Genomic DNA, 57,671 nt, shown 5'->3' with positions numbered 1-57,671 from the left:
ATGATCTGGCTGATTTCGCTTGCCGCGAGCGTGCTCAATTCAGCCAACCACTCTTCCTCTCCGACCGAATCGGCCGCGCAGCGCCGATGGATTTCCTCCAGCGCTTCATCCACCCGGGCGTATAAGAGCGGCCCCAGTTCCGATCGGTCCAAGCCCCACTGCGGATTGCGATCCCACGATGGCCGTTCTGTTTGCACGTCCACCATGTTCGTTCTCCAGGCGTCGGGAAAGTCCACCGTGACCTTCGCGCTCATCTGGAAACGCGCCAGTTCGTTGAGCATGCCGGGCGGAATCATGGCCGCCAGTCCCGGATCAATCGGCCAGAATTGACTCAGGTCCGGCTCGAAGCAATTGCCGTCCACATACAGCCGGGCGTGCAGGTCGTGCTGCTCCGCATCCATCCGGCCCACCGTGAGGTGCAGCCCGTCCTGATTCCATTCGTTCTGCTCGTCCGTCGAGGACTGGAACGCACTGGCCGAGCAATGGTGATGCACGGTGCCGAAGTAGAGCCAGTCATCCGACGGCTCGGATTGCCACGAGGCAAACCGTTCCTGCGCCTGCTCCGGTGTCTCGGGCGTCGGCAGTTCTCTTGCGCTCATCCCTGTGCGGGCCACCTGTGGAAACGCCCACGCGCCCCAACGTCCCAGCTTGTGGTTGACGTAGAGACGCACCTGGCTCTCGCTCTGCATCTCCTTGTGCGTCCACCGGAAGAACGACAGCACCTGATGCCACATCTCCGGCGCGAACTTCGGCCCGACATACTCCAACCTTCCCTTGGCCGTCTTGACCTCGTACTCGATCCGGCAGTTCAAGAGGCCGGGGACTTCCTTCGTTTCACTGACTTGTGGTTTGTTGATCTTGATGAGTTTCATTTTTTCCTTTCGTTATAGTTCCGCCGCCAGTTCCGGATGCCGTTCCCGCACGAAGGCAAGCACGGCATTGCGAATCTCGTTTTTGGAGTAGCTGGTTCCGCAATTTCCAGAATCGGTCGCTTCTTGTTCGCTGTAGTCGTAGTCCCCGTAGTTATCCAGGTCTGGGTTGCACTGGTTCCACGCGTCACCGTCAATTTTCTCGGCGATGACTTCCACGATTCCGTCAACACCCTCGCCCGCGTCAACGGCCGCTTGAACCATCTCCATCAGGTCCTCGGCGTCGATGCGGAACTCTTCGCTACCGGAGCGCGGCACAGAATAATCCGCCCGACCGTATTCCGTCTCCGAGAACTCGACGTTGATCGCGATGCCGTCATCCGGGTTGTTTCTGCCCCTTCGGACGGACGCAGGTCTGACCCGCTTGTCGCAGTTCGTTTCCACCCACTCCTTGATCTGTTCGAACGTTTCGCGCTCCGGCCCGGGCATCTTCCCCGCCAGCTTCAGGATCAACGCCCGGACGAACGGATTTCTTGGCACGAGCCGGATGAGCCCGATAAAGTTCGCATCGAACACTTCCTCGAGCCGACATTTGCGCTCCACTGGTTGAGGCGCGGTCATGACTTCACTCATGTTATCCTCCTTTCTGCCGGTAGGTTTCCAGTTGGGTCAGGTTGGCCGCGAATCTGTAGGGCAGCAACTCGACCGTCTCCTTGTCCAGCCGTGGTGCTTTCATCTGCCACAACACGAACAGGTGTTCCGCCAAGGCCGCCGCCATCAGGTTCGCCGATACCAATTGCCGGTTGTTTTCCTGAACCTCACCCGTGCAACCAATCGACGCCGCGCGCGGATCGCCGCTGTGGTCGGTTGTCAACTCCGGGTAGTAAACGCGCGGGTCGCGCGGTGTGCCCTTCCAGACCCGCCGGTAGTAGTATGCTTCCGCCGAGTGCATCTCGTTTGCGGCGATGATGGCCTGGCAGCCGTAGTCGTCACACTCCTCGAGCGTTTCGAGGCGCGCGCGATGATTGTCCACAAGGCAGATCAGCCAATCATTCCTGAAATGGCGGATGTTGCCGCGCGCGAACCACTCCGGGAGGGAGCGGCATCCGAATCTGCCTGCCAAGGCCTGTGCCTTGTTCATCCCGATCTGGCTGGCGTCAAACATCTGGCGGTTGAGGTTTTTCCGTTCGATGGTGTCGCCGTCAATCAGGGTGATCTCGTCAGGACTCCTGAGCAGGCAGAATGAGGGGACGATGGCCGAACCCACGCCCCCGCAACCGATGATGTAGTTCATATTTTCTCCTTCAGGGCTGCGGCAATGGTTTTGCCGAGTTTGTTGGGCGGATTGGATTTTTCCTTGAATCGCTCCAGGGCCGTTTTGGCCAGGGCAGCCAGTTGCGAATGCTCCGCCTCGTTTAGCAGCCGCACAAAGTGTTCTTCGTCAAACAGCACCAGACCCGCCATGATGGAGGGGGTGAGTTCGTCGCCGTGTTCCAGGTCGGTTCGTTTCAAGCAGCCCCACGTCTCGATTAGCAGCTTCTGAGAGAAGCTGTCGTCCAGTGTTGGGCAGGCTTTCAGTTTTGTGACCAGCGGCAGCAGCCCGCTGGATTTGGCCGGGGCAGTCATACGACGACCCTTTCCATGATGTCCGTGGACACCTTGTCACAGAGCGACGTCCAATCCGCCGCCTCGATCGGCAGTGTCTCAAACGTCTCGTTCGTCGGCTGAAACCGGAAGAACTTCTGCGACCGCTCCACCGTTCGCATCAGGTCGGCGTTCCACTTGGATTTGCGGAATTGCTCCAGGCTGGCGGTGACACACTCGCCGCCGGAGTCGTACCGGTCGTCGAAATTGCCCGTGCAGATCAGGCAATCGTCGTGCAGGTTGGGCAGGGGCAGCCGGTAACCTCGGTGGTCTTGGTCACAGGCGAAGAGCCAATTGCCGTCAATTTTGACGCAATCGTTTTCGACCGCGGTGCGAACCACGAAGGCCAGGCGCATTTCCTTGGGCGCGCGCCAGACCAGCTGCATCTCGACGTCGCTCGCCGACGCGAACGCCGGCACAAGTACGTTGTTGATCAACCGAAACCGTGCGTGCAACGGAATCCGGTCAATGACTGCCGACCAGATCGTGTCGTTGTTGCCAACATTGGCATGTACCAAGCCCCATTCAGGCAATGACAGGACATTCCGAATGATCCGCGTCATTCCCTCCGTCAACGCGTCCAGTACCGATTGCTCGGCTTTCAGATCGCGTTCGCGTATGACTCTCTGGGTGAGAGTCCCGTTTTCCCGGATGATGATTTCTGTGGTTTCCATGGTGGAAAAAGGAAAGCCCGCCTCCGGTGAAGGAAGCGGGCTCTCCAGTCAGGGGTTGTGGTTTACGCCTTGGTGTTGGCGGCGGTCTCCAGACGCACCGTGGCCCCGGCCGGGATCACCGTGCTGCGGTCCTGTTCGATGCCTTCCACCAGCGCCTTGGTGTGGTCGCCAAAGCCGAGGGCGGCCTTGAACACATCACTCTCCTGCAAGTCGCCGAACGTGAAGTCGTCCTCGACCTGCTTGGTGATGCTGTCCACGCCGTATTTGACTGTGATGTTTTTCATACTGTTGTTCTAACCTTTCATTGTTCGTTTGTTGGCTGCGAGATTGAGTCTCATCAGTGTGCGCGCATACGCACAGACGCCTCGCGGCGTTTCGACTTGGTATGAGTTCTTCGGTTGAGTCCCCGACGGTTGGATCCGTCGGGAAAGGGAAGACCCGCAGTCGGAGGACGGCGGGTGTGAACGGTTCGCTAACAGGCGAAATAGCCCAGACTTCGAAGAGACGAATGCCGGCCCACGCCAATGATGACGTGGTCCAAGACTTCAATTTTGAGCAGTTGCCCGGCACGAATCAGGTCGCGTGTGACTTTGATGTCCGCTTCGCTCGGTGTGGGGTCACCCGAAGGGTGATTGTGTGCCAGCACCAGGGCGGCAGCGCTGGCAATGATTGCGCCGCGAAACACCGTGCGAACGTCAACAAGCAGAGTGTCGATCGTGCCGAAGCTCAGCAGTTGATGGCCTTTGACCCGCCTTCGCGTGTTCAACAGCAACACGGCCAGACATTCGCAATCCGAGTTGTAATACGGATTGCTCGTGATGTTCAGCCGCCAGTATTCCGCCACCTGTTCGGGCGTCTCACAGATCAGCAGCGTTTCCGGGGTCGGACATTCCCGCAACGACACCACCTTGAACTCCTGCGGTGGTTTCATGCGGCCACTCCCTTCTCCGAATGTTGCTCGATCAATGCCAGGAGTGCTTCCGGTTCAAGCGAATCAGGCTGTTGCCCTTCAGCCAGCCGGACGATGTTCACAACGACGTGCTTGCCTAACCGTTCCTGTGCTTCGGCCCTGCCTTTTCTTCCCGCCGCGTCCTCATCGAACAACAGCAGCACATGACCACTCTCTCCGGCGAGTTGCACGATGCAATCTTCCTGTCCCGGTGACAACATGCTGCCCATCAGCGACACGACCCGGCGATGGCCTGCCTGCCATATTCTCATGCACCCGAAGAATCCTTCGACCACCACCAGTGATTCGGCAGCGCTTTCCTTCACCGCCCGATGTTGGTTGAACAGTTCGAGCGACTTTCGGAAACCGCACGGCAGACGGTATTTGGGCTGTTCGTCCGGCGGTGTGCCCGGCCAGCGACTGGCATACGCCACCAGATTTCCTTTCGCGTCGTGAATCGGAATCGCAACCCAACCTCGCAACATTCCGCGCGAACAATACCCCAAGCCGAAAGTGCGGATGGTTTCTGGTGTCAGCCCGCGCTTTGTCAGATACGAATGCGCTCCGTCCAGTGCCCCCAATGAGAAGCGCAAGGGCGGATTGGTTTCCTTCCGAATCGGGATGACTTTCTCCTTTGCCACCGGACGAAGGGCTTCATGCCCATTGCCCGATTCGAGGTTAAACCAGTCCTGTAACAACAGCCCGGCCTCCCGGATGCCGACCTTTTCCATCTGGCTCACGAAGTCCACGATGCTCCCGCCGCCGTGACAGTCTCCGAAACAGATCCAGCAGTTCTTCACCAGGTTCACCCGGAACTGCGTCGAGTTGTGGCCGCGATGCAACGGACAGACCCCGCTCAGGCTGTCCGCGCCGCGTCGCAGCGTTTCCAATAATCCATACCGCCCCAACACCTGCTCCATGGATATGGATTGTTTCAATCGGTCGAAACCGATGAATTGCTTGTTCATAATTTGGTCCTCCAGAAAAAAAGAAAGAGGAGAAGCCGTTGAGCTTCTCCTCTCTCGGGTTTGAGGTTGAAGGGAATCAGTCTTTCGCGAAGGTCAGGCTGCGATTAAAAACCACGACTTCTACGTTCGACCTCCCATTGGCTTCTCCATTCCACGAGGCGATCCGGCCCTGTAACTCCACGCGCAATCCTTCCCCGTGGCTGATGAGCTTCTGCTCCAACTCCGGCGACGGACCAAACAGGACACAGGGCACTTGGTTCACGCGCTCCTTCGTCTCGCCTTCGTCATGGCCGTCCCGGGTCTCCACGGTAAACCGCAGAACTTTCCGGTCCACGCCCTTGACGCTGGCATTCCGAACGATGCGCCCGGCTAACACACACAGGTTCATGTTGCTTGTTCCTTTCTTGTTCTTTCCGCGAAGGCGTTGCTCTACCCAGCACCCACTGGCACAGGGCTGTCGCTATCGGGAAATTGTCGCGAACGTAAAGCTCACGCTCGCCGAGCCGTGACCGGCTCGAAATGCATTCCTTGAGTTCGGGGTCCGTTGAGGGTTGTGGGCGTCAAAACGCGCACAGCCGGGACCGGGAGCCAACCTGAGAAGGTCAGCCTTTGAACTCGTGCTGATTTGAATCGGAGAAGTCGGTGGTGAAGTAGAACTTGCGGTAGCGTTCGATGAGATGATCGAGCTTGTGGTTCATGTCATGCAACATGCTCCGCAGTTCGCGCAATACGTGCAGAACCGCCTGGCGATCCTTGAATGAAGAAACTTTTCGCTTGGCCATGCCCAAGCGTAGGGCGCAACCTTAAAAAGGATTGCGCGCATTGGATTCGGAGAAGCCGGGTTCCGCGGAATTCAATACTTTAGACCAACGCTCTCGAGCTCCCCTCCAACGCCGACTTCGTTATCGAAGGCTACGTTGACCCGACCGAGCCGTATCCCGTGTTCCATGTCACGGGCATCACGCATCGCAAAGACGCCGTCTATCCCGCCACCATCGTCGGCATCCCGCCGATGGAAGACTTCTACATCGGCGGCGCGTCCGTGAAACTCTTCCTGCCCATCTTCAAGATGAGCTTTTTCATGGCCGTGCAAATAGCATTACCGATAGGAGTAATAACACTCGACGATTCGAGGTAAGTGAGCGACACGAATCAGACGCAAGCCATGTGGTGCCGACGCTTCATGGTCTCGTAAAACTTCTGGCAGTGACGACGTGCCTCCAGAATTGCCTCCGACCGCAGCACTTCCTCCAGGTCCGAGTCGGGTCGAATGGGAACAAACTCATCTTGAGTTGAATTTGGGACCGCAGTCTTGGGGGCGAACAGTTCGTGCAGGGAGAACAGGGCGCTGAACGGATTGGGGTCGTCCGGTGGGGCGGATGTGTCCTTCGTTTTTGGTTCTTCGATGAGCGATTCGATCTCGTTCACGATTATATCAAGGTCGGCCATGGGCTCGGGACTCAGCACATCGAAGGTTTCCTGCAATTCGCCACGGTCGAGTTCGCGACGAAGCACGGTGATTTCTTGTTGGTTCAGGGCATAGCTGGTGAAGCGTATATGAGTGCGCCCGCGAAATCCGTAACTCCCGCTGCCAATGCGTTCCGGAACGGCGCGAACGCTGAGTTCAATCACGATGACCGGTCGGGGCGCGCGCAGTTTTGACTTCTTGAACAGGGCCGGCAGGTCGCCACGGTCCACGGCCTCGTCCACGTGATATTCGGCTTCGGCCAGCAACGTCAGTTCAAACAACGCGGAGTTGAACACCGTGACCAGCGCGGCCGTGGGTTTGGCGGTCGAACCGAGTTGTCGGGCTGCTTTCAAGTAGGGTTTCAACCAGCGCACTTGCAGTTTCAAGGCATCCACCTGACTGCGCAGCAGACGACGGTCGATCAGTTTCCGCTGCTCCAGCACCGGATCGGGTTGGCTCGTCCCCTGCCCTGTTTGAAGGGACTCGCGGTCAATCCGCAGCTCAGAAATGAGGTGCAGAATGTGTTGCGCGCGTTGTTGCGCGGCCGACAGCGTCTTCATCGCTTCCTGCTGCATCTGGATTTGACGACGAGCCAGGTCGGCAAACATTCCTGAGCCGGGTGACGTTATAAAACTGTCCGTGAGTTTCGTGACCTGCCACGTTTCATGTGAGGTGATTTCGTCGAGCAGACTGAAGTACAGCGCCTCAATGCTGTCCCCAAGATTTTCGTAAACCAATGTGTGCTGCTCGACTGGACTTTGGAAGCCGGCCAGACGGAAGGGATTGATTTCTTCCAAACGTTCCAAGCTCACCCCGTTTGGTTCGACCGATTGCGCAACGGCTGCCGCTTTCACATAGGCGAAATGGTCGCGCTTAAGCGGGGCGTCTCGCAGATGCGTTGCTGTCTCTCGGCGCCGCCGCGCGGCGCAATACAGCTTGGGGTTGATTGCAGCGATGAGTTTGTGAATGTCCATGTCCCCTCGTCAGAAAAAAGAACCCGGACTATTTAATCGTATCGGCGATCACCGTTTCAGTTGCTCCAGGATGCGTCGGCCGGAAGGCGTGAGACGGTAGAGTTTGCAACCGCGTTGCTCGGTCACGCCCACCGGTTGAACCAGAGCCAGTTTCACGAGGTCTTTCAACGCACGAATGACTGGGTTGAGCCCGACGGCGTGCTCAGATCGAAGATGCTTTCGCATGGCCGTCGCGGTTTGTGGTTCATGGGTTTTTTCCTCTAAGCACCCGACCGCACCAAGTGTGAGCCGACGGATCTTGGCGCGCACGACCCAGGAGTATTTGCGCCAATGAACGTTTGATCGAGGATGCGTGACGCCGATGCCAAAGGCAGCGTGAACATCATCGCGGCCACGCTCGGTCAGGGCATAGAGACGACCGGTGACAAGTCGAGGATTGATGCAATAGACGATTTCGCGTTCTTGCATCTGGCGCAGCAGGTGCCAGACGTCGCGCAATTGAATGTGTGGGTTGATGGCCTGGGCGGTGGCGCAGATTTCCGTGCCGGTCATCGGCTTTCGCAAAGCCTGGGCTACGGCGGCGCGCTGACGACCACGCTTCAACCACGGTACGTCGTTCCTTGTGAGTGACATCAGTTTTGTCATCACTACGGGGTTTATAAACTTTGCGAGCAATGCATGGGAGAATCTTGCAATAATTTTGTTGCTTGACATATCAAGCACGCTTTGTATTTTATGCACAAGACATGAACAACGACCTAAACAAACTCGGGCAGTTTCTCAAGCGAGGCAGAGAGCGTGTGGCGCTATCCTTGCGCGCAGTCGAAGAATCGACTGGTATCTCGAACGCCTATTTGAGCCAGATGGAGGGTGCGAAAGTCCAGCGCCCTTCCCCGGTTGACCTTCACAAACTTTGCAAGCTCTACGAAATTCCGTATGCCTTGGCCATGGAATACGCTGGCTATCCATTGCCGGATGGGATGCCAGGTGCCACGAAACAACAGCACCTCTTAGCCCGGCTGGGGCGGACAACTCCGGAAGAAGAAGACGCACTGATCGATTACATGGAATTTCTTCGAGCGAAGAAGAGGAAGGGCAGATGATCTGGTCGTTCTCAGAAGGCAAGCTGTTCCGGAAGTGCCAACGTCAGTGGTTTTTTAACAAGCGCCTTGCGAACGCGATCTCCAAAGATCCCCGGCGTCGAGAGGCATACCTTCTGAGCAAATTGTCTTCTATCAGCGCTTGGCGTGGAAAAGTTGTAGATCAAGTTATCGAAAAGGTTGTTGTTCCCGCCCTCCAACGGAAAATCATCGTAACACTTCAGACTGCCACACAGGCGGCCAACAAGATATTTGACGCTCAACTCGACTTTGCGTTGAACCGCCGCATACGAGAGATTGGTTTCAAGGCGTCCGAGCACGAGGACGACCTAGCTGCTTTCTTTGTGGTGGAATACGGAGGGACTCCCGAACAAGACGAGATTGATCTCGCGAGGACCGAAGTGCTTAAGGCGCTGGCAAACCTTTTTCAGAGCTCCCAATTTCAAGAAGTCAGGGACAATATCAAATCGGCCAACTGGCTTGCTGCGCAGTGTCCCATCACTTTCCGCTACATGGGTGCCACGGTTCGCGCGGTCCCGGACCTCATCTGCCTTTTCCGCGACAAGTCGCCTTTGATCATAGACTGGAAGGTTCACCATTTTGGGGTTCACGATTACTACCAACAGCTTGTCGCCTATGCCATCACTCTGACCCGCTGCGGCGAACACAAGGGATTGCCGGCAGAACTGAGACGGCATCCTGCACACACCGTTCGCCTGGTCGAGGCACAACTGCTCACCAACGAAGCACGAACGCATTTGATCAGCGAAGAAGACATTCAGGCGGTCGAGGATCGTATGGCCACGGAAATTCAGCAAATGCTGTTGGCGGTGGATGGGCGGGAAAACAAGGAGTTATCCGCCGAAGATTTTCCAACGACAAACTGGGCCGGGGTTTGTCAAACCTGCAACTTCCGAAAACTATGCTTTGAGGTACAATCATGAGCGAGATCGAATCCAACATATTCCGCATTACCAATCTTGGTGATTTATCGTCCAAGTACCGCACGTACCGGATTGTAAACCTCCACAAGGACCAAGACGAATACTACCAGAACCGCCAGCATATCACGCGAAAGCTCAGCTTCAGGCTGCGGTCGCCGGTAGCAGTAATCGAGGAACATGGTGAGCCCGTGTTGGTGGTGAAGGATGACGCTCCCGCGCCACCCAAGGATATGTTCCTCGTCCGAACACAGGTTGTCTTTGAACCACTGGCAGACCAAGTCCACCTCGATTACACGGTGCGCTCTCCTAAGAACGATGACATCTGCATGCGCTTCATTAGCTTCCTCGTGCAAAACCCGCTACGCGTTCACCGCAATCTTTGGCAGCCAGGCTCAGGCAAGGCGTTTTTCGAACGGCAGCCGTGTAACCGGGGTGAGAGGCTCAACATGTATCGCGGATATTCCATTCGGCCCATCCTCACTCCTTCGGGGGACATCGGCCTTTGCGTTGACGCTGTTTCCAAACTGGTGTTCAACCACGCATTGCCCACACATCTTGACCGCCAAGAATTTCAACGCTTCAAAGGCCAGCACTTCATTTATCACTTCGGTTTGCAATGGTACGAGGTCACACTGACCGACTTCAGCGCCTTTAATGTGTCGCAGCAAAAGTTTCCCATCAATGGGAAGCCGGTTGTGCTTTACGATTATATTCTCGATCAATGCGAAAAACCGCTGCCGCCTGAAATTGCCAACCTCTCCAAAAACTGCGCGGTCGTCATGTATAACGACAACCGCGAAGACAAACGGTCAGCAGCCGCCAACCTCTGTTATCGTGTAGTCGGCAATGACGATCCAACGGCCCAAGATGAATTTCCTAGCCTTTCAATTGAACCGGGCGTCAGACGGCAGTTCATCCACTCCTTCGTCGAAAATTACCTTAAGAAACTGCGCTTTGGAGATAGCGAAATGAAAGTTAGTTCCAAGCCCATCAGCACGACGCCCAAGCTCTTCCCGGTTCCAGACTTCCAATTCGGTTGCTCAACAACGCTGTCAACGCGGGCCACGCCAGGGACGATTCAAGTCAGCCTCGATGATCTTGGTCTTAAACGTCTGTCTTTGCTGAAAGACAAGAGTGTTGGCTTTTACGAAGCCAGCCCGTTGGACAACTTTTGCTTCTTTATGCCACAAAGCGTTCACGAAACCTTCGGCCCGGCGCTGTTCAACGCACTGTGCGCAACCGTGGACGATCTTTTTCCACAAGAAAGCGGGTTCTCACCACAATTCGTCAGCTATGCGGATCGCAACGCTAGAACGTTTCAACAAATATGTGCCGCGATTTTCAGCAAGGCGGCCAGTGAAGTGAAGCGCGGCGGATTTGCTGTGGTTATGATTCCGGAGAACCAACGTCGTCGGCCCCGGCAAGAAGACACCTCTGCCTCACACATAATTCAGCAGCTTAGAGAGCAATTCGACCTGCGGGCGTCAGTTATCCATACAACCGTGGGGCACAATTGTTATGGTTCCGCTGCGGATGGACACGGGCGAACAGTGTATAAGCCGAAGGATCAAAGAGCAGAGAAGCGGCTCAAGGGCTACTTCCGGAACGTCGCCATTAACAAAATACTGCTGCTCAACCAAAAGTGGCCGTTCGTGCTAGCCACGCCAATGCACGCTGACGCCATCGTCGGCATTGATGTCAAAGGCAACATGGCGGGGTTCATCGCAACCAATAAGTCGGGCAACATCATTGTGCCGTTTCACCGAAAATCGCAGCAGAAAGAGAAGTTGATGCCCAAGCAATGCAAAGACTATTTCTGTGAGGTCAGCACCCGCCTGTTGCAGCAAGACAGTCATCCCCTCAAACACATCGTTATTCACCGAGACGGTCGTCTTTACGATACGGAGATTAAAGGCATCAACTTGGGACTGGCTAAGCTCAAAGCAGATGGAATAGTTGGCGCCGATACCCAAGTCACTTTTGTCGAAATTCCAAAGACGGCACCAGTGGCACTTCGTCTGTTCGATCTTTCTATCACCGATTATGGCGGGCCACATGTCCAGAATCCACAGATCGGGAATTACTATGCGCTGAATGCAACGGAAGGATTCGTTTGTACTACCGGGCGAGCGTTCCGACATGGCGGCACTGCAAAGCCACTTCACGTTATCAAGAACAACGGGAGCATGAGCATTGAAGATTGCCTTGATGATGTTTTTGCCCTGAGTTGCTTGGCGTGGACACGCCCCGAGGATTGCTCGCGCGATCCCATCACCATCAAACTCAATGACCGCTGGCTTGGTGAGGATGGTACCGAGCACAAGGAGGAAACCGAAACAGACGATCTACAAGAAGAGATCACCAAATGAGCTCAATTGGATTTGATTCCTGCTTCTACGACCGGTTGGACCAGTTCTCCCGATCACTCAATCATGTGTTGCTCGCCGCCAGAGGCAAAACCGAGTTGGCTCATGAAACCGACTGGCAGCAAACGCTGGAATTGATCCAGACACTCGCCGCGCTACGGAAACCATCGCTGGCCGCATCCTCTGTGGCGGCGTGCTTGAGAACACGCGTCGATAAGGAAACCGCCCAGTGGAGTCATGTCGCGGAAGCCGTCGCCAGGCGAATACTCGACCAGGACGCGAAACAGAAGCTCTACCAGCTTGCATGGTCACTGGACGAGGAAAGGGTAGCTGTTCTGGCGCGAATGAGGGCTGGCCATGCTTGACGGTTACATAAGAGGCGCGGCCACGCAGTTGATTGAACGGGCTACTTCGCTTAAGGGGGAAATTCCCAGGCCACCACGTCTCTGGTTTCAACGACTGGTGTCTCAATGCTGTATCAAAATTGACGGTGTCATCGCTGAACTAAAAAGACTTCGTGATGATCCCGACTTAAAGGATTCGGAGGCCGAACCGCTCCGTTTGCTTGAATTCAGGCGTCTTGCCGCCCAGATAGACCGTGTTGAGAATGCCGCCATTGCTGCGATGGCCCGCAGTTCAGAAAAGGAATCCGCAGTCAATCAACTGCTCGACGAGATGACTCGGGAAATCATCTACCCCATCGAATTTCCAACCGTCAGCCTCCTCTCGCAAAACTACTTTTACATTAGCACGGACTTTCAGTTGATGTGCATTCCCTTGATGGAGCTTCATTTCCTGCTGCATCTACCCGACATTTATCATGAGCTTGCCCATCCACTTTTTCGAGTCGAGAACGACCCGCGGGTCAAAGCGTGGCTAGAGGCATACAACAACGTCCAAGTCGCAATCAGCGCATATTTCACTAAGCAAATTGTCAAACTGGAAAGCGACCGGATGCCCGAATCCACCCGACAGGCGGTTGCCACCGCATACCAGAACTGGCAGTGCCAGTGGGTGGAGGAATTCTTCTGTGATTTGTTCGGTGTCTTCTCGGCGGGGCCAGCGTATGCATGGGCACACCTGCATCTTCACGCGGAGCGGGGAAGGAACTCTTTTCAATTGCCCCGCCGCTCCTCCAGTCATCCCGCGGACGCTCCCAGAATGGCGGTGATGCTCGAAGCTTTGAGCCTAATTAAGGAAGGAAAGGCCGCCACTAAGATCGATGAGAAATGGCAATCCCTGCTCGCCGTTGCCGGGAACTCCCAGCCTTCGGATTTCCATCGATATTATCCAAAGCACCTGCTCCGAAAGTGTGCGGTGGAAGCACACGAGGGATTTATCGGAATGGGCTGTAAACCATGGCCCGGCTCTGACAAGGACAAGGTGCGAAAGATTCTTAACGAAGCATGGAGCCGCTTCTGGACCTCACCGCAAACTTTCGCCACTTGGGAAAAAGAGAGCGCCGAAGCTTTACTGCAAAGCAAGAGCTAACCGCCTGGAACTCCAGCAATCGTCTGCCTTATCTTGCATTCCTCCGAATCCTTCAGCCACAAGCTATTTAAGCAGTCCGCGGTTCGGGCAATGGATGCAAACCCACGACGATTATCTCCAAACATACACCGCTTCGACTGATTCCGAAGCTGAAAACCCTGGTGCTCTCGATCATTTGCTTCATTCCAAATCCCGAATTCTGCGCACCAAACTTCAAGTGCTGGCCTCCGAGATTCAGGCGAGATTTGCCATGTGGGACCGCAATCTCGAACGCATCAGCGGCGAGAAGGAGATTGTCGAGACGCTGTTAAACCAGTCCACCCGATTGGCGAGGTATCATCTCCGGGAGCCGAACGAGGTCATCCGGTTGCGCGAATCTTCTCTGCAACTCGATGCGCGACGGCGTGAGGAGGACATCCAGTGCTGGCGCGATGTGGTGATGGTTATGGGCGATTTCCTCAACACATGGGAGGCGCACGAGCAGGCCAAGAGCCGCTCCATCTTCATCAACCATGCGGGAACTGGAACTGAAGAGTCTTTGTAAGAAATTGAAACCCATTTTGGGCAGGCGAGCGGATGCACTCTGGACAGCGTATGCCACGGCAGAGACGCCCCACTCGAAACTGGAAGCGGAAGCTCTCATCAATATGCTGGCCTCACAATATCTGTCCACCTCCGTGGGTGATGATCAAATCTTGTTGCCACCACCGTCGGCCGAGGCAGCCTCGGGTGAATTTCTGCTCGGCACTCCACGCTATGGGCGCCTGAAATTAAGTCCGATCTATCTGCGGCGTGAAAACTTCATTCGCCAGGTAAGCATCCTGTCCATGACTGGCGGTGGAAAAACCAATGTTGCCCAACTGTTGGTGCTGGGATTGTTGAGGCAGAAGATTCCGTTTCTCGTCGTGGACTGGAAACGGTCCTATCACACGCTGCGTTCCCTGAATCATCCGGATGTCGAACGATTGCAGGTTTATTCGGTGGGCCGGAAGACCGGGAATGAATTCAACTGGAATCCGCTGCGCGCTCCGCCCGGGATGCATCCCAAAACCTGGATCAGCGTGCTGGCCGAAGCGCTGGAGAAATCGCATGTCAGCGGTCCCGGAGTGGCCGACGTGTTCATTGAACTTTTCGACAAAAAGTTCGAGGAAATGGGGGTGTATGACGGGAAGCATTCCATGCTGCCAAATTTCTTCGATGCGCTGACCGAGCTTGAACGCACGCGGTTCACCGGACGACGTATGCTCTGGCAGGATAGTTGTCTCCGGATTTTACGCACCTTTACCTTTGGACCGGCGTCGGGGGCATTCAATGCCCGCAACCCGGTCCGCCTCGAGGAAGTTCTGGAGCAAGCCGCCATCATCGAACTGGATCAAGAGTTGCCGAAGCCGCTGCGAGTGTTCCTGAGCGACATACTGCTCCGGTGGATTCATCTGTATCGCCTGGGCCAGGGCGAGACCGATCAGTTGCGCCATGTGACTTTTCTGGAAGAGGTCCACAATCTGTTTCCGCGGAGTCATTCGGAGAAGCAATCCAGCAACAGCCTGGAAAATGTGTTTCGGGAGATTCGAGGGTTTGGCGAAGGACTGGTCAGCATAACCCAACATCCATCGCTCATGCCGATATATGTCTTGGGAAATTGCAATTGTCAGATTTATCTCGGCCTCCAACACGAGGACGACATCCATACCGCTAAGCGGGCGCTCTTTCTGGATGACGGTGACGAGGCGTTCCTCGACCGGTTGAAGGTCGGTCAGGGTATCGTAAAAATCAAGGGGCGCGTTAACCCGTGTCTGGTGGAGTTTCCTTTGGTCGCAGGGCTTAAGGCCGGGGGCAGCTAGATGGAAAGACGGGTGTGGATTCGATCGGGTGTCATCGAGGAGTTGGATGCCCGGCAATCTCGCTTGATCGGGTTGGTGCTCTCCAAGATCGAACTGTATTACCGGGAACTGCATGGCACGCGGCCCTGTTATCGCTATCCGCTGTCATTGTCCCGGCTGATGAAGCTGTGCAACCGGGGCGGCGAGACCGTCACCCTGGCACTGCGGATCCTGGCGAACACGGTACCTCTTGGCAGTCACGAGGCGCCGCCCGTATTCTATGACCGCATTGCGGCACAAAAGAACAAGTCGCACCGGCCGTATCGGATTTATCTCCGTAAAAAGTCTGATTGATTACACATAGTATATGTGTGGGAGAATCCTCCCCCATTCAATTGTCCATCCTTTCCTCTCCGAACCCATCGCACCACAGCCTTTTAAGTTCCAACCCCAATCGGCAGGCATGGACAAAAGCCACGACATTCAACGAACCCGGAATCACGAGGATATCATCCGTCAGTTGGAGGCATTCCCGGCGGAGGTCCTCGAAGCGGCGTTGTTGATTCTTCAGATGCGTGAGCGGCAGGCGGCTGAACAACCACCAACTGGGACATAATTGTCACGGCTCCTGGGAAGAAAGTGGCCATTCATGTCCCACTTTCCGAAAGACTTAAATACCTCTGACAACACCTCAAACCATGGCAGAACGGATTCGGATTCATCGGGAGAGCTTTGAAAATCGTAAGGAGCAGCTCCAGCACTGGAAATTTCCCCAGACCGTGAAACGGGAAGTCCTGCGTTTCCTCGACGACCTCGGATTGGGCAAGGTCAACCGGGGCAAAAAGATTTCAGGCGAGCGGCAACTCCAATATCTGAATGCGCTGCGAGTCCCGCTGGAGTTTTTCAACAAATCCATGGCGCAGTTAAGGCTGCGAGATGTTGAAAACTTTGAGAAGGCGCTGAGTTCCGGTGGCCTTTGCAATAAATCCACGGGGCGACCTTATGCTCACAACACCCAAGTGGAAATGCGCAAGTTCTTGAAAATATTCCTTCGCTGGCGTTTGGGGATCCCAAAGGCGCTCGCTTTGACCGGTTGGTTCGACACTCACTATCGGCCAAAAACTCCGGACTTCTTGAAGGAGGCCGAGATCGAACGGCTCTACAAACATTGCCGCAATGCCCGGCAGCGATTCTTGATTGCCGTGCTTTTCGACAGTGGCGCACGCGCCGAGGAGTTTCACAACATCCGCTTTGAAGATGTTCAACTGCCCGAGGGCAAAGAAAACTTCGTCAGGATTACACTGAAGCAGGAATACTCCAAGACGCTGGGACGGACGATCGCGCTATATTGGAAATATTCCTTGGAGACTATCAAAGAATATCTTGCGGAGCGGGTTGCCGAGGGCATCAAACCGGCTGATCCCGTGTTCCGGGGCGATTACACGGCGACCCGAAAGTTCCTTCAACGACTGGGCCAGAGTGTCCTTAACCGTCCGGTTCATTATCACTTGTTTCGGCACAGTTCGGCGACCTATTACGCCACCAAACTTAACCGACAAGAATTATGTTACAAATTCGGATGGCGATTTTCATCGTCAATGGTCGACGCTTACGTTGCGCGGAGTGGCATGGAGACGAAGGCGCTTGACGAGAAATTCACTCAAACTGAATTAGGCACACTCAAGGACGACATTGCGAAATTGGAACAGGCGGCCCGTATCAAAGACGAAAAGATTCGACGCATGGAAGAAACTATGGAACTCCTACTGACAAATCTGAACACTGTTTCGAAGGTGTTGAATTTAAATCCAACAATGACAGAGGTTGAATCCGCATTGCAAAGAAAACAGCTCCCCCGGTAAATTTAAGCGACTGAACAGACGCTACCCAGCTAAACTCAGTTTGCTGCCATCCTGTGAAGTAGCAGGATTTCCGGTGCAGAGAGGGCGCGGTTGTACATGCGGAAGCCATTGAATTTTCCATGGGTGTACAGAGCTGTACAGCAGTGCTCATGGTGGCCGAGGTTGACGGTGGACTCATCTGTGCCCAACCCGGTGACACGCTGGATCTCCGCATCCAATTGGCCATTGGCATAGAGCCGCCAGTGTTCTCCATCCCAGGAGAAAGCGACGGAAACCCATGCTCCGACCGGGATACTGGTGCTGCCTGCCATGGTTTCGTTTCCAATCAGTGCGTAAAGGACTTCGCCTTGCGACGGGTCTAACATAATGGCGAAATCTGTCCAATTTTGGTCTCCTTTTGAGAGAATAGGCGTGCTTCGGTCAGGAGGCTCGTATTCGTCAAGATAAACCCACGCGAAGACCGTACCTTGCGGCATCCCGCTTAACACTTGACCAGGTAGGGTCAGATAATCATCCACTCCATCAAGACACGCGGCTTCGCCGGGGCCGGGGGCCGATGCACAAATGGCGGTGCCATTTACAAAGGTTCCGTGCCACCCGTTCCCACTGGCATCGTTCGCGTTCCCGTTGAACGGGTAATAGGCGATCAAGCCAGACCTCAGGGATGCAAGAGGACTGGTGTTGTAAAGTAGTGAAACTTCTTGCGGAGGAAGCACGCGATTATAGATCGATACTTCGTCGATCAACCCATCCATGTATTGGGCCGATTCACCCGGAGCAAATTCGGCCTGGCCGATGTAGAGCAAGGAATTCGGATTTGGGATCGAGTTGCTATCGTTCCCTGTGGCAGCAATCGCTCCGTCAATAAAAAGATTGTACGCGATTCCATTTCGAGTGACAACTATGTGATACCATTGGCCCGCAACTGGCATGAAGTCCGTTTGGACCGTGGATATCCCTTCAACGAATGTGTCCCTGTTGATATAAAAGTGTAGGCCGGGTCCTGGTGCAGGGTCGTATTCAATAAGCCACTTGTTTTGGTTCCCTTCGCCAACACTTTGGCCCATTATCACTGTGCTCTTAACGGTTCTAAAATTCAGCCACATTGCAATTGAAAAGCCATTTGTCCCGAAGTCCCAAAGGGGGCTATCAGGTATTTCAACGAAATCGTCAACGCCATCAAAACTAAACGCCTGGTCAACTGCGCCGGCCGCGAAGGTGGTTCCATTCCGAAGCGTGCCATGATTTGTGCCCGCGTTGTCGTTCGCGTTTCCCTCTCCCGGCCACCAACCTATTAAGCTACCCCCAAAAGAAAGGTTCGCGGAGAGTCGAGCCCGGTAGAAACGGCTGGAGAAGTTCGTTGCTTCAAGATCTTTGAACTGTATGTGTCCGTTTATATCTACGTTTGTCGTCAGCAAGGGAACCCAGTGCAGCAGATTGGAAGAGGCTTCAATGAAATAGCTGCGTTCTGAATTACCCGCGAGGTTCAATCCCACACTGCCATCCAGTAATCGGGTTGGGGAATCAAACCTGACATCACGTGGGGGAAAATCGTTGTCTTGAATAATGATTGTGGCACTATTTGCTGGGCCAGCGTAATAACTTCCGTTCGTGGAAAGCGTCAGTATCACTGACTCGTTGCCTTCCACATTCGTGTCGTTGACCGGTGACACCCAGAGCGCTGCGGATGAAGATCCAGCGGGGATGACTAATGAGCCAGGGAGAAACGCGTAATCAATGCCGTTGCTCGCCGTGCCGCCAACCGTGTAGTTCACTGTAAGAGGCGCGTTTGTCTGACCTATTCTGGTAATCAGTACAAAACCCTGGTTCGGGCCATTCTCGTAAGCAATAGGATCAATCAAATCCATCACCACAGTCGGCGTGAAATCGTTGTCTTGAATGATGATTGTGGCACTATTTGCCGAGCCAGCGTAATAACTTCCGTTCGTGAAAAGCGTCAGTATCGCTGACTCGTTGCCTTCCACATCCGTGTCGTCAACCGGTGCCACCCAAAGTGCCGCGGATGCAGATCCGGCCGGGATGACTAATGAACCAGGGAGGAACGCGTAATCAATGCCGTTGCTCGCCGTGCCGCCAACCGTGTAGTTCACTGTAAGAGGCGCGTTTGTCTGACCTATTCTGGTAATCAGTACAAAACCCTGGTTCAGGCCATCCTCGTAAGCAAAAGGATCCATCAAATCCATCACCACGGTCGGCGTGAGATCGTTGACGGTAACCTTAAAAGTATTGATGGCAGTTAATGGCAGCGCGTCGTCATCCGTAACGAGCGTCGTAATGACGTAAATGCCAGGACCCTGGGCATCTGTTGGCGTCCAAGTGATCACACCGTTGGTACTGATGCTGGCCCCACTCGGGGCAACCAATAGCGAATAAGTAAGAACAGGGCTTTCGGCGTCGGTGGCAGAATTTGTCACCGTCAACGTGGTCAACTCGTCGATCGTCCAGTCGAAGACGAGCGGCAGTATGGGCGCGTGGTTCTGTGGTTCCACGGTCAGGACAAAAGTTGAACTTGCGGTACCGGTACCGTCACTCACGCTGATCGTGATCGCCGTGCTGCCAAGTTGATTCGTCGCCGGGATGATTCGATACCAACGGCGGTCCGCAGACCCCCCCAAGATGATGTTCTCGTTGGGAACCAGATTCGTATTTGAAGAGCTGCCGGAAACAACCAATTCGTTCAAAGGTGTCTCCACATCTCCCACGCGGAATCGAAGCGTCGGGGTCGGGGTGTTTTCATAAATTGTTCGGTTTGGCAGCCGCGAGATTGTCGGAAGGTCGTTGACCGGATTCACCGTGACAAGGAACGATCGACTGAACGTATCCTGTCCGTCGCTTGCGGTTCCGCCGCCGTCATGGACCGTTACGGTAATGGTGGCTGTGCCATTTGCGTTGGGGGGAAGTGTGAACGTTAGCGTGCCCGCGCTGTTTGGGTTGCTGTAGCTCACGGCGGGATTGGGAACGAGGGACGGATTGCTCGCGGTTGCGGTCACAGTCAGGACTTGGTTTTCATTGGTCGCACCGGACGTAATGCCGGTAAGATTGACCGTTTGCGAGCCCGCGTCTTCGTTTATTGTCAGGTCAGCGATGGCATCCAGTGTTGGCGCCGTGTTGGTGATCGCGACGAAGAATTCATCGGCGCCAATGTCCACGTGCGGACCAGAAATTCTTGTTTCGCCATCCATGTCGCGGTCAGGTACAAGATAAATAGATGTATCCTGTTTCGGACCGTGCACTAATGCGTCAATGCCGGCATCAATGCAGGGAGAGGTCGCCAACAAGTGAAAATCGCCATTCGCCATATCCACAAACTGTGGAGCCGCAATTATGTCCGTCGGGCCATCCGTCGCGTCATAGTTCTCAGGATTATTGTCAAATACGCAGTTTCGCGCAGATTCGGGTCCAGCCACTCCCCTGACGGAGATTCCGGATGCGGGCCCGTTGAAGGCGATTATGTTATTCTTCAACTGCACGTACGACGAGAATGTGTAAACACCACCTCCAATAAACCCAGCCGCGTTCGACACAATCGTGTTATTCGCGATCATTCCTTGCGACCATATCAGCGCGATCCCTCCACCACTAGATGCGCTGTTGGACAAAATCAAGTTGTTCGCAATCATGGGTCGAGAATCACTCCCATTGCCGCCCCAGAAGACAATGCCTCCACCAAAGCTCCCACTGTTCCGTTCGATTCGGTTGTTAGAAACCAGGGGCGAAGAGAGCACACCATGAACCCCGCTGCCGGAGTTGTCCGTAATCACGTTGTTCACGATTTTCGCGGTGCCATACCAGCAGCTAATGCCGTCGCCTCCATTACCGACAATCAGGTTGCCGTTCACTTCGGGCGCAGAATTACTGCAGGAAATCCCGGCGCCACAAAAATTGAAGTCGCCACAATTCGCGACTGGGTTATTTGTGGCGATCAAGTTGTTGGTGATGGTTGACTCGGCATAGTCACAAAAGATTCCAGAACCGGTATTGAGGATGATCTTGTTGTTCGCGATGACCGGGGCCGCGTTCGAACAGTAGATGCCTCCTCCCTTGGCGGCATTTCCGTTGCGGATCGTGAAACCGTCGATGCGAGACAGGGTTGAACCGGTGTTGACAAACTCCACAACGCTTCCGTTCGTTGCACCATCCAAGACGGTCTCGTTGGCAGTCCAGTTTCTGTCGGTTCGATTGGTTTCATTCCCGGCAAATCCACCGTACAGGGTGATTAGAGGACGGGGATTGAGATTCTCTTGGTATATGCCTGCCGCCACCCAAACTTCTCCACCAGGCACAGCGAGGGCATCGATTCCGGCTTGAACGGTCCGCTTAGCAGTTTCCCAAGACAAGCCATTGTTAGCATCCGAGCCGGCAGGGCTGACGTATGCAACTGCAGACTCAACCGTTATGACCACCGGGGCCGAAGTTGTGCTGACGCCATAATTGTCGGTCGCTACAGCCTTCAAAGAGTAGTTGCCTGCAATCATGTTGCTCCACGCCATTCCGAAAGAACCGTTCGTTAGCACGCGCAGTAAATTTGTACCGGCGTAAAAAGCAACTTGAGCCACGCTGCCATTAGCATCGGTGGCACTTGCGTTCAGCGCGATGTTCGCAAACGGCCCGAACACGGCTCCGTTTGTCGGACCGGTGAGTTCAGCCGTGGGTGCAATATTTGTATCTACGATTATCTGCAGGGAATTGGAAACCATCATCCCTGATGTATCCGTGACCACGGCGCGAAAGGTGTAATTTCCAATTCCAAGCTCGTTCACAATCAGAGCATAAGGCCATGCATAGTCTTCGCCGATCTTCACGTCGTCCTGGTAATACTCAACTTTCACGACCTGATTGCTGGTCGTCGAATAGGCCCGCAACATAATCGTTGCCGGAGGATCCAGGAATATCGTTTGATGGTCGGGCGTCGCCAACGTGACGAAGGGTGCTAGAGGGGCAGGTGGAGGCGGTGTGTTCCTGACCAATCGATTGAACACCCGTGCCAAGTCCCGGTATTGGCCGACTGGGTGAATGCTTCCGTAAGCAAACCGGCCGTACCAACCGAGTTTCCAGTCCTGCGTCAGCCACGACCCGTCAATGACCCTGCCGTTTAGCACATCTGTGAAATGAACTTCAAAAGGTTCAACCTTATGCCACCTATCCACATATCCCTCGTCAGCATATTCGCCCACGGGATCGGCCAGCAGGTAGGCCTGTTCGCTTTGCGCGGCGGCCTGCAGATCTGACAGTAAATTTGTATAGGTGCCGTGATTGACAACCAGCGTTTTCCCGGACTGCAGGGCATTCGTGATGGCTTGCAGATGGAGTGCATAGTTTACCTGTGCGATGTCTCCGACGATTATGTCTGACGCGGCCGTCCAATTAGAAATGGAATTATCGGGATCACGCAAATGTCCGGGCGAGATGCGCCGGACAATCGCTTCGAAACCCCAATGGTATTCCGGGTCAGCGCGGAGATGGTTTTCACTGAAAGCGGTTACGTCTCCTCGATACGGTCCTGCCATTTCCGGCGTAGGTAAGCCGTCGATGAGAATTTTTTCAAGCATAGTGTAGACTACATTAACGCAGATGCCTGGTACGTCGTCGCATGGCGGCCACGGCGACGTTCTCCACCAGACCGTTGCCGTGACGAAATCATCTGCGAGGTCATAGCCCTTGTTCTGGTGATAAACCCAAACTCTCGGGCTGTATGTGTAGGAATGGATTCTCAAATCCGAAAAAGGATCGAACGAATAAAAATATAGATCAGGAACAGTCCATGCGTCGATCGAGGCGGTAACCGTAGCATCCGGTGGGTAATTGTTGAGATCAAACCGGTTTGATCTGATATTCCGATCTTGGGCGTCGAACCAGTAAACCAGGTCGTGTCCCCAGGAGATTCCACCATTCTGACATTGCGCATCCTGCGGCGAGAGAAGCAGGCTCAGACCAACTGCTGCGCACAACAGGGTAAAGCTCGCTCCCTTCGTCGTTTCGGATGCGCGCCTAGGCTGACGTCCGCGTTCGAATCCCGCCAAGCTATTTGCTTTAAGGGCATTCATCGAATGCAAGTTGGTGCTCATGGCAGCCTGCCAACTTTGTTCTCGGAAGCAAGCCATTTATCCGCATTATCGCGGCCGTAAAGGCTATGACGCCACTTCCCATTCAGTGGACTCAACATACGCAACCCATCGGCAACCAATCACCAAGTGACCGCTGATAAAACAAACACTGCTGTCCCCTCGCTGTGAGCTGCGTGCAATTACACCGGAAGAGGTGCGACGGGAAACCGGGCAGAATAAACCTCAGAACAAACCTGAACGAACCTTGTAAGTCCTTGGCGTATATCAATGTTCCGGGCCATTCTTATCCTCTCTCTACCAGCATCAGCTCAACACAAACCCCACGGCCCAAAGGCCGGATCACTGTTTGGGTCACGGGCAGCATAGCTCAATCTCATCGTTGCCCAGCGTGACGCCGCGCACATCCATCCGTACTGCCACATCCAGGATTCGCAAAAAGCGGATCGCCCACTCGACTGTGTCAATCGGTTGCTATTTCATGACGCACCCTCCCTCTTCCAGCGGCTCCACGGCTCGTTCACCGCCAGCAGGTCGCGTTCGCCCTGTGCGAAGTTGACGATCTCCGCGTCGGTGAATACCGCATCGATCTCGCCATCGAGGCTCACGACCTTCCAGAGCGCCGGAACAATTTCAAGCTGGACGGCCAGATCGCAGTGCTGTTCGAGGAAGCTGACGGCGTCCATGACGCAGTCGATCGCTGGTCCTATGAATCTGATCGTGGTGCTACTACTCAGGACCAATGTCCACGCTGATGTCGGGCACCCAGCTCATCACTTCCGAGGCTGTGCGTGAGCAGTTGATAGTCAGGTTTATGGTCTAGCCTTTGAGCTTCCTGATCTTCTTCCTTTTTTCGAGAAGCTTCCACAAATTGTCGAAATAAGAGATGCAGTCGTTGAGGAGTTTGCCATGCACCAACTCAAAAGATGGGGTCGCGATCGAATCCTTGGGGGGCAAGTGCAAAGTGAGCCATCCCCATGAATCGTCGCAAATCGTCAGAAAACATCGAAACTCGCTGTCGAAGTGCCCAAGGTAAATGCAACCTGATCGACCGGAACTCGAACGTGCGCCTGACCGTGGCACGATTTGTTTCAGGCGCGATTCAGTCTCCTTGATAGCATTGGACGGGCTCCTAGGGTACGACTCTCGGAACGTCATCCTCGCACTGGATTCAAATATGCGGGACTTTGGATCTGCTAGAATCACACGAATAGTTGCGCCTGCCGATACAGCAGTGGCCAGTACTTGCTGACTGCTTCTAATAAGTCCCAAAGCAGTGAAAGCCAGAATACGAATCTCCTTCGCCGTACCGAATCGCAATTCCGCCCTAGACAATCCGGCCTCGCTCACACCGGAAATCCCAAGGGTATGGCAAGTGTCCAGCAGCATCCGTTCAGGCGGTTTGAGAACCTCAGCGCAGCTAAAGCCGCGTGAGCGATGCTCGAGATCCACTAAAAACTGCTCCAATTTCTCAAAACTACGCTCGGCGATGTCCGTGGGCTTCAACCCAAGGGCAAGCAAGCCACGCATATCGTAACGCACACGCTCCGGCGGTGCTCCCTGCGACCGTACAATGTCTTTGAGCGAAGACCGTAAACTGGCCGGTATTGTGTCTAGACCTTGGCGAACATTCTCCAGAAGGATCTTGAGGTCATCGTTCTCAAGGTCAATCCCGTTCCGGAAATAGCGGTAGAGCGCCGCGCTAGGGGACTGTGAAACAAGCTTTGTCCTGTTCTTGAGACAGGGGCACCGGTTGAGGATTTCGACTTCTTTGCGGATAGCCGCAAACGGAACAGAGTGATGCAGACTCGACTGTCGCTTGGATTCACGCGCCACCAAGGCGATTAGACCCAGGTGGAACTCGGGGTAGGAAGTATCGAACTGAATTAGGATCTCTTTGTTAGCCCAGCCTTCGGCTGCTGACAAATCGCTTCTGAGCTTCAGAGTATGCCTCTCGATATCCACTTCAAATCTGTTCCGAGGTTTCTCAAGCATACGGGACCTTTATTGAGGCTTAACTGAGCCTCAATTAACACGTTCTGTCAAAAGCAATTTACGAGGAAACGGGCCAGAAGCGCTGATATTGAAACCGTGAAGAGAAAGAATCAAATACGGTCTCTGGGCGGGATAGTATTACCCAATCGAGTGTCGGCCTTGCTGCTGCGAAGGATCGTCGTGCCCTTATGGAAACTCCGTCTACCGCCTCAAGCGTGGATCTGCGAAGTCCTTGTCACCTGCTTGGGCGGATCCCGACCACCACATTGTCGCTTGCAGCCCGCCGATTCCTCCGCTGAAGAAATCATCTCCTGCGCCCACCGATGGTTCGGCGATGCTCGCCCCAACGTCCCTTCTGCAGGTTTCGCGACCTTCATATCCTTGACATTATTTGCGATCGGCCAGCTCGCGACATGCCGCAATACAATGACACAACCTAATACGTCGCACCAATCTTGCCAAAACGACCTTTGGCTTTCCGCCAACACGATCACCCTCAACTCTTAACGTTTAGAATGCCACACAGAACTACAAGGTGCCAGAAGCTAAAACGCCTGAACGGGACTAGACTGACGCTGCAAGAGTTCCGTCGCCGTTTGGCGGAGGGCAGCCCTGAAATCGTCAGCTTTCGCGAAACAGATAGTTATGGTAAAAAGACAAATCGCCTTCGGCTGCCAAAATCTTTTTTTAAATCATTTCACGGCCTTTCACAGCTTGTCAGAGTTACATTGGGTCTTGAGGGCCAACTCGTGCTCGTGCCGTACGAGGTCTGGTACGAATACTTGGACGAGACACGCGCGACACTCGCCAAGTTCGGCTGTGAACACTTTGTTGAGGAGTTTATCCGCAATTCAGAACCCGTCCGGATAGACGCCAAGCACCGCATTGGCTTTTCAGCGCGATCCGTTGCACGCGCTGGGTTGAAGGATGAGGTCCTCGTGTGCGCCGGTCGCACGATTGAAGTCTGGGACGAGAAAGTCCACGATCATTACCGGGAACAGTTCCTCCTCACCGTCAACGCTAAAGTTGGGATTCCCACGAATTCCCAACGTTGCGCACTACCAGCATGAAATTTCGATGTTATTCCCATGAACGTTCTCAATTCCTCGAAAAATCGCCCGGCATCCCCCAACCAGCACCCGTATTCAACGCGTTCGGCGGCCCTATAGTAGCGCCAGCTTTTTTATTATTATGGAAGTGATCGTACAAATGCCATTGGTCACCGCGAGTCCAGTTGATCGTCCAGTTGAGTCGTCCGTCCGTACCTTTGTCCGCCCTACCGCCTGGTCCATCGCCTCGCTTTCTGCCCGGACGCTCCGCGTGATTCTCGCATGCCTTCTTTTCTTCTCCTGCATCACAGCACCTAAAGCCGCAAGGATGACCGGAAACCATGTGGCACCAAGTCTTCCCTATCATTCATCACAAATCACTCACTTAAAAATATGAAAAAACTAAACCACATATCACACATCACGCCGGTTCGAACTGACAAACGACCCGGCAAGCCAGACATGGGCCGCCAACGATCTAAAGAGCGGCGCAAACCAAATCATCCGACACAATCCTGCCTGTCTCCGGGCACGTCGGATACAGGCACCCCAATGCGAGTTGCCGTCCTCGTGAATCATCGCGAAGAGCATGTTGACGTAACAATAGTTTATGCCGGTCAAACGTGGGAGGTGAATCGCTTCGATAGTAGCGGTCAAGCCATGGCAGCTATTCAATGCCCACAGAATCACAAAATCCCCGCTTGGATTGATGGGTGGCCAACAATAATAAACGCTTGGCGTGACGGTCAGAAGCATTCCAGTGCGCGAGCAGGCGGAATCCTGCAAAGCGCATCACGAGTCACGCCGGACCATGCACGGACGTCGACGCAGCCGCTGGTTACAATCGTTAGAAAATCCATAGCTCCGTGAAATTAACCTCATATGTCTTGGAAATTGAAAGATATCGACCGCTGGACGGAAAAGCTGACCTTCACGGTGCGTGGCGCCTTGTTCGTCAATGCGATATTTTTATCGCTCACCTCGATCTGCATCACGGGCAAGGTTTGCTGGTTCTTCCTGAGGTTTCTGAACCGCACCCTGTTTTCAGCGCCATGGTAACCGCAGCACACCACACACCATGAACACGAACGATCAAAATCAAGCTGACCCGCAAGTCCCCTTGCGCGAGGACCAACTCGAACGGCAATGCCGGGACAAGGCCGGCCATCTTTACGATCGATTGGAATACCGCAGGACGGTTGTTCTGTCACCCGAGGGTGCTGTGGTTCAGAAGGTCTGGATCCCCGACTTTTATTATCACTGTTGTCACAGCACTGAACGCAAGCGCGGTGGATGTTGTGGGGAGGATGGTTGCTTCAATGTGTCTTGCGAGGAGTGTTTTCGTCGCTGCGCCTCGTGCAATGTCGGTCTTTGTCTGCTTCACGCCCACCAGGTGGATTTAACTGACTGCGCCATCACCGTCTGCGCGCACTGCCGCGGGGCGATGCGCCGTCGCCGCTTTTGGCGACGCTTCTGGTCGGCGGCGCTCAGCCCATTCTACTCACTCAACGAAACGCAAAAATGATGCCCTATGAATGCAGAACGATATGATCAGTTTTTCGAACGGCTGGAATGGGCTCGTACGCATGGGGCGCTCAACGACCGCCTGGGGCGCAGCCTTACGCGCATTCTTGCTGCCGAACCGCAGGACTCACTGACGAGGCAATTGGCGGAGAGCCGCATCCGGTACCTGGAGCGCCTACAGAGATCGGGGCGGCTGTCGCCATTTAAAATGGCGATCCTCTTGCAGGGCGAGCTTGTGCTTGGTCAAGACGTCCACGGGTCGCCCGTTCACTTGATGCTCGATTGGCTCTGCTCGGGCTTGCTTACCGTCGCCAATACCGGCAGTGGCAAATCAAACTTGGTTTACTGGCTGGCCTCGCAATTCGCCTGGTTCTGTTGCTCCACCTGGCTTTTCGAGCCATATAAGTTACAACTCCGACTGCTCCTGCCAATCTACCAACGCGCCGGAAAGTCATTGGTCATTCTTCCCTGGCAGCGATGGCGATGGAATCTCCTCCAATGCAATGGTTGCGATCCGCGTCAACACGCGGCCACTGCGCTAGATTTGCTCGTGCGCACGCTGGACCTTCCCGGTCGCGCCGCCGCAATCCTGCGCCAGGGGATCTACGCCCTCTATACCGAATTTGGTGTCTGGCATCAGGACGCCGTCCATTGTCCGACGCTGTTTCACCTATTCGAATGGGTACGGACTCAAAAGAACCTCAATGCTGCCAGTCGGGATGCGATTCTTGACCGGCTGGGTGCGTTCCTGCTGGCACTCACTCCGGCGTGTGGTGCTTGGACGCGAGGCTGGACCCCACAAGATTTGGCCCGCTGCAATATCGTGTTCGAGATGCGCGGCGCTTCAGAGTCGGTTCGCAATCTACTGCCCCAGTCGCTTCTATTCAATGTCTTCCACCACCGCATCGCGCAAGGACTGGTCAATACCCCGCTTGAATTATTCCTTATATTTGACGACGGCCAGCGGATCTTCTCCGAGCGGATGTCCACCAGCGGTGAGATCACCCCATTAGATGAACTCGCCGGTATCATCCGCGGTGCCGGGATAGGACTTTGGCCCATCGTTCAATCCACCATTGCCTTCTCAAGGCGGCTGCGGCCCAATCTTGTGATCCGGACCTTTGGCCGCCTGGGTTGTCACGAGGACTACGCTACCCTCGCCGCGGACTGCAACCTGAACCCGGAACAACTCGATTATATCCGCCAACATTTGTCGCCGGGCACGTTTGTCGGCCAAGTGGGGCTCGGCACCCACACCGAGCCATTTCTGTTTCGTGTGCCACTGGCCAAGTTGCCCGCCGGTCTTACCAATGCCGAAGTCGAACAGAGCCTTGCACCGCTCCACAAGTTGCCGACGCGTTTCGACGACCGCTTCACCCACTGGCAGCCGCATCAAGTAGTTGAAGTTCAGGAACCGCCGAAAGCGGAGGTGCCGATTCTCACCGAAAATGAACTCCGTCTCTTGCGGGCGGTCGTGAACAAACCTGGCCAGTCAGTCAGTCACTATTGTCGTGTAACCCGGCTCAACGGTCGGCGACTGGCCGAGATCCGCAAGCGTCTGTTGAACCAGGGTTACATCCGCGAGCATGCCCTGGCTCTGCGTCCGCGCGGACGCGCTTCCATCGTCATTGAACCCCTTGCACCCGCCATCGAAGCGGTGCGAGCCAACCCGGAGAACCCATTATGAGAGGAAAATTTCTGCACAGTAAAGTTATGGTGGCGACAATAGTTTTGGCACTTCGCCTGTGCGGCTACCCTGTCCGTTTGGAATACCCAATTCGTCACGGAAAACATCCGCGTGCTGTGGACATCATGTTCCAAGCAAACGGCCGACGCGTGGCCATGGAGATCGAACGTACCACCGCACGAATTCCCAACGACGTTGCCAAAGCCGAGCTGCTCCGTGCCGATTTGTTCTTGATCATCACACCGGATGCTCGCACTGCTCGGGCTGCCAAGGCTGCTGTTAATCGATTCACCAACCGTGCGCCCTTTTCCGCCAGTCCAATTCGGGTCATGCCGTTTGGCGCTGCCCTTCAGTGGGTTGCGAATAATTGTCCGATAATGTCCACACGTAATGTCACGAGTGACATCAAGACATTAAATCCCTCTACAAAACCACCTGCTGAAAGGAAAACATCATGAAAATTAACTGGAACAACGTGTTTGCAGCCTGCCTGGGACTAGCCGCGATAGTCTTGTTTTTGCGTCATCGTCATGAGGTGTCCGCATTTCTAGCCACGGTAAAACGCATTGGACCTGGACATTCACCGGAAGACATGACGCTCGGTCTGATTGTCATTGGAATCTGCGGCGCGGTGCTGGTCGCCATCGTCCGCCTGCTCACTCAAAACCGACGCGATTGATTCTCCGCCAAAATCTCAACACAACTATGAAGACATTAGCTACAGCATCGTACGACGAGGCGCGAAATGATCGTGTCCGCCGCATCGCTCCTCGTGACGGCACGGGAAACACGTGCCACTACGGTAGCCGCCACCTGCCCAAGGCGGTACTCCGGGCGGCTGAGAAAACGATTGTTAACCCTGAACTTGATCGCGATCACTTTCGCGCGGTCGCTATTACGAACGGCCTTGGCGGAGAGTCCGACATACGAGATTACGCGGTGCGTACATTCAACGCCGAAAATGCGGAGCTGGAGGAAGAATGCCGAAGATTGATCGACCTGATCTGCGGTGAAGAAGCGGGCGCGCACCGCCACGTGAAGGAGCGTTCGAACCTGCTCGCTGCGACCGATCCCTATCTCGAATCAACGGGTACGACCATTCCATGGACACGATTCGCACGCGGGCAGGTCATTTTCTTTATTATCCTTTCCGGGCTGCTGCTTTCGGTTGGCATCAACACCAACGCGGTTGTCCTTTTGTCTTCCGGCATCAGCGCGTTCTCCAGCCCAATTCGGGCCTATTTATTCTCGTTAGTTCCCATCGGCATCGCGGCCGCATTGAAAGTTCCGGGATCTCACCTCGAGCTCCGCTCACGACGCCTCGCTTACACGTTCTTGGTTTGGACAATCGGGTTGGTTCTGGGAATCATTTGGGCCGGTCTATTTGCGGCGACCTTTCCAGGATTGACGCAGGATACCGCTACCCTCGTCCAGAACCTCGCCAACACCAATGCCAATAGTGCCGACCACGTCGCCAATGGCGGCTTTATATTCGTGGCGCTTCTTTCCGAAGCCTTCCTGGCCGCAGGGTGCTGGCTGAGTATTCAACTGATCGTTGAAAAGCATCAATCGCCCGCTCGGGTCGACAATCCAGCCTACCAAAAAGTTCAAGCTGACCTGGATGACTGGCACAACCGCAAGTGCGAGAACTCGCAGTTGGCTGGTCATCTCACCGGCAAACTGCGCGCGATTGACGAGTCGCGGCGACAATTTGTCGAGCGCGCCGTGGCAAGCTTTCGGGCCGCCGTCCGACTCGCGGCGGACCACAAACACCTCGACGACTTTCTAAACGGCTAATCCAATCAAACCTAACGAAGCGACTCCATTATGAATACAAATACCATCAAAAAACTCATCAGAGCAGTCTTTCTGGCTGCGATGATATTTCCAACCAGACCCGTTCTTGCGACCTCCTACGGGATCGGTCTTTCACCCAACTACTCGCCGCCAGACCGACCGATGGTTCTCCGGGAACTCCTTTTGTTGGTTCTTGAAGGCACGTCGCCGGGCGATGAAATCCAGGTGTACGATGCGCTCAATCTTCAGGCCATCACCCGGTTTAAGATTCCTGATCCGGGATTCTTCCAAGCCAACGCTCGCGCACGAGCGCAACGGCTCGCTTCGGAAATCGTCGCCCTCAAGAAGTTCCTGATGACCGAGCGCACGCGTCCGTCTGAAACGGCCGGCCTAATTGATGTTCCGCAATTCCTTGACCTGGCAGCCACGCAAATCAGAAGGCCCAACGAACCACTCAGAATCATCCTCATCGGGTCGCCCTTCTATAGCAACGCCGGGGAAGAAGGCTATAACATGCAGGAAGCCTTCCCCTCTGACGGAACGCTGGTTGTCGATCAACATGAATCCGTATTTGGCTGCGCGCTCAAGAAAGGAACGATGAATGGGGTCACGGTTCACTACGCTTATCTACGGCAATGCTTTGTGAACGATTTTCACCAGGAAAGGATTTGTCGGTTCTGGTGTTTGCTATGCCAACAGCGGTCGGGCGTGCTTGCAACCTTCGCGCCGGATGTCGCGCTGGCGTTGCGCCGCGCCAGGGAGAATATCCAGGAACCATGCATGACCGCGGAGCTGGACCTGAACGACACCAAGATCGAAATGCGGCAAGTCGCACGCCGCGCCATCCCTGTCTGGTTTGGTCCAACAAACATGATCCAAAAAGTTCTTGAGCAAGCTAACGTGCCCGTCGCTGCGGTTGAGCCCAAAGAAAAACGGAACACACGGCTAACGCCGACTGCGAACGCGCCAGCGGTCACCAACACACCGCCGGCGGCGGTCGCAGAACACCGATTCGCAACCAACATCCCGGCGCCGGTCACTTCTTTTTCGGCGCACTCGTTTCCAATCAAACCAAAGGTCGACAGTCTTGGAATCGGGATTATGTGGAGCGATCCGGTGGACTGTGACCTTTATGTTAAAGCAAGCCCTTCAGCTCAAGAGTTGTTTTATAACCGCACGAAAACAAAAGAGGGACGCTATTTCCATGATTACCGCAACAGCAATGCCGGTGTGGACTACGAATATGTGGAACTTAAGGGCCAGGTCGATCTGAACGACGTGAGATGCTACGTTAATTATTTTGCCGGCAAAACCTCGCCGGTGCGTGGCCTAGTCGTTGTGTTTTACGAAGGCAAATCCTTCTATGGTGAATTTGAAATTGAGGCACCAAAAGGAAACAACGGATGGGAGAGTTCACATCGGGACGAAAGCAAGTACTGGGCGCGCATCGACCCCGTGAGGATTGTCACTAACGGCAACCAAGTTTCGCCTTTAAACACACATCGCTGATTTCAATCGCAATCGAATCCCGCAAAGAAAGCGCGATGAACAACCAGGACCTGTTCCACTATCGGCGATTGCCGGCGCGTCTGACTGTTGAGCAGGTCGCGCTGCTGCTGGGGGTCCTGGCCTATGAAATTGCCATCCTTGTGCGTTTGGGTCTTCTGCATCCACTTGGGAGGCCGGCGCCTAATGGACGGAAATTTTTCAGCGCCGCTGAAATCCAAGCGTTGTCACAAAATCGTGACTGGCTCGATAAAGCGAGCCGCATTCTAACCAAGCATCTGCAGGACAAAAACCGAAAACAGAACAGTAGAAAAATGGAGCACAACTATGCATGATAAAGGTTTCGGTCGTTTCGCCTTCTTCCTCCGCGGTTCATCAATATCAAATTCATTACCTTGGATCGAGTTCCGAGTGAATTCCTCGAAGATAAACCTTGTCTTGAAAATTTGAGCACCCTATACCGGACAAGAAGTTGAGGGGTTTATGCCAGACTTGAATCTCATCAATACCATCGTCGTTGTGATGATGGAAAATCGCTCTTTCGACCATCTCCTTGGTTATCTGAGCTTGCCGCCCTTCAGTTGGCCGAACGTGGACGGCATTCGCGATGACGGGACTTGGAGAACCAAGGCTTCCAGTGTTTACCAGGGCTCGCTCTATCCTCCTTTTCTGCTGACCGACCCCTACGATTTGATGGTTGGTGATCCGCCACACGAACGGGACAACATCGCGCTTCAAATGGGGACTCCGACAAACGGAGTGTTTCCGATGAATGGATTCGTAACCAATTATGCCGGCGCCACAGGAGCGCCACTGATCAACCCCGGTGACACTCCTCCCGTCACGGGCTATTTCACTCCCGACCAGGTTCCTGTCACCGACTTCTTCGCACAGAATTTTGCCATTTGTGACCATTGGTTCTCCTCGCTTCCCGCCGGCACTCAACCCAACCGCCTGATGGCCATGAGCGGCTTTTCCAACATCGCGGTTAATCAGTTTCCTCTTCCTGATCAGCCGTTGGTTTATGATTGGCTGACCAAGAATAAAATCCGCTGGCGGGTTTATCACGAAGGAATGCCATTCTTCGCAATGATGCTCCGTTGGATTCCGGACCTTTTGCAGGAAATCCACTTTCGCCCGCTCAAGCGCCTTTGGGATGATGTTCAAAACGAGCTACCGGATGAATTCCCTCAAGTGATTTTTGTGGAACCCGTGTACACAGATGCTCCGCATTTCGGTCCGAGCACCGATGACCACGCCCCTTCTGCGGTCAAAGGAGGGCAACAGTTCTTATTGGAGGTGTATCGGGACATGAGCCTGATCCCGGATATCTGGAAAAGTACGGTCATGATTGTTACCTACGATGAACACGGCGGATTTTTCGATCATGTGTCTCCCCCTGCGCTCAAAACCGATCCGCCACCCGGCGCCAACTATACGGAAGGATTCGAAACCTTGGGAGTTCGTGTGCCAGGCCTCGTGCTTTCGCCCTTCGTAAAGCCAAAGACAGTTTTTAACGGAATTCTGGATCACACTTCTGTCTTGAAGTTCATTGCCCAGAAATTTGGAAAAGGCGTCCCGTACTCGAATCTCGTGAACCAACGACAGGTTGTCAGCGTCGTGGATGTGATCAACCTGGATGCGGCGCGGTCGGATACGCCAGTGGTCCCACCACTTATTGATTATCTGAAAAAGCAACCGTTGGCCGCGGGCTATACACCGGGCACCCCACCGCCATCCAAAATCGGCGAGGGCTTCAAACAGGCTTTGGACACGATTCGAAATCACCCGGCAAACACCACCGGCAAATTTGCAGAACTCGAACAGGCTTTCCCACCATAATCAGTCAACGCGCTCCACCCTATGAAGAAACGCCTTCAATGGTTCGCATTCCTCGTCGTCCTGACCTGTTCAAATCCGGGCTGCAGCCTGTTTATCCCCTCGCACCACGACATCCTGGATTACAAACCCATTCATGCCGCGGCCGAGAGCGGGGATTTGGCTACGGTCAAAGGTCTTCTTGAAAAGAATCCAAAACTGATTGGAGCCAAAGACTGGGGAAACTTGACACCGCTTCATTTGGCTGTGGTGCATAATCACAAGGACGTGGCCGAATTCCTCCTGGAGCACGGCGCCAACGTGAATGCCAGGACCAGCACCGGGATTACCCCCCTTCACGAGGCGGCGCAAAATGGCAACCTGGAAATCGTGAAGCTTTTATTGACCTATAAAGCCAACATCCGCGCCTTGGATAATCAGGGTTGGACGCCCTTCGACCGGGCCATCAAGTGGCGGCATCCGGACGTGGCAGAATACTTGTGGCAGCATGGCGGCCAATCGCAACCGCAGCAATTGTATGCTCCCAAATGGTTGGCCCCACAATGAACTGTCGCGGTGCAACTTTTGCGGTACACTCTCAAGAACCTTCCCGAAAGACTTTGTCGAAGAAAAAGGAATCCACCGACGCTCCGGCCCGTCATGCACCACTGACCGCATCGCATCTTGTCTGTCTTGCTTATTCGGGCTATGAGGCTCTCAGTGCAGCCGAAATCAAAACTCGAAAACCTCGACGACCTTCTAACGCAGGCCGAGCACTATGCCAATTACTGTATGCGCGGAACAGGTCGGGTCACTCCAGCGCTGTTTCTCACAGGACCGGACGGACCGGTCATGTTCGTCCCGGAGAGTCTCGCCGATGAACACGCCAAAGATGACTTCGCCCAAATGGCGCAGCTTATGTGCATCGCCCACAGTGCCACGGCGTGCGTCATGCTCCTGGAAGCCTGGGCGAAATTCGCGAAACCCGGTGAGCAGTTCGACATGACCGAAGTGCCGTCCGAAGCGAGTAACCGTCGCGAAGTTATCGTCCTCATGGGTGAGTCGCGCAGCGGGCACTCGAAAAAGTATCCGTCCATCATCCGTAGTGGGAATGGAAAGCTCTTTGGCTTCGGCGAAACCGAAGACACCGGCACGGACGAAGTAAAAGGCCGGTTCGCGCAGTTGCTCCCGCCAAAAGTGCCGGACGACGCGATGCGTGAAGTGGCCAGGGCCATGTTGAAAGTCAAAGGCGTCGCGTCCGCGATGCGCGGCTCATCCTCGCGTCTTCCCCGGTCGCGCGGCTAACCAGCTAACCCCTCCGAAACTTTTCCTGTGAAGTTCGCACACCGTACGCTACAAATTCGCGCAGCCTTCCAGCCTTCCTTTAGGTGAAGCATGGAGGCTCGTTTGGCACCATGGACAGCTTCAACATCCACAAGAAGGTGATTGCCGATTATCGCGGCTATATTGAAAGCTTCATCAACATCCGCGACGAGAGCATCCTGAACGAGGTGGAAAAGGCGCTCGCCCAAGGCCGGCTTTGGCCGGAGCCGCTGATTCAATTCAATCCGAGCTACAAGAGTACGGGCGATCTCGCCGACCTCGTGGCCAGCGAGAAACTTCATCCGTTGCTGAAGGACATTTTTCGCGGATACCGGCTATTCCAACATCAGGTGGAGGCATTGCGACTGGGGGCCGCCGACTCGGATTTCATCGTTACTTCGGGTACCGGTTCCGGCAAATCACTGACCTATCTGGGAACAATCTTCCAACACCTGTTGAAGCGACCGCAACCTGGCAAAGTCACTGCGGTCATTGTTTACCCGATGAACGCACTCATCAATTCGCAGTCGGACGAAATTGAGCGCTACGAAACGGAATTCGAGAAGCAGAGCGGTCAACCTTTTCCGATTCGATTCGGGAAATACACCGGGCAGGAGAAAGAGGAGCAGCGCAAGGAACTTCAGGATTCACCGCCCGACATTTTGCTGACAAACTACATGATGCTGGAGTTGATCCTGACGCGTATTCGTGAGCGTAGTCTGCGGGAGGCCATCTACAACGGACTTCGTTATCTGGTGTTTGATGAACTCCACATGTATCGGGGGCGTCAGGGCGCTGATGTGGCCATGCTCATCCGCCGGATTCGAGCGCAATGTGCCAACGACGTCACTTGCATCGGCACGTCTGCGACCATGGTGAGCGGTGCTTCGCCCAAAGAGCAGAAAAAGGCGGTGGCTGAAACGGCCAGCAAACTTTTCGGCAAACCATTCATCGCCCAACAAGTCGTCAGTGAAACACTGGATCGCTCATTCAACTGGCACGATATATTGCCGGGTTCGGAAGCGTTGAAGCAGGCAGTGGCGTCGCCGGTCAATACCAAAGCTGCTTTGGAACAGTTGAAAGAACACCCCACGGCCATCTGGTTGGAGAACGCCGTTGCGCTCGAAGAAAAAGAGGGATTACAGGTTCGCCGGAAGCCGTCCCAATTCAGCGACATTGTTCGCCGTCTGGCAGAGGCAACGGCTCTTGACGCCTTAAAATGTCGCGAACATCTTCAGGCAGTCTTGCAGTGGATCACTTGGACGAACGTAACCCACAAGCACGAGCGTTATACCTATCTTCCGTTCAAACTCCATCAATTCATTTCCCAAACGGGTTCCGTTTACACCACGCTCGACCAGGACGCCGGGCGTTATATTACTTTGGAGCCGGGTGTTTATCGGGCTGACTCCGAACAGAAGAAGGCCATTTTCCCAAACGTGTTCAGCCGCGTCCTCGGCCATGCCTTCGTTTGCGTCACCAAGAATTTGAATACGCATCTGCTGGAGCCGCGAGAGTTCCGGGAATATAGCGACGAGGAGGAAGACCTGACCGATGGATACCTGATCGTTGGCGATGACATTTGGGACCCGATTGTTGACCGGGAAAATTTACCCGATGCCTGGCTGAAACGGCGGCCCAATGGCAGCGTGGAAGTTGCGAAGAACTATGCGCCCTGGCTGCCAACTAAAATCTACTATGACGAATTTGGGCGGTTTTCAGACCAGGAGCCGCTCCGGTATTGGGCTTGGTTCATGCCTGCCCCACTGCTGTTTGATCCAACTGCTGGCGTGTTCTTCGACACCAAGACGAATGAGAGCACCAAACTTACCGCGCTGGGTTACGAAGGCCGTAGCACTTCCACCACCATCACGGCTTTTTCCATCTTGCGGCGACTCGAAGAGAACGGCATCGAGGCCAGAGACCAAAAACTCCTCAGTTTTACCGACAACCGCCAGGACGCGGCTTTGCAAGCAGGCCATTTCAACGACTTCCTCCACGTTGTCCAATTGAGAAGTGCGATTTACCGTGCTTTGAAAACTGCCGGAGAACAACCGCTCGATTACCGCACGCTCGGCGCGGCGATTCGCAATGCGCTGGGGTTGGGCTTTCTTGAGTTCGCCAACACGAACGCCATACCGGACTTTCCCAGCACCCGTCGCCAGTATGAAGAGGCTCTGGAAAAATATTTAATCTACCGGGCGGTTTATGATCTGCGACGTGGTTGGCGCGTGGTCCTGCCAAATCTGGAGCAGTGCGCGCTTCTGTCCATAGGCTATCGAGACCTGGATGAAGTGGCCGCCGCGAATGAGGCCTGGAGCAAAATCCCCCTGTTCAACCGGGTGACGCCGGAGGAGCGCGCCGAACTGATCGCGAACGTGCTTGATTTCTTCCGACAGGAATACGCTCTCTACAGTGAAAATCATCTCACGGCCGACCGGATCAGACAGGCCGAAGTGGAAATCCGGGAGAAGTTGAAAGCCCCGTGGAAATACGACGATGATGAGCACATCCTTGCTCCGTTTCATCTTCGTTACGAAACCTTGCCGGCATTTGTCAGTCTCCCGGCCAAGAGTCTTGGGCCCGCCAGCAGCCTTGGGAAATATCTTCGCACATTGGCGAAAGAAAAAGACCCCGGCTTGGATCTGCGCGGAGAGATTTATCAGGATTTTATCAAGCTGTTGCTGGCCAAGCTTGAAAGCGCCGATTTTCTTCACTCCCAATCAGCGAAAAACCTGAACAATCAACAGACCTTGGTTTATCAACTTCGACTCGACGCCATCCGATGGCGAGTGGGGGATGGCAAGTATGTAAAGCCTGAAGTCGTTCGCCTGCGCGCCTACAAAGACGTGAAGGTGAAACCCAACCGGTTCTTTCAGGAATTGTACCAACGGGACTTTTCTAAGAGTAAACGCTTGGAAGGTCAGGATCATACCGGTCAGCTCAAGGCGGAAATGCGCATCGAGCGTGAGGAGCGATTTCGCAAAGGGGAAATTAGCGCCTTGTATTGCTCACCCACAATGGAGCTGGGCATCGACATCGCCAATCTCAACGTCGTTCACATGCGCAATGCGCCGCCGAACCCGGCCAATTACGTCCAGCGCAGCGGTCGCGCCGGCCGGACCGGGCAGGCCGCGCTCGTGTTCACCTACTGTTCCTCCTATTCAAACCATGATCGTCACTACTTTGCCCGGCAGGTGGAGATGGTGGCGGGTGTGGTGGCCGCGCCGAGGCTTGACCTCGCCAACGAGGAACTGTTGCACAACCATCTGCACGCGCTCTTTCTTTCCGAAGTCGGATTAAGCGAACTGGACTCCAGTATTCTCAGCCTGATCACCGAAGAAGAAAAAGGTCTGCCGCTCAGTGCCATAGTGCGTGAAAAATTCAAACTCACGCCCAATGCAGCTCTGAACATCAAGTCTGCCTTCAAACGTGCCATTAAAGATTTTGAATCATTCCTCACCGCCACAAAAGCACCTTGGTATTCTGAAGAATGGATTGATCGGCAATTGAATCATTTGGCGGACAATCTCGACGCGTCTCTAAACCGTTGGCGTATTCTCTATTCTTCGGCGCGATCACTCCTCAGCACAGCGACCCAAACCTTGAACAGTGGTCGCTACACTTTGGGCAGCCCCGAATACCGCACCGCCAAGCGGAATCAGGATCATGCCACGCGCCAACTTGATCTCCTGCGAAACAGCCAGAAGGGATTTGCGGGCCAATTGTCCGAGTTTTATCCCTACCGCTATCTGGCATCAGAGGGTTTTCTGCCGGGATACAACTTTGCGCGTCTGCCGCTGCGCTGTTTCATTCAGACCGAAGACACTGGTGGCGAATACTTGTCCCGTCCCCGCGCCATCGCTTTGCGCGAGTTCGGGCCGGGCAACATCATTTACTACAACGGCAAAAAATACGAAGTGTTCCAAATGCTGGCGCAGGACCTTGAGAACAGTCTCGACCTCGCCAAAATCAGCCTCAAGGCTGGTTACTTTCTACGCGGAGAACAAACGAAACTGGAAATCTGCCCCTTTTCGGGAGCCGACCTTTCCGATGATGCCAACCGCGAAGTTCTGGCCAACCTGTTGGAAATGGGCGAAACACGTGCCCGCCGCAAAGAGCGCATTTCCTGCGAGGAAGAAGAACGCCGCTCCCGGGGCTTTGACATCCGCACCTTTTTTTCGGTGGACGACATTCAGTCATCCCGCATCGGCAAGGCCGTGGTCCGCACCGACGATGAGCCGCTGTTGAACCTCCGCTTTCTGCCTGCCGCACGGTTGGTGGATCTGAATCGCAAGTGGCGCACCCGTCCCGCCGAGGGATTTCCGCTGGGCCTTACCACCGGCGAATGGAAAAAGGAAAAAGACCTCGAAAGTGATAAGCAGCGCGAACCCATCAAGCGGGTCATGCTTCACACAAGTGAAACCGCCGACGCGCTTTACATTGAACCGATCAAAGCGCTGGCACTGTCAAAAGAAGGCGTCATCACTCTTCAATACGCTCTGAAGCGGGCCATCGAAAACATCTTTCAATTGGAACCGAACGAACTTGGCGTGACGACGCTCGGTATGCCTGACGCCCCGAACATCCTCCTCTACGAAGCGTCCGAAGGTACGCTGGGTGTGCTCACACAGTTTGTGGAATCCCAGGAGGTGTTCCGCAAAGTCGTCGAGGAGGCCATTCGCGTTTGCCGGTACGATGACACCGAATACAAAGGCCCGGCCTCCTATGACGATCTGTTGAGCTATTACAACCAACGGGAACACAAGATCATTGACCGCCACCTGATCAAACCGGCGCTGGAACGGCTGCTGGTCTGTTCGCTCGAACTGCTCACCAGCCAGCAATTCCAGAGTTACGAGGAACACTACCAATGGCTGCTCAAGTTTATTGACCCCAATTCCTCAACCGAACGGAAGTTTCTCGATTATCTTCACCAACTCGGATTGCGTCTGCCCGACTCAACCCAAAAGCGTGTTGATGGAATTTACGTCCAGCCGGACTTCTTTTATCAACCGGATCTTTGGGTTTTTTGCGACGGCACCCCGCACGACAACCCGGGCGTGAAAGCCGATGACGAATCCAAACGTCAGGCCATCCGCAACCGCGGCGATCAGGTTTTTGCGTATTACTACAAGGAGAATCTTGCTGAGCGCATTGCCTCACGGTCTGACATCTTCAAAAAAGTGAAATGAACACCTTCAGCCCCGGCATGTTGGTCAATTTGCGCAATCGCGACTGGGTTGTCCTTCCGTCCGAATCGGGCGACTTGCTGGTCGTGAAGCCGCTCGGTGGCGCTGACGAAGAAAGCACTGCCATCTACCTCCCGCTCGGATTCGAGGAGGACAAACCGAGGCCCGCCGAATTTCCTCTACCAACTCCGGATGACATCGGCGACATCAGCACCGCCCGGATGTTGCACGACGCGGCCCGCCTTTCTTTCCGGAGTGGAGCGGGTCCGTTCCGCAGCCTCGCCAAACTTTCCTTTCGTCCACGTTCCTACCAGATGGTGCCGCTCATCATGGCACTGCGCCAGGAAATCGTCCGCTTGCTCGTCGCCGACGACGTGGGTGTGGGCAAAACCATCGAAGCGTTGCTCATCATTCAGGAAATGCTGCTGCGCCGACTCATCCAACGTTTCGCAGTCGTTTGCCTGCCGCACTTGTGCGAGCAATGGCAGGAGGAAATCAAAAACAAACTCGAACTCGATGCCGTCATCATTCGTTCCAACACCCAGGCCCGGCTCGACCGCGAAATTCAGGGCGATACCAGCGTTTTCGATTATTACCCGTTCCAAGTCATCTCGGTTGATTACATCAAGTCTGAGACGCGACGAGATATTTTCATCCAGCAGTGCCCTGAAATGGTCATCGTGGATGAAGCCCATTCCTGTGCGAAACCCGCAGGTGCAGCGCCGAGCCAGCAATTGCGTCATCACCTTCTGCATCGCATTGCGCAGCGGCCCAATCAACACCTGGTGATGCTCACCGCGACACCTCACAGTGGCAAACCCGAGGAGTTTCAGTCTCTCCTCGGCTTGCTTAGGCCGGAATTCGAGACGCTCGACCTGCCCAACTCATCCCAACTGCAGCGCAAGGAACTCGCCCGGCATTTCATCCAACGCAAGCGCGCCGATGTTGAGAAGTGGCTCGGCGAGGAAACACCATTCCCAAAACGCGATCCCAAGGAGTTCGGCTAGGACCTTTCGCCCGGCTACGCACTGTTCTTCGAAAAGATCCTCGCCTTTGCCCGCAAATTGGTTGCCCGTGACGGCGCTTCGGAAGGCCGTAAACGTGTCCAATACTGGACCGCCCTCGGCTTGCTTCGCGGTGTCATGTCCAGTCCGGCTGCCGGCGTGGAGATGCTCGAATCCCGCCTGGCCGACAAACAAACATCGCCTTCCGAAACTGCTGAGCCCGACGAAAACCCCGTCCATGACAGCGAACCCGGCTTTGAATCGGACTTCACTCCCACGCAGGTCGTGGAAAAGGCCGAATGGTCCGACACCCAAAGACGCCATCTCCGTGAGTTGGCTCAAGACCTTCAGGCGCTGGCCAACCCGAAAGATGATCTCAAGCTCACGGCTGCGCGGCAGATCGCTGAGGACTTGCTGAAGGAAAAACTCAACCCGGTCATTTTCTGCCGTTACATCGCCACCGCCAAATACGTTGGCGAGCAGCTTGCGCCCCTGCTCAAGACCAAGTTTCCCAAACTCGACGTTCAGGTCATCACCAGCGAGGACCCGGATGATGTTCGCCGGCAACGCATCGAAGACATGGAGAAGTTTCCCCTTCGCGTGCTCGTCGCCACCGACTGCCTCAGCGAAGGTATCAATCTCCAGAAATGGTTCACCGCCGTTCTTCATTATGATCTGCCGTGGAATCCCAACCGCCTTGAACAACGTGAAGGCCGCGTGGACCGCTTTGGTCAAACCGCGCCGCTTGTCAAGACCGGGCTGATTTACGGCAAGGACAACCCAATTGATGGCATCGTGCTCGATGTCATCCTGCGCAAGATTCGGGAAATCCGCCGTTCCATTGGCATCACCATTCCGTTCCCCGAAGACAGCAAGAGCGTCATCGACACCATTGCCCAGGCACTGCTCTTGAACCCAAATCGCAAAGTCAGAATCACCGGGCCGATCGCCCATCCTGAATTCGACTTCGAGGAATTCGACGAAGCGAAACAAGCCAGGCTAAAAATCAGCAATAAGCTCGCTGAAGCCGAGAAACGTGAAGTCGCCTCGCGCAGCATCTTCGCTCAACACGCCATCAAAGCCCACGAGATTGAGGCTGACCTCAAGGAAGTGGACGAGTCCATCGGCGATCCCAAGGCCGTGCGCGATTTCGTACTCGCCGCGTTGGAAGTTGTCGGCGCACAAATCGTCACTGACAAGAAGGGGTACAAGTTGCACACCGCCAACCTGCCGCCGTCGCTCAAATCCCTCCTGCCCGAGAACTCCATTTTACCAATCACCTTCGAGTCGCCGACGCCGGAGGGTTATCTCTACTTTGGTCGCAACCATCCATTCGTCGAACAACTTTGTCAGATCATCCTGGCCAATTCAGTTTCGCGGCGCTCTCCGCGTGCGGCTCGCTCAGCAGTCATCCGCACCAGCCAGGTTTCCACCAAGACCACTGTGCTGTTATTCCGTTGTCGCAATGTCATCGAGGAACGCAAGGGGACGAACAAGATCATCGCTGAGGAGATGCTGGTGTGGGGCTACCGCGGCAGCCCATCGCAAAAGGACTTCCTCACACGTGACGAAGCCAAAAGCTTGGTTGACACTGCCCGCGCTTCCACCAACCTGACCAAAGAAGCGCGCACCGGATTCCTCCAAAACGAATTAGCCCAACTGCCGACGCTCAAGGACGAGTTCGACAAAGTTGCCGAGGACCGCTCGAAACACTTGGTCGAAGCTCACGAGCGCTTCAGCCAGTTCATGGATCAGAAGCAGTTCCAAGTCGTCTATCCCGTCCTGCCGATGGATGTGCTGGGCATTTACGTCCTTTTGCCGGACAACATCAATTCATGACAACTTACCGCCTCTCCATTTGCCGCTTTGCTCCCGGTCTCGCTTCGGCTATATTGGCTGCACATGAAATGGACCGACAACATCCAGCGCTGGCGCGGACTCAAACCCGAGTCCCGGCAGGAGATTTACTGGAGGAGAATTCCCCGCCAGGTCGCTCTGTCCATGGCCTTCGAAAGGGAGGCGGTTGACCTGTCATGGCTGGAGAAACTACACCACCAGGCGGCGCTACCCGTTTCATTGAAACCACTCGGGGTCTCCTGAGCTATTCCCAACTCGCACCGCTCCTTGCCGAGCGCGTGCTGGCCGTGGAACGTGCCCTTGCCTCCGGCGATTTCTCGAAGCACCCGCTCGCGGGCGAACTCATCCTTCAGTTTCATTTTAAAATCTGCGGCGACCTCGTTCCCAACTGGGCGGGACGCTGGCGTGATGCCGAGGTGCGCGTGGGCGAACATCATCCGCCACCGCCTTACAAAGTCGCCCCATTGATGCGCGACTACGGTGAAGACCTCCTTGTCCGCTTGCAAAACACTTCCGGTCACATGGATGAACTGCTGTTGGAAACGCTCGCCTTCGCCGAGGGCCGCCTGCTTTCCATTCATCCGTTCAACGATTTCAACGGCCGGGTCACCCGGCTTTTCCTCCGCGAACTGCTGCGCCGCTTGGAATTGCCGCCCGTGGACCTTGTTCCCACCGATGCTGGCGGGGCGAAAACCTACTTTGCTGCCCTGCACGCCGGTGACCAGAATGACTGGCAGCCGCTCATGAAAATCTGGGAGCACCGCTTCGAGCAATTCACCGACTCGACGCCATGAAACCCTCCTCCACTCGTTGGGTCGCCGGTGCCATGAGCAGTATGCGTCCACAATGAAGAGCGACCTTCGCTACACGCCATCAGACGTGTTTGAAACCTTTCCATTTCCTTCCTATCTTGGGTCATCAGTTGAATCCGAGTTGGAGCAAATCGGCGAGCGTTAGCTGATTACGTTGTCATCCCAATTCACATCTTCCGCGCAAAGATTCGCAATGTCGGACTGGGAGCCGCCCACGTGCCAAAGCACGTTGTAATAGGCCCGCCACTCTGCATTGCGTTCGCCGGCGAGGATTCTCCGATGCTCCTGCAAAGTGACGCCTCGCTTCTCTCTAATATCGATCTTCGGCCACTGCGTCTTCGGAATGATCGCCTTCACAATCCAATCCATGCCGAAGGCAAAGTTGTGAAGGCGTCGTAGAAAGACGTTCGTGCTGATCGTGCCAATGGAGAGAATCCGCAAAAAATGTTCCGACTGTGTTTCGATAAGTTTTGTATCACGGATAAAATCGAAGGGCTTTTCTCTCATGGCCCGCTCCCAGCGGGCTCGCGTAGCGCCTTTCTTTGTTTTCGCCATTTCAGTCATGACGTGCTGCCAGGTTCTCGTTGCAGCGTGGGGGTCGCTCACCATCAAGTATGCTCGCGCAATTTGAAGATTGATCGCCGGTTGTTGATGCGCCTCGTTGCGGGCGTTGAAAATCCGTCGCGCGGCCTCTTTGAGCTTCGTTCGAAGGCTTTCCTGCTTCCTGGTGACCCGGTCCTCGATGAAGAATATTCCGTTGTTTCGTTGGAACAAACGGTAACGCAGTTTCATAATTATCCTCATGGTTTCTGAGGATACCGACGGTCGGGGAAGCTGCGTTAGGAGATACTGGCCGGATGCTCGCAGGATTCTGCGAGGATTGTGACCTGATAGTAAAACTACTGGAGCTTTTACTGGAGGTTGGCCCCGTCTCTCTTTCTAATTCCTTGATGCACATGCATCTGGAGCTGGAGCCAATGGTCGGGGTCGAACCGACGACCTACGGTTTACGAAACCGTTGCTCTACCACTGAGCTACATTGGCCGCCTGCTTCTCAGACGAGGATTATGCTGTGCGGAAACGTGGCGACAAGAAATTTCGAAGGCCCGTCCAACATCCAAGCACAGGCCAATTAAATTGTTACTTGCGTTTGAAGCTTTTGCTACGATCCCGGTGGCATATGAAAATGGACAAGTTCACAACGAAGGCGCAGGAAGCCTTGCAAGCGGCCCAAGATCTGGCCCATGAACGTTCCCATCAGGAGCTCGACGACGAGCATCTCCTCCTGGCGCTCGTTCAACAAAGCGACAGTTTGATTCCGTCGCTGCTGCAAAAACTGGGCGTCGCCATTCCTAAAATCACCGCCGATCTGGAACGTGAACTGGGTCGCCGTGTCAAAGTTCAAGGGACGAGTTCCGCCGATCTCTTTCTTAGCGCAGCGTTGAAAAGGGTCCTCGATTCCGCCGCGGCCGAAGCCGCCAAGCTTAAGGACGATTACATCAGCACTGAGCATTTGCTGCTCGGTTTGCTGAATGAAGGCGGACCGGCCTTGGCAAAATTGTTCAAGGCGAACGGTCTTACGCGCGATGCAGTGCTTAAAGCTCTCGCCGACCTGCGGGGCAATCAACGCGTCACCGACCAGAATCCCGAAGACAAATTTCAAGCCCTCGAAAAATACGGGCGCGACCTCACCGCTGCCGCGCGCGCGGGCAAGATTGATCCGGTGATCGGACGGGATGATGAAATTCGTCGCGTGATGCAAGTGCTCACGCGCCGCACGAAAAACAATCCCGTGCTCATTGGCGATCCCGGCGTCGGCAAGACGGCCATCGCCGAGGGATTGGCGCGGCGCATCGTCAGCGGCGACGTGCCGGAATCTTTGAAGGACAAAAAGCTTGTCGCGATGGATTTGGGCGCGATGATTGCCGGCGCGAAGTACCGCGGAGAATTTGAAGACCGGCTCAAGGCGTTTCTCAAGGAAATAACTTCCAGCGAAGGTCGCATCATTTTGTTCATCGACGAATTGCACACGCTGGTCGGCGCGGGCAAGGCGGAGGGCGCCGCCGACGCCGCAAACATGCTCAAGCCGCAACTGGCTCGTGGAGAACTCCGCTGCATTGGGGCCACCACGCTGGACGAATATCGCAAGCACATCGAGAAGGACCCAGCATTGGAGCGGCGGTTTCAACCGGTCTATGTCGCCGAGCCGAGCGTCGAAGCCACCATCGCCATTCTGCGCGGGTTGAAGGAGCGCTACGAAGTCCATCACGGCATCCGCATTCAGGATGCCGCGCTCGTGGCCGCCGCCACGCTGTCGCATCGCTACATCGCGGACCGCTTCTTGCCGGACAAGGCGGTGGACTTGATGGACGAAGCCGCGTCGCGATTGAGGATGGAGCTTGATTCATTGCCGACGGAGATCGACCAGTTGGAGCGACAAATCATGCAGTTGGAAATCGAGCAGACGGCGCTGAAGAAGGAAAAGGACGAAGCCTCGCGTGACCGGCTCAAAAAACTGGAAAAGGAACTGGCGAATCTCAAGGAGCAATCCACCAAGCTCAAAGCGCAGTGGCAAAATGAAAAGGCCGCCATCAATGCCGTCAGCATCATCAACGGGCAATTGGAGCAGGCGCGCCTCGATTTGGAGAAAGCTGAGCGCATCGGTGACTTGAATCGCGCCGCGCAAATCAAACACGGCACGATCCCGGAATTGCAAAAGAAGATCGCCGCCGCCGAGAAGGCGTTGCACGAAAAACCGGCAGGTCAGCGGTTGTTGAACGAGGAGGTGACGGAAGAGGACATTGCGCAGGTGGTCGCGTCGTGGACCGGCATTCCGGTCACGCGGATGCTGGAAGGAGAGCGGCAAAAGCTCGTGCGCATGGAGGAGCGATTGCAACAGCGCGTTGTTGGTCAGAAGGAAGCCATCACCGCCGTGGCCAACGCTGTTCGTCGCGCGCGTAGTGGGCTGCAAGATCCGAATCGCCCCATTGGCTCATTCATTTTCATGGGGCCAACCGGCGTCGGCAAAACCGAACTGGCCCGTGCCTTGGCCGAGTTCATGTTCGACGACGAAAACGCGATGACGCGCATCGACATGAGCGAATACATGGAGAAACACTCCGTGGCTCGGCTCATCGGCGCACCGCCGGGATATGTCGGCTTCGAGGAAGGCGGGCAACTCAGCGAAGCCGTTCGCCGCCGGCCATACAGTGTGGTGCTGTTTGACGAGATTGAAAAGGCGCATCACGACGTCTTCAACGTGCTGCTCCAGGTGCTCGACGATGGTCGGCTCACCGACGGCCAGGGGCGCACGGTCGATTTCAAGAACACGGTCATCATCATGACCAGCAACATCGGCTCGCCGATCATTCAGGAATATTTTCTTCACGGCAAAACTTCCGCCACCGACCTGCGCGAGATGGAAGCGCGCGTGCAGGTCGAGATGAAGAAACATTTTCGGCCGGAGTTCTTGAATCGAGTGGATGACATCATCATCTTCCACAGTCTCAACGAAGAACAGTTGGCGGTGATCGTGGACATTCAATTGCAGCGGCTGGAGAAGCGCCTTTCGCAGCAGCAACTCACCCTCGATGTGGCCAAGTCCGCCAAACAACTGCTGGCCAAGGAGGGCTATGATCCGCAGTTTGGCGCGCGACCCTTGAAACGCACGATTCAGGAAAAACTGCTCGACCCACTGGCGATGAAATTACTCGATGGCGAATTCAAGCCAGGCGACCGCATCAAGGTCAGCGCCGACGGCAGCGAAGGATTGGTGTTTCAGAAAAAGGCCTGATTGGCTCTGCCCATCCATCTTGGAGATTGAATCCCGACCACTCAAACCCGTAAGCTGTGCGCAATTCATGACCGGGAACAAAGCAAAGACGAGAATCAGCAGATGAGAAAAGCGCTTGCGTTTCTTCTCTGGCTGACGATTTCCCTGCTGGGCGCGTGGGCTTACGCGACGCTGGCGCTGCGGCGCGGCGAGCAATTGAATTCGGTTTACATCCTGATCGCGGCGCTGGCCACCTACGCCATCGGCTATCGTTTTTACTCCAAGTGGATTGCGACACGGGTGCTGATGCTCAACGACCGTCGCGCCACACCTTGCGAAGTGCACGACGACGGCAAGGATTTTTGCAAAACGAACAAATGGATTGTCTTCGGCCATCACTTCGCGGCGATTTCCGGACCGGGGCCGCTGGTTGGCCCCGTGCTGGCCGCGCAATTTGGTTATCTGCCGGGAACGCTCTGGATTTTGATTGGCGTATTGCTGGGCGGCGCCGTGCAGGATTTCGTCATCCTGTTTGCCTCGATGCGGCGCAATGGCAAATCGCTCGGCCAGATGGTCAAGGAAGAGTTGAACACGCCGGCGGGTTACATCGCGCTGGTCGCCATCCTCGCCATCATGGTGATTCTGCTGGCCGTGCTGGCGTTGGTCGTCGTGCGCGCGTTGGCAGAAAGTCCGTGGGGCGTGTTCACTGTCGGCGCCACGATTCCGATTGCAATGTTCATGGGCGGCTACCTGCGCTTCGTGCGCGTCGGCAAAGTGCTGGAGGCTTCGGCCATCGGGGTCGTGCTCTTGCTGCTCGCGGTCTGGGGCGGAAAATTTGTTCATGCGGATAAGTTGGGTTGGGCGCAAACCTTCACGCTCAAGGACATCAATCTCGCGTGGTCGATCATCATTTACGGTCTGGCAGCAAGCGTGCTGCCGGTGTGGCTGTTGCTCGCGCCGCGGGATTATCTGAGCACGTTCATGAAATTGGGGACCATTTTTGCGCTGGCGCTCGGCATTTTTCTCGTCCTGCCCGAACTGCAAATGCCGGCGCTAACCCAGTTCGTGGACGGCTCCGGACCGGTGGTTGCGGGAAAACTGTTCCCCTTTTGCTTCATCACCATCGCGTGCGGCGCGATCTCCGGTTTTCACACGCTCATTTCCAGCGGTACGACGCCCAAGCTCATCACGCGTGAAGGTTACGCGCGCCCGATCGGTTACGGGGCGATGTGTCTGGAATCGCTGGTGGCCATCATGGCGTTGATTGCAGCGTGCACACTGGAGCCGGGCGTGTATCTCAGCATGAATGTGAAAGGCGAACCTGCCACCACCGTGGCGAGCATCACCGCGCTTGGTTTCCCCGTGACGACCGAACAGATGGACAAGCTGGCTGATCAAATCGGTGAAAAAACTTTGTTCGGCCGGACCGGTGGCGCGGCGACGCTCGCCGTGGGCATGGCGCATATTTTTTCAAATGCTACGAAAGGCCGCTGGCTCGACCTCTGGTATCACTTCGCGATCATGTTCGAGGCGCTGTTCATCCTCACCACGCTCGATGCCGGCACGCGCGTGGGGCGTTATCTGCTCCAGGATTTTCTGGGTCACGTTTGGAAACCGCTCGGTGAGACGCGCAATCTGAAGGCCAACGTTCTCGCCAGTGTGTTGATGGTCGCGGGGTGGGGTTATTTCTTGATTCAAGGGGTGCGCGATCCGTACGGCGGCATCAACTCGCTCTGGCCGTTGTTCGGCATTGCCAACCAGTTGCTGGCGGCCATCGCGCTGTGTCTGGCGGTGACAATTATCTTAAAGATGCAGTTGGCTCACGGAGATTACGCCAATGCACTAAAGAAGGGCGCCCGTCAACTTTACGTGACTTCGATGAACTTAATTGTGCTCCTCGCAGCCTACTTCTACTACGGGGCATTGGGCTTCCTTTGGGGAATGATCTGGTTGTTATTAGTTCGATGGGTTTTATGGCGGATGAGGTATGCGCTCATTGCCTTAGTACCGCTCGTGTGGTTGCTCTCGGTGACGTTTACGGCCGGCGTTCAAAAAATCTGGCACTCTGATCCGCGCATTGGATTTCTTGCGCAAGCCGCCGTTTTCGACAAAAAGATTGCCGACTCTCATGCAGCAGTGGTCGTGGCGCATCCTGGTTCCCAATACGAGCAGGCAAGCAAGGCAATGAAGACGAACATCCGACTTTATGCGAACCAGATCATCGATGCGGTTGTTGCAGGTGTGTTTCTCCTGTTGGTGTCGGCCATTGTGCTCCTGAGTGTCTGGGAGTGGATGTTGCTGCTGGCGCGACGCCGGACGGCCGTGTTGCGCGAGAGCGAGCCGGTCTGGTTGCCGGATTACGCGGTGGCGGAAGGCGGGCGTGGATTCAGCGGCGTGGCGGGCACGGCGGCGCTGGCGTTGGCGCTGGCGAAGGAACTGTCCGGCGAGGCGCAACTGGCGCGGGCGCAGAAACAAGTTTGCGAGTGCGACACGCACGCAGAAAAGTCAGTGCAAAAGATTTACGTTGAAACGACGGAGCAACGCTTCCAGGGCGTGCGGCGGTGTTGTTAACTTTGCGGCAAAGAATTTCCCGCGATCTCTGGAACGCGGCTACGTTAAATGAAACTCGGTTTATTCGGCGGTTCATTTGATCCGGTTCATCTCGGCCATCTGCTGGTGGCGCAGGCGGCACGGGAGGAACTGGAGTTGACGCGACTGTACTTCATTCCGGCGGCGCAATCGCCGTTCAAGCCGGCGATCGAACCAACGCCGGCACCACTTCGATTGCGTCTTCTGCGACTTGCATTGGCTGGACAAATGTTTTGTGAAATCGACGACCAGGAAATCACCCGCGGCGGCGTCTCCTACAGCATCGACACGGTGCGCGACTACACCCGGCGATTTCCGCAGGCGAAACTTTTTTATCTGATTGGCGCCGATCACATCGCGCAATTGCCGAAGTGGCGTGAAGCCGGTGAACTGGCAAAGCTCGTCGAGTTTGTCGTGATTCCCCGTCCGGGGGAGAAATCGGCGCCGCTGCCGGCGCCGTTTCGCGGACGGACGCTAATTGGTTTCCCGCTAGGTGTTTCTTCTTCACAAATCCGGGCGAGGGTGAAAGGCCGTTTGCCGATTGATTGGCTGGTGCCGCCCACAGTGGCGGAGGCCATTCACAATAATCGACTTTATCTTTGAGCAAGACTGGGGCAATTTCACACGCAATGGATTCACGAAAACTGGCGTTGTTGTGTCGGGAACTGGCCGACAACAAGAAGGCGGAGAACATTGTCATCCTAGACGTGCGTAAGATTTCATCGATCACGGATTTTTTTGTCATCGCCTCCGGCACCAGCGAACCGCATCTGCGTGCCATTGTGAATGAAGTGACCGACAAGCTGCGGGAAGAGCATCATTTGCGACCGCGCGCGGTGGATGGCACGCTGCACGCCGCGTGGCAGGTGCTGGATTATTTTGATGTCATCGTCCACATCATGCGGACGGACGTGCGGGAACATTACGATCTGGAAAGTTTGTGGGGCGACGCTCCGCGAGTGAAGCCGAGGAAGAAAGTTCAAACCAAAACCTGAACTGCAGCCGCAGAAGCGGGCCGCCGCGGCGCGAACGCGCCCAGGGAAAATCAGCCGGTTTTGGGGGGAGTCTCCGCCGCCGCCTTGACCATTTCATCCAGCAACTTTTTGAACTCATCAAGACCAGGCGCGGGAACGATGATCGTGTCGCGCCGGCCGCCGACGTCTTCCGTGATGCGCAGGAAACGACCACGCAGATTCTCCTTGAGCGACAAGATAAAGGTTTTGCGTTCGATCTGGATTTTCGCCGCCTTCAAGGTTTCCTCGTTCATCGGGGGTTTGGGAGACAACTCCCCGTGAGAATGATAACCGCGAGGCGATGACCGGTCGTTTGAAAACATGTTTATCCTTTCCCGTTAATGCCCGGCAACCGCCACCGAAAACTCTATCCCAAAATGTTGACAATCTTTCCGGTTTGTCAACTACGGAACTTTTCCGTGCTGACAAAGCGCGGGGCATCAGGACGATTAAGGCTCCGCCAAAGATAGACCAACAAGCCGCCCATCATGACCACGTCTGCCACCCGGGCCAGGCCGTGCCAGCCGCGAAACGAGCGGGCGGCCTGGTCGCGCAATTCCGGTGTGGCGGCCTGATATTTTGTGGCATGAAGTCGTTTCAATTTCGGTTGCAGCCAGTAGCCTCCGATCAGACTCAAGGAAAAAAGCCCCAGCAAGAGGGTGAGGGTGAATTTTTCCAGCGCTTTTCCTGTGTACAACCCCTCCGCGATCAGATGCGCCAGCGCGATGATGGCGCACCAGTATTGCAGAACGAAATAGCGCTCGATGACGATTTGTGCCACGGCACCCGAATAGACCGGAAACGCGCGCGGCCCAAGCAACGATTTCATCTCCGGCGAGAAAAATGCCGGACCCGCTCCCAAGGTGAGAAAGAGAGCGGCGCCCAGCCAGACCCCGGCGTTCACCACTCCGACAAATCGAAGGAAGACAATCACGCCGGCACGGTAGAAAAAAAGCCCGTGGCTGCCAAGCTTGATTCCAATCGCCCCGGGCAAGCTTCGGTGTGAGACGGGCGTGGCGCGGCGAAACAGATTTCCTTCAGTCCAACCGGGGTGCCACCGAAAAAAGCGAAATGCCGCGACGGCTCACGCTTTCTTCTGCTTGCTGGCTTTGGCAGATTCCAACGGCCCATCGACGTCGTTGGCGGAGCCGGGCGGTGGGGCGTTGGTGCCGGTTTCCACAAAATCAGGGTAGAGCCGCTTGACACATTCAGGACATAAACCGTGCGAAAAGACTGCGTCGGAATGCCGGCTGATGTAGCTTTCCAATTGTTGCCAGAAACCTTCGTCATCGCGAATTTTTTTGCAACCGGCGCAGATGGGGATTAAACCGCTGATGGTCTTGATTTGCGCCAGCGCCTCCTTGAGTTCGGCAATCAAGCGCTCCTGCTCTTCGGCCGCCTGTTTGCGGGCGATGGCGTAACGGATGGAACGTTCCAGCAGAGGCGCGTTGATTTCGCCTTTGACCATATAATCCGCGGCGCCGGATTCCATGGCTTCGATGTACAATTGGTGGTCGCCCTGTCCGGCGACGAGGATCAGCGGCGCGCGGCAACCATTTGACCCTGCCAGCTTCATGAGTTCGATCCCGTTGTGCGCGCCCAAACGGTAATCGATCAGATAAACATCGTGCCGGTGTTCGGCCATTTTTTTCAATCCATCTTCAAACGTGGCGGCCCATTCCAAATCGAACGAACCGTAAATGGCGCGGGAGAGCAAACCGCGCGTGAGCAGATAATCATCCTCGTCATCCTCGACCAAGAGGACTTTGAAGATGCGTGGATCGATGGTTGAACTCATAATCCGCTCCGTTCGGGCAAAAGCTCCACGAGTTTGAACCAATAGTCGGCCAGGTTCCTGACCATGCCCAGCATCCCTTCAAACGTCGCCGGTTTGGAAATAAACGAGTTGGCGCCCAAATCATAGGTGCGAAAAATGTCCTCCTGCGCCCGCGAAGTGGTCAGGACGACCACGGGGATCTGCCGCAACCGCGGGTCCGCCTTGATTTCGTGCAGCGCCTCATGGCCCTGCTTGCGCGGCATGTTCAAATCCAACAGGATCAGATCGGGGCGCGGCGAAGTTGCCGGGCTGAGATATTTGCCCCGCCGTTTCAGATAATCCATCAAGTCTTCGCCATCTTCGACGAAGCGCAATTCACCCCGCAACCGGCTTCTCTGAAAAGCATGCAGGGTCAGCAGACGGTCATCCGGATCGTCATCCGCCATCAGAATAGCGATAGATTTCTGGCGCCTGAGCATGGTAGGTTTGTGCCTGGGGGGCTGAAAGACTGTTCACGCGGTTTCGAAATGTATAAAGCAAAACAATTCTTCATTAATCGAGTTCCTGTTCAACGGACAGCCAATACATTCATAACCAATTCTTGCACGAAATTCCAGTTTAATCCTCTTTTTTTTGCGACCTCTTCTGAAATGGCCGTCGGGCGCGCCGCTGGGCGATTCTGCCCTCAGGTGGCCACAAGTGGTCGAAGCTCATTCATCAAACTTTCAAGCGACTGCATCGTAATCGGTTTGGTAAGGTAGGAGTCCGCGCCCAGATTATTGCTGCGGTAAATGTCCTCAAAGTCTTTCGAGACGGTCAACACCACGATGGGTATGTCGCGGAAGCGCGGATCCAGTTTGATCTCGCACAAGGCTTCCCAACCATTTTTCCGCGGCATGTTCAGATCGAGCAGGACCAAATCGGGCCGCGGGGAACTGGCCGGGTCGCTAAACTTGCCGCGCCGATACAGGTAGTCCATCAGTTCCTCGCCATCTTCAACCGTGAGAAACCGGTGAACGACGCGGCTCTTCTGCAAAACAATGCGGGTCAAAATCCGGTCGTCTTCGTCATCATCCGCCATGAGGATGGTCAGTGGTTGAGCGCGTTTATTCATTGGATGTCTTGACCCTAGCTTGTTTGACCGGCAGTGTCACAACAAAAGTTGCGCCTTGTCCCGGCACGCTTTTGGCGGTGATTTCGCCACCGTGGCGCTCGGTGATTTTGCGGCAGATGGCCAACCCCATGCCAGTGCCTTCGTAGGTGCCCCGCCCGTGCAGCCGCTGGAACACCGTAAAGATACGATCCAGATATTTCTCGTCAAAGCCAATTCCGTTGTCCTCCACCAGAATCTGGCAGCGATCAATGACCGGGCGGGGATCGGCGAACGGCGGCTGGGTCCCCGGTACGAGTTCAGAGCGGACTCTGACCGTCGGCGATTCGCCGTCGCGATGGAACTTCAGCGCGTTGCCAATGAGATTTTGCAACAACTGCCGCATCTGCATCGGGTCCGCGTCGATGGTCGGCAGCTTTTCCAACTCGACGCGACCGCCGGTTTCCTGCAGGCGCATTTCCAAATCCGACACCACTTCGCGCGCCACGGTTTCGAGATCCACTGGCACGAACGATTGCGCCAGCGTCGTGACGCGGGAGAACGTGAGGAGGTCATTGATCAATAACTGCATGCGCTTCGCCGCATTTTGCATACGCGCGAGGTAGTCGCGGTCCGTTTCGGTCAGGGTCGCGGCGGTTTGCTCCTTCAGCAGGTCGCCATAGGAAATGATTTTGCGCAACGGCTCCTGCAAATCGTGCGAGGCCACGGAGGCGAAATCCTGCAACTCACGATTGCTCCGTTCCAGTTTGGCGGCCGCCGTTTCCAATGCCGCTTCCGCCCGTCGCCGCACGATGACCTCCCGTTGCAGGGAGACGGTGCGCTCCGCCACGCGCGTTTCCAACTCGTCATGCGCGCGTTGCAACGCCTCTTCGGCCTGTTTGCGGTCAGAGATGTCGCGCAAAAACGCTGTGAACTTGGGCGGCGGCTCCGAGCCGATGCGCGAGATGGTCAGTTCCACGGGGAATTCACTCCCATCGGCGCGGAGTGCGGTCAATTCGATCCGCTTGCCCAAAACGGGTCCCACGTTGGTTGTCAGATACCGCGCCAACCCCCGCCGGTGCAGCTCGCGCATGGGTTCGGGGATGATCAACCCGGCCATTTCTTTGCCCAAGACATCGGAGCGCGGGTGGCCGAAGGTTCGCTCTGCTGCGGGATTCCATTCCACAATTTTTCCTGCCTGATCGATGGTGATGATGCAATCAAGCGCCGCTTGCAAGATCGCGCCTTTGCGCTCCTCGCTTTGGCGGAGGGATTTGGCGGCCTCCTTGCGCTCGGCGATTTCCTGCTGCAACAGCGCGTTGGCGCGGGCCAGTTCGGCGGTTCGCGCCTGCACCCGGAGTTCCAATTCGACATGCGCCTTTTGCAACTCCGCCTCGGCTTGCTTGCGCTCGGTAATGTCGCGGGTGAGGACCATGAGGCGCGCGTCGCCCTCACCTTCAATCATTTTAACCACCACTTCCACCGGGATGCGGGCGCCGTTTTTGTGGAGGGCGATGGTTTCGTACCGATTGGGCACACCCTGGCCGCTCAACCGCTGACTCAACCGTTCGCGCAGCAAGGCCCTTTCCTCCGGCGCGACCAAATCGAAATAAGAGGGCAGCGCGGCCAGTTCCGCCTGGGTAAAACCGTAGATATTGCAAAGCGCATCGTTGACATGGAGCAGGCGCTGGGTCTGGACCTCGATCAACCCCACCCCTTCCCCGAGATTGCTCTGCGCCTTCAGCAGGGCTTCATACAAATCCTTTTGACGTTGCAACGCGGTCTCCGCCTGTTTGCGCCTCGCCAGGTCGCGATCGATGTAGAAAGCCGCCAAGGCAAGCAGCAGAACGGCCACCGAGACCACCACGGCGACATTTTGCTTGAGGTGTTGGGCACCGGTTTCGGAAATCCGGGAGCGACGAAGCAGCAATTGATCTTCAGCTTTTTTCATCTCCTCAACCAACTGGCGGATCTTTTCCATTTGCTGGTTGCCGGCTGCCGTTTCAGCCAGACGTCGCGCGGCGTCGAGACCCTGTGTCCGACGAACCTCTATGGATTGTCTGGCCTGGGTAAGTTTTGCCATGATCGCGCCTCCAAGGACCTCAAAGCGACGACGTTGATCTGGGTCGTGATCATTGTTGGTCAGGGCACGCAACCGCTGAATCTGCGGCACCACGGCGGCCATGGCGCGCCGATACGGATCAAGGAATGACTCCGAGTCCGTCAGCAAATAGCCGCGCGTGGCGGATTCCACCTCCTTGATACTGGACATCAACTCCTCAAGCTGTCCCTTTACTTCGTGTGCATGGGACACCTGCCGGCTTTCCGCAACGAACTGGATGGTCGCCCGGTACGTCACACCACCGGTAAAAACCAACACCGCCAGCGCCAACCCAAAGGCCGCAATTATTTTGATCCGGATGAGTTCTTTCACTTGGTTGCTCCTGATTTGTCTGTCCGAGGAGTGCTATTTATCCGCTCTTCCCGAATTCAGCGCAAGTGATAATTCACTCTGTGTCGTGTAGCAAACAAAGTTGGAAAAGAGTGTGCGATCAAAGTTGGAATGGATTCAGAACACTGGGCAATGGAGCAGAACGATGGGTTTGGCTTCTGGGTCTGGAGCGTGGCGGAGGTAGTAAATGTCTCCATCGGGG

The 57,671-nt window shown here is 55.2% G+C and carries 49 protein-coding genes, 1 tRNA gene and 3 pseudogenes (1 of these 53 running past the window's edge); 30 read left to right on the top strand and 23 right to left on the bottom strand.

Annotation, left to right across the window (positions count from 1 at the left end):
• The 10 genes from HY298_20890 to HY298_20845 form a co-directional block, all read right to left on the bottom strand.
• Window positions 1-872: the 5' portion of a hypothetical protein gene (locus tag HY298_20890; GenBank protein MBI3852718.1), read on the bottom strand. Its footprint begins 79 nt before the window's first position; the window shows 872 of its 951 coding nt (coding positions 1-872); its start codon is at window positions 870-872; the stop codon falls past the left edge of the window.
• Window positions 873-884: 12 nt separating this feature from the next.
• A complete protein-coding gene (locus HY298_20885) occupies window positions 885-1,502 on the bottom strand; it encodes a hypothetical protein (protein MBI3852717.1) in 618 nt (205 codons plus the stop codon).
• Window position 1,503: 1 nt separating this feature from the next.
• Window positions 1,504-2,163 carry a ThiF family adenylyltransferase gene (locus HY298_20880; protein MBI3852716.1) on the bottom strand — a complete coding sequence of 220 codons (660 nt, stop codon included), beginning with the start codon at window positions 2,161-2,163 and terminating at the stop codon, window positions 1,504-1,506.
• Window positions 2,160-2,495 (bottom strand): hypothetical protein, encoded by a 336-nt coding sequence (locus HY298_20875; GenBank protein ID MBI3852715.1) that lies wholly within the window; start codon window positions 2,493-2,495, stop codon window positions 2,160-2,162. Before HY298_20875 ends, HY298_20880 begins: the two co-directional genes overlap by 4 nt.
• Window positions 2,492-3,187: a hypothetical protein gene (locus HY298_20870; protein ID MBI3852714.1), complete on the bottom strand. Its 696-nt coding sequence runs from the start codon at window positions 3,185-3,187 to the stop codon at window positions 2,492-2,494. Before HY298_20870 ends, HY298_20875 begins: the two co-directional genes overlap by 4 nt.
• Before the next feature lie 62 nt (window positions 3,188-3,249).
• Window positions 3,250-3,471: a hypothetical protein gene (locus HY298_20865; protein ID MBI3852713.1), complete on the bottom strand. Its 222-nt coding sequence runs from the start codon at window positions 3,469-3,471 to the stop codon at window positions 3,250-3,252.
• Window positions 3,472-3,659: 188 nt separating this feature from the next.
• Complete coding sequence (locus HY298_20860) at window positions 3,660-4,118, bottom strand: JAB domain-containing protein (protein MBI3852712.1); 459 nt, start codon at window positions 4,116-4,118, stop codon at window positions 3,660-3,662.
• Window positions 4,115-5,104 (bottom strand): toprim domain-containing protein, encoded by a 990-nt coding sequence (locus HY298_20855; GenBank protein ID MBI3852711.1) that lies wholly within the window; start codon window positions 5,102-5,104, stop codon window positions 4,115-4,117. Before HY298_20855 ends, HY298_20860 begins: the two co-directional genes overlap by 4 nt.
• A 76-nt stretch (window positions 5,105-5,180) precedes the next feature.
• Window positions 5,181-5,492, bottom strand: coding sequence for a single-stranded DNA-binding protein (locus HY298_20850; GenBank protein MBI3852710.1), 312 nt, complete (start codon window positions 5,490-5,492; stop codon window positions 5,181-5,183).
• Between the two features lie 214 nt (window positions 5,493-5,706).
• A complete protein-coding gene (locus HY298_20845) occupies window positions 5,707-5,886 on the bottom strand; it encodes a hypothetical protein (GenBank protein ID MBI3852709.1) in 180 nt (59 codons plus the stop codon).
• Between the two features lie 83 nt (window positions 5,887-5,969).
• Between HY298_20845 and HY298_20840 the strand changes: the two are divergent.
• A pseudogene (locus HY298_20840) lies at window positions 5,970-6,182 on the top strand (UbiD family decarboxylase).
• Between the two features lie 74 nt (window positions 6,183-6,256).
• On the opposite strand, the gene HY298_20835 reads toward HY298_20840, so the two are convergent.
• Window positions 6,257-7,546, bottom strand: a complete 1,290-nt coding sequence (locus HY298_20835) for a hypothetical protein (GenBank protein MBI3852708.1) — start codon at window positions 7,544-7,546, stop codon at window positions 6,257-6,259.
• A 48-nt stretch (window positions 7,547-7,594) separates the two neighbouring features.
• Window positions 7,595-8,179: a hypothetical protein gene (locus HY298_20830; protein ID MBI3852707.1), complete on the bottom strand. Its 585-nt coding sequence runs from the start codon at window positions 8,177-8,179 to the stop codon at window positions 7,595-7,597.
• 113 nt (window positions 8,180-8,292) lie between these two features.
• Between HY298_20830 and HY298_20825 the strand changes: the two genes are divergently transcribed.
• From HY298_20825 to HY298_20780, 10 genes are all read left to right on the top strand, one after another.
• Window positions 8,293-8,649 carry a helix-turn-helix domain-containing protein gene (locus tag HY298_20825; GenBank protein MBI3852706.1) on the top strand — a complete coding sequence of 119 codons (357 nt, stop codon included), beginning with the start codon at window positions 8,293-8,295 and terminating at the stop codon, window positions 8,647-8,649.
• Window positions 8,646-9,590, top strand: coding sequence for a PD-(D/E)XK nuclease family protein (locus HY298_20820; protein MBI3852705.1), 945 nt, complete (start codon window positions 8,646-8,648; stop codon window positions 9,588-9,590). Before HY298_20825 ends, HY298_20820 begins: the two co-directional genes overlap by 4 nt.
• Window positions 9,587-11,959, top strand: coding sequence for a hypothetical protein (locus HY298_20815; GenBank protein ID MBI3852704.1), 2,373 nt, complete (start codon window positions 9,587-9,589; stop codon window positions 11,957-11,959). Before HY298_20820 ends, HY298_20815 begins: the two co-directional genes overlap by 4 nt.
• On the top strand, window positions 11,956-12,321 hold the full coding sequence (locus HY298_20810) for a hypothetical protein (GenBank protein MBI3852703.1): 366 nt from the start codon (window positions 11,956-11,958) through the stop codon (window positions 12,319-12,321). The genes HY298_20815 and HY298_20810 overlap by 4 nt, the downstream gene beginning before the upstream one ends.
• Window positions 12,314-13,447: a hypothetical protein gene (locus tag HY298_20805; GenBank protein MBI3852702.1), complete on the top strand. Its 1,134-nt coding sequence runs from the start codon at window positions 12,314-12,316 to the stop codon at window positions 13,445-13,447. The genes HY298_20810 and HY298_20805 overlap by 8 nt, the downstream gene beginning before the upstream one ends.
• A 94-nt stretch (window positions 13,448-13,541) precedes the next feature.
• Complete coding sequence (locus HY298_20800) at window positions 13,542-13,991, top strand: hypothetical protein (protein MBI3852701.1); 450 nt, start codon at window positions 13,542-13,544, stop codon at window positions 13,989-13,991.
• 4 nt (window positions 13,992-13,995) lie between these two features.
• The gene (locus HY298_20795) at window positions 13,996-15,288 is read left to right on the top strand and encodes an ATP-binding protein (protein ID MBI3852700.1); all 1,293 of its coding nucleotides are present in this window, start codon (window positions 13,996-13,998) and stop codon (window positions 15,286-15,288) included.
• Between the two features lie 12 nt (window positions 15,289-15,300).
• On the top strand, window positions 15,301-15,621 hold the full coding sequence (locus tag HY298_20790) for a hypothetical protein (protein MBI3852699.1): 321 nt from the start codon (window positions 15,301-15,303) through the stop codon (window positions 15,619-15,621).
• Between the two features lie 109 nt (window positions 15,622-15,730).
• Entirely contained in the window at window positions 15,731-15,883 is a 153-nt protein-coding gene (locus HY298_20785; protein ID MBI3852698.1) for a hypothetical protein, read from the top strand.
• Window positions 15,884-15,965: 82 nt separating this feature from the next.
• Window positions 15,966-17,129, top strand: coding sequence for a site-specific integrase (locus tag HY298_20780; GenBank protein MBI3852697.1), 1,164 nt, complete (start codon window positions 15,966-15,968; stop codon window positions 17,127-17,129).
• Between the two features lie 35 nt (window positions 17,130-17,164).
• Here the strand turns inward: HY298_20780 and HY298_20775 are convergent, their stop codons facing one another.
• The 3 genes from HY298_20775 to HY298_20765 form a co-directional block, all read right to left on the bottom strand.
• Window positions 17,165-23,215 (bottom strand): DUF1565 domain-containing protein, encoded by a 6,051-nt coding sequence (locus HY298_20775; GenBank protein MBI3852696.1) that lies wholly within the window; start codon window positions 23,213-23,215, stop codon window positions 17,165-17,167.
• Window positions 23,216-23,691: 476 nt separating this feature from the next.
• On the bottom strand, window positions 23,692-23,898 hold the full coding sequence (locus tag HY298_20770; GenBank protein MBI3852695.1) for a hypothetical protein: 207 nt from the start codon (window positions 23,896-23,898) through the stop codon (window positions 23,692-23,694).
• A 133-nt stretch (window positions 23,899-24,031) separates the two neighbouring features.
• Window positions 24,032-25,207, bottom strand: coding sequence for a hypothetical protein (locus HY298_20765; GenBank protein ID MBI3852694.1), 1,176 nt, complete (start codon window positions 25,205-25,207; stop codon window positions 24,032-24,034).
• Between the two features lie 455 nt (window positions 25,208-25,662).
• Between HY298_20765 and HY298_20760 the strand changes: the two genes are divergently transcribed.
• The 15 genes and pseudogenes from HY298_20760 to HY298_20690 all read left to right on the top strand — a co-directional run bounded on the left by HY298_20760 (window position 25,663) and on the right by HY298_20690 (window position 44,758).
• Complete coding sequence (locus HY298_20760) at window positions 25,663-26,277, top strand: division/cell wall cluster transcriptional repressor MraZ (protein MBI3852693.1); 615 nt, start codon at window positions 25,663-25,665, stop codon at window positions 26,275-26,277.
• 873 nt (window positions 26,278-27,150) lie between these two features.
• On the top strand, window positions 27,151-27,315 hold the full coding sequence (locus tag HY298_20755) for a hypothetical protein (protein MBI3852692.1): 165 nt from the start codon (window positions 27,151-27,153) through the stop codon (window positions 27,313-27,315).
• Between the two features lie 19 nt (window positions 27,316-27,334).
• The gene (locus tag HY298_20750) at window positions 27,335-27,781 is read left to right on the top strand and encodes a hypothetical protein (protein MBI3852691.1); all 447 of its coding nucleotides are present in this window, start codon (window positions 27,335-27,337) and stop codon (window positions 27,779-27,781) included.
• A gap of 207 nt (window positions 27,782-27,988) precedes the next feature.
• Window positions 27,989-29,467, top strand: a complete 1,479-nt coding sequence (locus HY298_20745; GenBank protein MBI3852690.1) for a hypothetical protein — start codon at window positions 27,989-27,991, stop codon at window positions 29,465-29,467.
• Window positions 29,464-29,925: a hypothetical protein gene (locus HY298_20740; GenBank protein ID MBI3852689.1), complete on the top strand. Its 462-nt coding sequence runs from the start codon at window positions 29,464-29,466 to the stop codon at window positions 29,923-29,925. The genes HY298_20745 and HY298_20740 overlap by 4 nt, the downstream gene beginning before the upstream one ends.
• The gene (locus HY298_20735) at window positions 29,922-30,146 is read left to right on the top strand and encodes a hypothetical protein (GenBank protein ID MBI3852688.1); all 225 of its coding nucleotides are present in this window, start codon (window positions 29,922-29,924) and stop codon (window positions 30,144-30,146) included. Before HY298_20740 ends, HY298_20735 begins: the two co-directional genes overlap by 4 nt.
• A 26-nt stretch (window positions 30,147-30,172) precedes the next feature.
• Window positions 30,173-31,264: a hypothetical protein gene (locus tag HY298_20730; protein MBI3852687.1), complete on the top strand. Its 1,092-nt coding sequence runs from the start codon at window positions 30,173-30,175 to the stop codon at window positions 31,262-31,264.
• A gap of 30 nt (window positions 31,265-31,294) precedes the next feature.
• Window positions 31,295-32,773 (top strand): hypothetical protein, encoded by a 1,479-nt coding sequence (locus HY298_20725; GenBank protein ID MBI3852686.1) that lies wholly within the window; start codon window positions 31,295-31,297, stop codon window positions 32,771-32,773.
• 35 nt (window positions 32,774-32,808) lie between these two features.
• Window positions 32,809-33,105 carry a hypothetical protein gene (locus HY298_20720; protein MBI3852685.1) on the top strand — a complete coding sequence of 99 codons (297 nt, stop codon included), beginning with the start codon at window positions 32,809-32,811 and terminating at the stop codon, window positions 33,103-33,105.
• A gap of 148 nt (window positions 33,106-33,253) precedes the next feature.
• Entirely contained in the window at window positions 33,254-34,612 is a 1,359-nt protein-coding gene (locus HY298_20715) for a phospholipase (GenBank protein MBI3852684.1), read from the top strand.
• Between the two features lie 21 nt (window positions 34,613-34,633).
• Window positions 34,634-35,155: an ankyrin repeat domain-containing protein gene (locus HY298_20710; protein MBI3852683.1), complete on the top strand. Its 522-nt coding sequence runs from the start codon at window positions 34,634-34,636 to the stop codon at window positions 35,153-35,155.
• A 141-nt stretch (window positions 35,156-35,296) separates the two neighbouring features.
• Window positions 35,297-35,893: a hypothetical protein gene (locus HY298_20705; GenBank protein ID MBI3852682.1), complete on the top strand. Its 597-nt coding sequence runs from the start codon at window positions 35,297-35,299 to the stop codon at window positions 35,891-35,893.
• A 110-nt stretch (window positions 35,894-36,003) separates the two neighbouring features.
• Window positions 36,004-41,106 carry a DEAD/DEAH box helicase gene (locus HY298_20700; GenBank protein ID MBI3852681.1) on the top strand — a complete coding sequence of 1,701 codons (5,103 nt, stop codon included), beginning with the start codon at window positions 36,004-36,006 and terminating at the stop codon, window positions 41,104-41,106.
• Window positions 41,103-43,946: pseudogene (locus HY298_20695) on the top strand (DEAD/DEAH box helicase). The gene HY298_20700 and the pseudogene HY298_20695 overlap by 4 nt, the downstream one beginning before the upstream one ends.
• A 194-nt stretch (window positions 43,947-44,140) precedes the next feature.
• Window positions 44,141-44,758: a Fic family protein gene (locus HY298_20690; GenBank protein MBI3852680.1), complete on the top strand. Its 618-nt coding sequence runs from the start codon at window positions 44,141-44,143 to the stop codon at window positions 44,756-44,758.
• Between the two features lie 159 nt (window positions 44,759-44,917).
• Here the strand turns inward: HY298_20690 and HY298_20685 are convergent, their stop codons facing one another.
• Together HY298_20685 and HY298_20680 are read right to left on the bottom strand one after the other, a co-directional pair.
• Entirely contained in the window at window positions 44,918-45,568 is a 651-nt protein-coding gene (locus HY298_20685; GenBank protein MBI3852679.1) for a hypothetical protein, read from the bottom strand.
• 177 nt (window positions 45,569-45,745) lie between these two features.
• Window positions 45,746-45,820 (bottom strand) — tRNA-Thr (locus tag HY298_20680).
• A 136-nt stretch (window positions 45,821-45,956) separates the two neighbouring features.
• On the opposite strand from HY298_20680, the gene clpB reads away from it, so the two are divergent.
• The 4 genes and pseudogenes from clpB (at window position 45,957) to rsfS (ending at window position 52,132) form a co-directional block, all read left to right on the top strand.
• Complete coding sequence (gene clpB, locus HY298_20675; GenBank protein ID MBI3852678.1) at window positions 45,957-48,569, top strand: ATP-dependent chaperone ClpB; 2,613 nt, start codon at window positions 45,957-45,959, stop codon at window positions 48,567-48,569.
• 102 nt (window positions 48,570-48,671) lie between these two features.
• A pseudogene (locus tag HY298_20670) lies at window positions 48,672-50,366 on the top strand (carbon starvation protein A).
• Window positions 50,367-51,167: 801 nt separating this feature from the next.
• The gene (nadD, locus tag HY298_20665) at window positions 51,168-51,740 is read left to right on the top strand and encodes a nicotinate (nicotinamide) nucleotide adenylyltransferase (GenBank protein ID MBI3852677.1); all 573 of its coding nucleotides are present in this window, start codon (window positions 51,168-51,170) and stop codon (window positions 51,738-51,740) included.
• Between the two features lie 26 nt (window positions 51,741-51,766).
• The gene (gene rsfS, locus HY298_20660; GenBank protein MBI3852676.1) at window positions 51,767-52,132 is read left to right on the top strand and encodes a ribosome silencing factor; all 366 of its coding nucleotides are present in this window, start codon (window positions 51,767-51,769) and stop codon (window positions 52,130-52,132) included.
• A 50-nt stretch (window positions 52,133-52,182) separates the two neighbouring features.
• Here the strand turns inward: rsfS and HY298_20655 are convergent, their stop codons facing one another.
• The 6 genes from HY298_20655 to HY298_20630 all read right to left on the bottom strand — a co-directional run bounded on the left by HY298_20655 (window position 52,183) and on the right by HY298_20630 (window position 57,451).
• Window positions 52,183-52,473 (bottom strand): RNA-binding protein, encoded by a 291-nt coding sequence (locus HY298_20655; GenBank protein MBI3852675.1) that lies wholly within the window; start codon window positions 52,471-52,473, stop codon window positions 52,183-52,185.
• 77 nt (window positions 52,474-52,550) lie between these two features.
• Complete coding sequence (locus tag HY298_20650) at window positions 52,551-53,084, bottom strand: DUF4149 domain-containing protein (protein MBI3852674.1); 534 nt, start codon at window positions 53,082-53,084, stop codon at window positions 52,551-52,553.
• A gap of 150 nt (window positions 53,085-53,234) precedes the next feature.
• On the bottom strand, window positions 53,235-53,948 hold the full coding sequence (locus tag HY298_20645) for a response regulator (GenBank protein MBI3852673.1): 714 nt from the start codon (window positions 53,946-53,948) through the stop codon (window positions 53,235-53,237).
• Window positions 53,945-54,406, bottom strand: a complete 462-nt coding sequence (locus HY298_20640; GenBank protein MBI3852672.1) for a response regulator — start codon at window positions 54,404-54,406, stop codon at window positions 53,945-53,947. Before HY298_20640 ends, HY298_20645 begins: the two co-directional genes overlap by 4 nt.
• A gap of 206 nt (window positions 54,407-54,612) precedes the next feature.
• Window positions 54,613-55,041, bottom strand: a complete 429-nt coding sequence (locus HY298_20635) for a response regulator (GenBank protein ID MBI3852671.1) — start codon at window positions 55,039-55,041, stop codon at window positions 54,613-54,615.
• Window positions 55,034-57,451: a PAS domain S-box protein gene (locus HY298_20630; GenBank protein MBI3852670.1), complete on the bottom strand. Its 2,418-nt coding sequence runs from the start codon at window positions 57,449-57,451 to the stop codon at window positions 55,034-55,036. Before HY298_20630 ends, HY298_20635 begins: the two co-directional genes overlap by 8 nt.
• Window positions 57,452-57,671: the final 220 nt, after the last annotated feature.

The sequence above is a fragment of the Verrucomicrobiota bacterium genome, assembly GCA_016200005.1.
Classification (GTDB): Bacteria; Verrucomicrobiota; Verrucomicrobiia; order Limisphaerales; family PALSA-1396; genus PALSA-1396.
Note: the sequence above shows the minus strand (reverse complement) of the source record. Positions and strands in the feature narration are given on the sequence as shown.

Coding starts and splice junctions, on each gene's coding strand:
- HY298_20785 (MBI3852698.1), top strand. CDS start 15,731: ATGGACAAAAGCCACGACATTCAACGAACCCGGAATCACGAGGATATC.
- HY298_20700 (MBI3852681.1), top strand. CDS start 36,004: ATGGACAGCTTCAACATCCACAAGAAGGTGATTGCCGATTATCGCGGC.
- HY298_20725 (MBI3852686.1), top strand. CDS start 31,295: ATGAATACAAATACCATCAAAAAACTCATCAGAGCAGTCTTTCTGGCT.
- HY298_20745 (MBI3852690.1), top strand. CDS start 27,989: ATGGCGATCCTCTTGCAGGGCGAGCTTGTGCTTGGTCAAGACGTCCAC.
- HY298_20810 (MBI3852703.1), top strand. CDS start 11,956: ATGAGCTCAATTGGATTTGATTCCTGCTTCTACGACCGGTTGGACCAG.
- HY298_20735 (MBI3852688.1), top strand. CDS start 29,922: ATGAAAATTAACTGGAACAACGTGTTTGCAGCCTGCCTGGGACTAGCC.
- HY298_20815 (MBI3852704.1), top strand. CDS start 9,587: ATGAGCGAGATCGAATCCAACATATTCCGCATTACCAATCTTGGTGAT.
- HY298_20655 (MBI3852675.1), bottom strand. CDS start 52,473: ATGTTTTCAAACGACCGGTCATCGCCTCGCGGTTATCATTCTCACGGG.
- HY298_20710 (MBI3852683.1), top strand. CDS start 34,634: ATGAAGAAACGCCTTCAATGGTTCGCATTCCTCGTCGTCCTGACCTGT.
- HY298_20635 (MBI3852671.1), bottom strand. CDS start 55,041: ATGAATAAACGCGCTCAACCACTGACCATCCTCATGGCGGATGATGAC.
- HY298_20765 (MBI3852694.1), bottom strand. CDS start 25,207: ATGCTTGAGAAACCTCGGAACAGATTTGAAGTGGATATCGAGAGGCAT.
- clpB (MBI3852678.1), top strand. CDS start 45,957: ATGAAAATGGACAAGTTCACAACGAAGGCGCAGGAAGCCTTGCAAGCG.
- HY298_20875 (MBI3852715.1), bottom strand. CDS start 2,495: ATGACTGCCCCGGCCAAATCCAGCGGGCTGCTGCCGCTGGTCACAAAA.
- HY298_20865 (MBI3852713.1), bottom strand. CDS start 3,471: ATGAAAAACATCACAGTCAAATACGGCGTGGACAGCATCACCAAGCAG.
- HY298_20860 (MBI3852712.1), bottom strand. CDS start 4,118: ATGAAACCACCGCAGGAGTTCAAGGTGGTGTCGTTGCGGGAATGTCCG.
- HY298_20880 (MBI3852716.1), bottom strand. CDS start 2,163: ATGAACTACATCATCGGTTGCGGGGGCGTGGGTTCGGCCATCGTCCCC.
- HY298_20870 (MBI3852714.1), bottom strand. CDS start 3,187: ATGGAAACCACAGAAATCATCATCCGGGAAAACGGGACTCTCACCCAG.
- nadD (MBI3852677.1), top strand. CDS start 51,168: ATGAAACTCGGTTTATTCGGCGGTTCATTTGATCCGGTTCATCTCGGC.
- HY298_20820 (MBI3852705.1), top strand. CDS start 8,646: ATGATCTGGTCGTTCTCAGAAGGCAAGCTGTTCCGGAAGTGCCAACGT.
- HY298_20705 (MBI3852682.1), top strand. CDS start 35,297: ATGAGGCTCTCAGTGCAGCCGAAATCAAAACTCGAAAACCTCGACGAC.
- HY298_20690 (MBI3852680.1), top strand. CDS start 44,141: ATGGCTGGAGAAACTACACCACCAGGCGGCGCTACCCGTTTCATTGAA.
- HY298_20750 (MBI3852691.1), top strand. CDS start 27,335: ATGAACACGAACGATCAAAATCAAGCTGACCCGCAAGTCCCCTTGCGC.
- HY298_20720 (MBI3852685.1), top strand. CDS start 32,809: ATGAACAACCAGGACCTGTTCCACTATCGGCGATTGCCGGCGCGTCTG.
- HY298_20855 (MBI3852711.1), bottom strand. CDS start 5,104: ATGAACAAGCAATTCATCGGTTTCGACCGATTGAAACAATCCATATCC.
- HY298_20740 (MBI3852689.1), top strand. CDS start 29,464: ATGAGAGGAAAATTTCTGCACAGTAAAGTTATGGTGGCGACAATAGTT.
- HY298_20775 (MBI3852696.1), bottom strand. CDS start 23,215: ATGAGCACCAACTTGCATTCGATGAATGCCCTTAAAGCAAATAGCTTG.
- HY298_20885 (MBI3852717.1), bottom strand. CDS start 1,502: ATGAGTGAAGTCATGACCGCGCCTCAACCAGTGGAGCGCAAATGTCGG.
- HY298_20825 (MBI3852706.1), top strand. CDS start 8,293: ATGAACAACGACCTAAACAAACTCGGGCAGTTTCTCAAGCGAGGCAGA.
- HY298_20805 (MBI3852702.1), top strand. CDS start 12,314: ATGCTTGACGGTTACATAAGAGGCGCGGCCACGCAGTTGATTGAACGG.
- HY298_20645 (MBI3852673.1), bottom strand. CDS start 53,948: ATGAGTTCAACCATCGATCCACGCATCTTCAAAGTCCTCTTGGTCGAG.
- HY298_20715 (MBI3852684.1), top strand. CDS start 33,254: ATGCCAGACTTGAATCTCATCAATACCATCGTCGTTGTGATGATGGAA.
- HY298_20850 (MBI3852710.1), bottom strand. CDS start 5,492: ATGAACCTGTGTGTGTTAGCCGGGCGCATCGTTCGGAATGCCAGCGTC.
- HY298_20780 (MBI3852697.1), top strand. CDS start 15,966: ATGGCAGAACGGATTCGGATTCATCGGGAGAGCTTTGAAAATCGTAAG.
- HY298_20770 (MBI3852695.1), bottom strand. CDS start 23,898: ATGGACGCCGTCAGCTTCCTCGAACAGCACTGCGATCTGGCCGTCCAG.
- HY298_20835 (MBI3852708.1), bottom strand. CDS start 7,546: ATGGACATTCACAAACTCATCGCTGCAATCAACCCCAAGCTGTATTGC.
- HY298_20800 (MBI3852701.1), top strand. CDS start 13,542: ATGCAAACCCACGACGATTATCTCCAAACATACACCGCTTCGACTGAT.
- HY298_20845 (MBI3852709.1), bottom strand. CDS start 5,886: ATGGCCAAGCGAAAAGTTTCTTCATTCAAGGATCGCCAGGCGGTTCTG.
- HY298_20730 (MBI3852687.1), top strand. CDS start 30,173: ATGAAGACATTAGCTACAGCATCGTACGACGAGGCGCGAAATGATCGT.
- HY298_20685 (MBI3852679.1), bottom strand. CDS start 45,568: ATGAAACTGCGTTACCGTTTGTTCCAACGAAACAACGGAATATTCTTC.
- HY298_20830 (MBI3852707.1), bottom strand. CDS start 8,179: ATGTCACTCACAAGGAACGACGTACCGTGGTTGAAGCGTGGTCGTCAG.
- rsfS (MBI3852676.1), top strand. CDS start 51,767: ATGGATTCACGAAAACTGGCGTTGTTGTGTCGGGAACTGGCCGACAAC.
- HY298_20640 (MBI3852672.1), bottom strand. CDS start 54,406: ATGCTCAGGCGCCAGAAATCTATCGCTATTCTGATGGCGGATGACGAT.